This is a genomic window from Runella salmonicolor (genome assembly GCF_024158025.1).
Classification (GTDB): Bacteria; Bacteroidota; Bacteroidia; order Cytophagales; family Spirosomataceae; genus Runella; species Runella salmonicolor.
In genome coordinates this window covers 1-47,867 of record NZ_JAMZEL010000024.1, presented here as the reverse complement: position 1 = coordinate 47,867, position 47,867 = coordinate 1, and the positions used below count along the sequence as shown (strand labels likewise).

The 47,867-nt window shown below is 45.8% G+C and carries 54 protein-coding genes; 41 read left to right on the top strand and 13 right to left on the bottom strand.

All coding sequences use genetic code 11. The features are described from left to right. Positions 1 to 348: 348 nt before the first annotated feature. Positions 349 to 822, bottom strand: coding sequence for a helix-turn-helix domain-containing protein (locus NCI00_RS28620; protein ID WP_253533306.1), 474 nt, complete (start codon positions 820 to 822; stop codon positions 349 to 351). Between the two features lie 227 nt (positions 823 to 1,049). Here NCI00_RS28620 and NCI00_RS28615 point away from each other — a divergent pair, with 227 nt between their 5' ends. The 4 genes from NCI00_RS28615 (at position 1,050) to NCI00_RS28600 (ending at position 4,476) form a co-directional block, all read left to right on the top strand. Further along, a complete protein-coding gene (locus tag NCI00_RS28615) occupies positions 1,050 to 1,310 on the top strand; it encodes a hypothetical protein (RefSeq protein ID WP_253533304.1) in 261 nt (86 codons plus the stop codon). A 202-nt stretch (positions 1,311 to 1,512) separates the two neighbouring features. Next, positions 1,513 to 2,097 (top strand): C2H2-type zinc finger protein, encoded by a 585-nt coding sequence (locus NCI00_RS29535; protein WP_253533302.1) that lies wholly within the window; start codon positions 1,513 to 1,515, stop codon positions 2,095 to 2,097. A 656-nt stretch (positions 2,098 to 2,753) separates the two neighbouring features. Further along, positions 2,754 to 3,452 (top strand): hypothetical protein, encoded by a 699-nt coding sequence (locus tag NCI00_RS28605; RefSeq protein ID WP_253533300.1) that lies wholly within the window; start codon positions 2,754 to 2,756, stop codon positions 3,450 to 3,452. Positions 3,453 to 4,059: 607 nt separating this feature from the next. After that, complete coding sequence (locus NCI00_RS28600) at positions 4,060 to 4,476, top strand: hypothetical protein (RefSeq protein ID WP_253533298.1); 417 nt, start codon at positions 4,060 to 4,062, stop codon at positions 4,474 to 4,476. An 800-nt stretch (positions 4,477 to 5,276) separates the two neighbouring features. Here the strand turns inward: NCI00_RS28600 and NCI00_RS28595 are convergent. Together NCI00_RS28595 and NCI00_RS28590 are read right to left on the bottom strand one after the other, a co-directional pair. Then, positions 5,277 to 6,185 carry a hypothetical protein gene (locus NCI00_RS28595; RefSeq protein WP_253533296.1) on the bottom strand — a complete coding sequence of 303 codons (909 nt, stop codon included), beginning with the start codon at positions 6,183 to 6,185 and terminating at the stop codon, positions 5,277 to 5,279. A 111-nt stretch (positions 6,186 to 6,296) separates the two neighbouring features. Further along, complete coding sequence (locus NCI00_RS28590) at positions 6,297 to 7,808, bottom strand: hypothetical protein (RefSeq protein WP_253533294.1); 1,512 nt, start codon at positions 7,806 to 7,808, stop codon at positions 6,297 to 6,299. Between the two features lie 1,318 nt (positions 7,809 to 9,126). Here NCI00_RS28590 and NCI00_RS28585 point away from each other — a divergent pair. Genes NCI00_RS28585 through NCI00_RS28550 form a run of 8 tightly spaced genes read left to right on the top strand, consistent with a single transcriptional unit; the run spans position 9,127 to position 13,140 of the window. Then, the gene (locus NCI00_RS28585; protein WP_253533292.1) at positions 9,127 to 9,774 is read left to right on the top strand and encodes a BRCT domain-containing protein; all 648 of its coding nucleotides are present in this window, start codon (positions 9,127 to 9,129) and stop codon (positions 9,772 to 9,774) included. Continuing rightward, positions 9,771 to 10,259, top strand: coding sequence for a hypothetical protein (locus tag NCI00_RS28580; protein WP_253533290.1), 489 nt, complete (start codon positions 9,771 to 9,773; stop codon positions 10,257 to 10,259). Before NCI00_RS28585 ends, NCI00_RS28580 begins: the two co-directional genes overlap by 4 nt. Positions 10,260 to 10,277: 18 nt before the next feature. After that, entirely contained in the window at positions 10,278 to 11,018 is a 741-nt protein-coding gene (locus NCI00_RS28575) for a hypothetical protein (protein ID WP_253533288.1), read from the top strand. Then, complete coding sequence (locus NCI00_RS28570) at positions 11,018 to 11,716, top strand: hypothetical protein (RefSeq protein ID WP_253533286.1); 699 nt, start codon at positions 11,018 to 11,020, stop codon at positions 11,714 to 11,716. The genes NCI00_RS28575 and NCI00_RS28570 overlap by 1 nt, the downstream gene beginning before the upstream one ends. Before the next feature lie 12 nt (positions 11,717 to 11,728). Next, positions 11,729 to 11,983 carry a hypothetical protein gene (locus NCI00_RS28565; protein WP_253533283.1) on the top strand — a complete coding sequence of 85 codons (255 nt, stop codon included), beginning with the start codon at positions 11,729 to 11,731 and terminating at the stop codon, positions 11,981 to 11,983. Beyond that, a complete protein-coding gene (locus tag NCI00_RS28560) occupies positions 11,980 to 12,426 on the top strand; it encodes a hypothetical protein (RefSeq protein WP_253533281.1) in 447 nt (148 codons plus the stop codon). The genes NCI00_RS28565 and NCI00_RS28560 overlap by 4 nt, the downstream gene beginning before the upstream one ends. Before the next feature lie 12 nt (positions 12,427 to 12,438). Continuing rightward, positions 12,439 to 12,801, top strand: a complete 363-nt coding sequence (locus NCI00_RS28555) for a hypothetical protein (protein WP_253533279.1) — start codon at positions 12,439 to 12,441, stop codon at positions 12,799 to 12,801. 45 nt (positions 12,802 to 12,846) lie between these two features. Beyond that, complete coding sequence (locus NCI00_RS28550; RefSeq protein ID WP_253533277.1) at positions 12,847 to 13,140, top strand: hypothetical protein; 294 nt, start codon at positions 12,847 to 12,849, stop codon at positions 13,138 to 13,140. A 6-nt stretch (positions 13,141 to 13,146) separates the two neighbouring features. On the opposite strand, the gene NCI00_RS28545 is transcribed toward NCI00_RS28550, so the two are convergent. Further along, complete coding sequence (locus NCI00_RS28545) at positions 13,147 to 13,344, bottom strand: hypothetical protein (RefSeq protein ID WP_253533275.1); 198 nt, start codon at positions 13,342 to 13,344, stop codon at positions 13,147 to 13,149. 21 nt (positions 13,345 to 13,365) lie between these two features. On the opposite strand from NCI00_RS28545, the gene NCI00_RS28540 reads away from it, so the two are divergent. From NCI00_RS28540 to NCI00_RS28505, 8 genes are all read left to right on the top strand, one after another. Beyond that, positions 13,366 to 15,720, top strand: coding sequence for a hypothetical protein (locus NCI00_RS28540; protein WP_253533273.1), 2,355 nt, complete (start codon positions 13,366 to 13,368; stop codon positions 15,718 to 15,720). A gap of 10 nt (positions 15,721 to 15,730) precedes the next feature. Then, positions 15,731 to 17,029 (top strand): hypothetical protein, encoded by a 1,299-nt coding sequence (locus NCI00_RS28535; protein ID WP_253533271.1) that lies wholly within the window; start codon positions 15,731 to 15,733, stop codon positions 17,027 to 17,029. Positions 17,030 to 17,110: 81 nt separating this feature from the next. Continuing rightward, positions 17,111 to 20,659, top strand: a complete 3,549-nt coding sequence (locus NCI00_RS28530) for a hypothetical protein (protein ID WP_253533269.1) — start codon at positions 17,111 to 17,113, stop codon at positions 20,657 to 20,659. A gap of 17 nt (positions 20,660 to 20,676) precedes the next feature. Continuing rightward, the gene (locus NCI00_RS28525; protein WP_253533267.1) at positions 20,677 to 24,750 is read left to right on the top strand and encodes a strawberry notch C-terminal domain-containing protein; all 4,074 of its coding nucleotides are present in this window, start codon (positions 20,677 to 20,679) and stop codon (positions 24,748 to 24,750) included. Further along, positions 24,747 to 25,586 (top strand): hypothetical protein, encoded by an 840-nt coding sequence (locus tag NCI00_RS28520; RefSeq protein WP_253533265.1) that lies wholly within the window; start codon positions 24,747 to 24,749, stop codon positions 25,584 to 25,586. The genes NCI00_RS28525 and NCI00_RS28520 overlap by 4 nt, the downstream gene beginning before the upstream one ends. Before the next feature lie 13 nt (positions 25,587 to 25,599). Beyond that, a complete protein-coding gene (locus NCI00_RS28515) occupies positions 25,600 to 26,511 on the top strand; it encodes a hypothetical protein (RefSeq protein ID WP_253533263.1) in 912 nt (303 codons plus the stop codon). Between the two features lie 161 nt (positions 26,512 to 26,672). Further along, positions 26,673 to 27,191: a hypothetical protein gene (locus tag NCI00_RS28510; RefSeq protein WP_253533261.1), complete on the top strand. Its 519-nt coding sequence runs from the start codon at positions 26,673 to 26,675 to the stop codon at positions 27,189 to 27,191. A gap of 65 nt (positions 27,192 to 27,256) precedes the next feature. Continuing rightward, a complete protein-coding gene (locus tag NCI00_RS28505; RefSeq protein WP_253533259.1) occupies positions 27,257 to 28,000 on the top strand; it encodes a hypothetical protein in 744 nt (247 codons plus the stop codon). Positions 28,001 to 28,071: 71 nt separating this feature from the next. Here the strand turns inward: NCI00_RS28505 and NCI00_RS28500 are convergent, their stop codons facing one another. Next, positions 28,072 to 28,254 (bottom strand): hypothetical protein, encoded by a 183-nt coding sequence (locus NCI00_RS28500; RefSeq protein WP_253533257.1) that lies wholly within the window; start codon positions 28,252 to 28,254, stop codon positions 28,072 to 28,074. On the opposite strand from NCI00_RS28500, the gene NCI00_RS28495 reads away from it, so the two are divergent. From NCI00_RS28495 to NCI00_RS28400, 21 genes are all read left to right on the top strand, one after another. Continuing rightward, positions 28,247 to 29,005 carry a hypothetical protein gene (locus NCI00_RS28495; RefSeq protein ID WP_253533255.1) on the top strand — a complete coding sequence of 253 codons (759 nt, stop codon included), beginning with the start codon at positions 28,247 to 28,249 and terminating at the stop codon, positions 29,003 to 29,005. The two genes, NCI00_RS28500 and NCI00_RS28495, sit on opposite strands and share 8 nt — an antisense overlap. Next, positions 29,002 to 29,535, top strand: a complete 534-nt coding sequence (locus NCI00_RS28490; protein ID WP_253533253.1) for a hypothetical protein — start codon at positions 29,002 to 29,004, stop codon at positions 29,533 to 29,535. The genes NCI00_RS28495 and NCI00_RS28490 overlap by 4 nt, the downstream gene beginning before the upstream one ends. A gap of 9 nt (positions 29,536 to 29,544) precedes the next feature. Continuing rightward, a complete protein-coding gene (locus NCI00_RS28485; protein ID WP_253533252.1) occupies positions 29,545 to 29,757 on the top strand; it encodes a hypothetical protein in 213 nt (70 codons plus the stop codon). A 23-nt stretch (positions 29,758 to 29,780) separates the two neighbouring features. Beyond that, positions 29,781 to 30,062, top strand: a complete 282-nt coding sequence (locus NCI00_RS28480) for a hypothetical protein (RefSeq protein ID WP_253533251.1) — start codon at positions 29,781 to 29,783, stop codon at positions 30,060 to 30,062. After that, positions 30,049 to 30,183, top strand: coding sequence for a hypothetical protein (locus NCI00_RS29430; protein WP_256498329.1), 135 nt, complete (start codon positions 30,049 to 30,051; stop codon positions 30,181 to 30,183). Before NCI00_RS28480 ends, NCI00_RS29430 begins: the two co-directional genes overlap by 14 nt. 3 nt (positions 30,184 to 30,186) lie before the next feature. Continuing rightward, entirely contained in the window at positions 30,187 to 30,732 is a 546-nt protein-coding gene (locus NCI00_RS28475; RefSeq protein WP_253533250.1) for an N-acetylmuramidase family protein, read from the top strand. A gap of 147 nt (positions 30,733 to 30,879) precedes the next feature. Continuing rightward, positions 30,880 to 31,758, top strand: coding sequence for a transglycosylase SLT domain-containing protein (locus NCI00_RS28470; RefSeq protein ID WP_253533249.1), 879 nt, complete (start codon positions 30,880 to 30,882; stop codon positions 31,756 to 31,758). Between the two features lie 6 nt (positions 31,759 to 31,764). Further along, positions 31,765 to 32,217 (top strand): hypothetical protein, encoded by a 453-nt coding sequence (locus NCI00_RS28465; RefSeq protein ID WP_253533248.1) that lies wholly within the window; start codon positions 31,765 to 31,767, stop codon positions 32,215 to 32,217. 12 nt (positions 32,218 to 32,229) lie between these two features. Continuing rightward, on the top strand, positions 32,230 to 32,778 hold the full coding sequence (locus NCI00_RS28460; RefSeq protein ID WP_253533247.1) for a hypothetical protein: 549 nt from the start codon (positions 32,230 to 32,232) through the stop codon (positions 32,776 to 32,778). 35 nt (positions 32,779 to 32,813) lie between these two features. Continuing rightward, complete coding sequence (locus NCI00_RS28455) at positions 32,814 to 33,590, top strand: hypothetical protein (RefSeq protein WP_253533246.1); 777 nt, start codon at positions 32,814 to 32,816, stop codon at positions 33,588 to 33,590. Further along, positions 33,571 to 34,149 carry a hypothetical protein gene (locus tag NCI00_RS28450; protein WP_253533245.1) on the top strand — a complete coding sequence of 193 codons (579 nt, stop codon included), beginning with the start codon at positions 33,571 to 33,573 and terminating at the stop codon, positions 34,147 to 34,149. Before NCI00_RS28455 ends, NCI00_RS28450 begins: the two co-directional genes overlap by 20 nt. 27 nt (positions 34,150 to 34,176) lie before the next feature. Beyond that, complete coding sequence (locus tag NCI00_RS28445) at positions 34,177 to 34,524, top strand: hypothetical protein (RefSeq protein ID WP_253533244.1); 348 nt, start codon at positions 34,177 to 34,179, stop codon at positions 34,522 to 34,524. Between the two features lie 28 nt (positions 34,525 to 34,552). Next, positions 34,553 to 35,155 carry a hypothetical protein gene (locus NCI00_RS28440; protein WP_253533243.1) on the top strand — a complete coding sequence of 201 codons (603 nt, stop codon included), beginning with the start codon at positions 34,553 to 34,555 and terminating at the stop codon, positions 35,153 to 35,155. A 45-nt stretch (positions 35,156 to 35,200) separates the two neighbouring features. Next, on the top strand, positions 35,201 to 35,653 hold the full coding sequence (locus NCI00_RS28435) for a hypothetical protein (RefSeq protein WP_253533242.1): 453 nt from the start codon (positions 35,201 to 35,203) through the stop codon (positions 35,651 to 35,653). A 31-nt stretch (positions 35,654 to 35,684) separates the two neighbouring features. Then, positions 35,685 to 36,575, top strand: a complete 891-nt coding sequence (locus NCI00_RS29465; RefSeq protein WP_289623399.1) for a collagen-like protein — start codon at positions 35,685 to 35,687, stop codon at positions 36,573 to 36,575. Positions 36,576 to 36,724: 149 nt separating this feature from the next. Beyond that, complete coding sequence (locus NCI00_RS28425; protein ID WP_253533241.1) at positions 36,725 to 37,834, top strand: hypothetical protein; 1,110 nt, start codon at positions 36,725 to 36,727, stop codon at positions 37,832 to 37,834. 3 nt (positions 37,835 to 37,837) lie between these two features. Then, positions 37,838 to 38,677: a phage tail-like protein gene (locus NCI00_RS28420; RefSeq protein ID WP_253533240.1), complete on the top strand. Its 840-nt coding sequence runs from the start codon at positions 37,838 to 37,840 to the stop codon at positions 38,675 to 38,677. Between the two features lie 23 nt (positions 38,678 to 38,700). Further along, positions 38,701 to 39,150, top strand: a complete 450-nt coding sequence (locus NCI00_RS28415; RefSeq protein WP_253533239.1) for a hypothetical protein — start codon at positions 38,701 to 38,703, stop codon at positions 39,148 to 39,150. Positions 39,151 to 39,195: 45 nt separating this feature from the next. Then, on the top strand, positions 39,196 to 39,675 hold the full coding sequence (locus tag NCI00_RS28410) for a hypothetical protein (protein WP_253533238.1): 480 nt from the start codon (positions 39,196 to 39,198) through the stop codon (positions 39,673 to 39,675). A gap of 124 nt (positions 39,676 to 39,799) precedes the next feature. Beyond that, positions 39,800 to 39,937: a hypothetical protein gene (locus NCI00_RS28405; RefSeq protein ID WP_253533237.1), complete on the top strand. Its 138-nt coding sequence runs from the start codon at positions 39,800 to 39,802 to the stop codon at positions 39,935 to 39,937. Then, entirely contained in the window at positions 39,934 to 40,977 is a 1,044-nt protein-coding gene (locus NCI00_RS28400) for a serine hydrolase domain-containing protein (protein WP_253533236.1), read from the top strand. Before NCI00_RS28405 ends, NCI00_RS28400 begins: the two co-directional genes overlap by 4 nt. On the opposite strand, the gene NCI00_RS28395 is transcribed toward NCI00_RS28400, so the two are convergent. From NCI00_RS28395 to NCI00_RS28360, 8 genes are all read right to left on the bottom strand, one after another. Then, entirely contained in the window at positions 40,906 to 42,126 is a 1,221-nt protein-coding gene (locus NCI00_RS28395; protein WP_253533235.1) for a glycosyltransferase family 61 protein, read from the bottom strand. The genes NCI00_RS28400 and NCI00_RS28395 overlap by 72 nt on opposite strands. Before the next feature lie 35 nt (positions 42,127 to 42,161). Next, a complete protein-coding gene (locus NCI00_RS28390) occupies positions 42,162 to 44,225 on the bottom strand; it encodes a copper-translocating P-type ATPase (RefSeq protein WP_253533234.1) in 2,064 nt (687 codons plus the stop codon). 26 nt (positions 44,226 to 44,251) lie between these two features. After that, positions 44,252 to 45,019, bottom strand: coding sequence for a PepSY domain-containing protein (locus NCI00_RS28385; protein WP_253533233.1), 768 nt, complete (start codon positions 45,017 to 45,019; stop codon positions 44,252 to 44,254). Beyond that, a complete protein-coding gene (locus NCI00_RS28380) occupies positions 45,019 to 45,492 on the bottom strand; it encodes a DUF3347 domain-containing protein (protein WP_253533232.1) in 474 nt (157 codons plus the stop codon). Before NCI00_RS28380 ends, NCI00_RS28385 begins: the two co-directional genes overlap by 1 nt. A 97-nt stretch (positions 45,493 to 45,589) precedes the next feature. After that, positions 45,590 to 45,799, bottom strand: a complete 210-nt coding sequence (locus tag NCI00_RS28375) for a GDCCVxC domain-containing (seleno)protein (RefSeq protein ID WP_253533230.1) — start codon at positions 45,797 to 45,799, stop codon at positions 45,590 to 45,592. A 108-nt stretch (positions 45,800 to 45,907) separates the two neighbouring features. Next, on the bottom strand, positions 45,908 to 46,777 hold the full coding sequence (locus NCI00_RS28370; protein ID WP_253533228.1) for a DUF2911 domain-containing protein: 870 nt from the start codon (positions 46,775 to 46,777) through the stop codon (positions 45,908 to 45,910). A gap of 55 nt (positions 46,778 to 46,832) precedes the next feature. Then, positions 46,833 to 47,300, bottom strand: coding sequence for a 5-fold beta-flower protein (locus tag NCI00_RS28365; protein WP_253533226.1), 468 nt, complete (start codon positions 47,298 to 47,300; stop codon positions 46,833 to 46,835). Positions 47,301 to 47,458: 158 nt separating this feature from the next. After that, on the bottom strand, positions 47,459 to 47,867 hold a 409-nt coding region (locus NCI00_RS28360; RefSeq protein WP_374758877.1), incomplete at its 5' end, for an efflux RND transporter periplasmic adaptor subunit.

Sequence of the window (47,867 nt, the reverse complement as noted above, 5' to 3'; positions counted from 1 at the left end):
ATACGATAAAATCAGGTAAGAGGTACTCTAATAAAGGCAGAAAACTTTCCAAAACAGATAGGGTTGATTAAAACACAAACCTAAAAAAATCCAACGCTCTCCACAACTTTTGGTTTTGATCCGGTTAAACTTGAACCTCCCAGTCGGATACTCTATGTTATTTCAGGGAAAACGTACACACATTCCCTCTTTAGCATTTATTTAAAAGGGTAACGAAGAATGGGTGAGCAGTGAGTTGTGTATCAAATTGTGTATCAAATAAAAAAGCACTTACAAGAATTATCTCGTAAGTGCTTGATTTTTAGGGCTCCCGAGGCTGGGCGCTATTTTTTCATTATAAGCACTTAATTAACAAGCCGTTAATCCGCTTGGATTATGAAGTGTATATGGATTTGTATATAAAAGGCTAAAAAAAATATAAGCCTTTTCAAATCCGGCTACATATACACTATCCCACTTTCCCGAGAGCACCAAAATAGTCTCTGCCTGGCTCTTAACAGTAGTTCTTAAATCTCTCACTGTTTCTTCAAGCTCAGTGATGTATCTCATTAAATATCCATCACCTTTTTGCTCTTCTTTTTGTTCTTCCGAGAGCCCTTCCATCCTCCGGTAAATATCTTGGGCATCTATTTCTAGTGCTTTAGCCCATTTCTCTACAGACGATGTATTCATATTCCTCTTACCCAATGCTGAAGTAATACTTTGAGGCGTAATTTCTAACCGTCTCGCAATCTCTGCTTGAGTAAACCGACTTTCTTTTAGAATCTGCCTCAAAACTTCGCCTATTGGTTTTGAGGCAGGCGTTATAAGGTTTTTTGACATTTTTTAGGTGATTTTAGGTGGATTCGCCATTAAACAAACCAAAAAAAGCAAACATAACAAACTGAATATCTGGTTTTTACAGAATACTATCAACCAAAATAAGATTTTTAGTTGATATTTATAATGTTTTAACTTTATATTTGCCTGATTTTTATACTGACTATTGCCTGACAAATATCAGACAATTCACTAACAAAGCAAAATCCTTTATACAAAATGTTTTTAATATGTATTTAGCAGACAAGTACATAAATATGTGGGATACAGGCATCAAGGCAGGCAAGGGTGGAGGCCGTGTTGAGTTTGTTGAAAAATTTAATGCTCGTTTTGGTTATACAAGTGAGCGAACACTGGCCCGAATATTGGATAAAGAGAAAGAACCTACCCCAGACGAATATGAATGGCTGGTTGAAATGATAGAGAAATATTGGGCCTTCTATAATCCCAAAGAAAAATCCAACCGTAAGAGCGTAAAAAATATTTTTTAGGATTGTAAACACTCCTCAATGAAAAATTAATTAAGACATAGGGAGACTTAATAGTGTATGAGTTAACAAGACTACCTGCTTTTTCAGGTAGGCGGTTAGAGGGGAGCAAGTGAAATGGGATAAAGTTGTGATGCTCCCCTGCCGCTTTTTTAACCAAAGAACCTTAGAAAAATGAAGTGTAATATGCTAAACTTTAACCCTCGTGATACCCGGCACAATTAGCGTTAATGTACCACAACAGGACAATAAATACTTGCATGAAATGGAAAAAATCATGCACGAAGTCCTGACCACTCTTCATAATGACATGCTTAATCAGCGCAGAGGTTGTTTTAGGGCGCTGGAAACGAATGCCGAGAAAGCAGGCGTTGAACTTATGTTGTGGATTAAGGAGTACACTTTTAAAAATTCTATACTTCCCATTGAGTTAACACCTAAGCCAAATCCAAAGTTTGACCGCGAAGAGCATTTAGTGAAAATGAGGAAAACGATGGAGTGCTACTCAGACAACCTTGGACGATGGACATTCCATCTCCAGCGAAAAGGATATTATCAATTAATCAACGATTCTTACAAGGCCAATGTCCCGCTGATTGAATGGCTCGTTTCGTATTACGCTGAGCAGAACCCCAATTTAAAATCCATCGTTTCCCCCATTGAATATAAGTGCCCTGCTTGTGGTAAAGAATTCTCCAGTCAAAACGCCCTTAACGCACACCGCGTAGAACAATGTCGGGCCAAACACCAACACAATTCGACTTCACATGTACCCGAAAAAATCAATTGACATCAGCCGTCAATGGGCGGACGAGGTTTGCTGTGAGATTGAGCTGTGCTCCATGTTATTTCAGATTTTATTGAGACGGCATCTTTACTATGCCTGTCAACTTACAAATGAGGAGTTTTTGAAGCGAGAAGGTGTAACCAAAGTAACACATATTGCAATGATGATCTATATCTACGAAGAAATTTTTGTTGAGGAACCTCTCACAACCCCCTCTGTTTAACTATCTCAAATTACTCTATCTCCTTCTATTGATTAATTTTTGACCGATTATGATCCTAATCAAACGCAACCGTTCCCCTTAAAGCTACTGACGATATTATCCATCGTGACTGCTGATTTCGTGCACAATTTTCAGCTATTCACCACCCCGCGAGGAAACATAAAAATGTCCGATTAGACGTATATTATTCAGCGTTATCGCTGTTTTTTTTAGACCGGATAGCAGTTATTCGGTTAGGGGTAATCCTCGAATTCTGCTTTCAAAGAAAGCAGTTATACAAAGTTTACAGAAGTTTTCAGGTGTTAACTTAAAGTTAGGAAACGCGATTTTAAAAAATTTTCCCAAACTCCAAAAACGCCCACTGTGGTCCAGCTATCCCCATTTTAACAAATCTCATTTGCATTTTTTAATATACACTCAAGCTATTTTAAGTCTCATGAACACAAAATTCAAAGCTAACCGTGCCGAGTCGGAGTACTGGTGGCAAATACACCTCGACCCGAATAACGAAAACAACAGAGTGCCCTATTTGACAGGTTACTCCGAAGGCAAAGGCAAAGAAGATGAACAGAAAGACCGGCTTCTGATGAATAAAGTCAAAAATCCCCTTTCCAGATATTTTGAAAGAATGACCAGCATCGTTGTTTACCGCAATAGTGCTCTTACCCCAAAAGCCGAGCATTTGCCGATTCTGACCCTCACCCGTTATGGTTGGACTAGCAATGATAACTGGTTACTTCAACGGCCGTTTCTGGTCAATTACTTTAACAGCCTGTATAAAAATGGCAAAATTAACCTCTATGCCGCCCACGATAAAGAAGTCATGCAGAAACGGATTCCGATGGAAGTATTCCGTGAGCACCTGCACCACAAAATGCGATTCAGAAATCACGACGAAATATTGGCATTTTGTGATTCAAAAATTTCAATTTGCGGTAAACCTGCGGTCGAAGGTTGGTACCAAATCCACATTCATGACTTTCAGCCCGAACTTTTAGAAAAGGCAAGGCCAATTCAACCGATTTCGTCAGCCTTCCTATCCCTTGAAACCAAAGAGCCATTTGATTCTCAGCAATTTCAGGCTTACCAAAACGGACTAAATGAGCTTGCCAATAAATTCAATGCAAGGAAATGAAATTCCATGTGGTTACGCCAAAATATAAGAGCGCAGAATTTGAAATCAGTTGGGTTCAAATCGACCATTGTTACCATGCATTCGAATATTACTGGCGGAGTCTACCGAATACAAAAGAAAAAGCACTTCGGGTCGAATACGCGCTAAAGCTCTATGATACATTGGAAAGATGGTTGAATACACCCAAGTTTTACACCAAGTTTAATCATGGCAACGAGTATCTGGTTAAGGTTAAACTGGATTATCGGTTAGCCATTCTTCTTTTTGAGGTAGCGGAATATGCCAATAGGCCAATGCACCTATTCGACCTGATGTGCAGAATTCAAAGTCATCTACTTGAGTATTTTAACATTAGAATTGAAAGCACCAAAGTACACTGGAACGATTCGATTACAAGCATTTCAACTTTCTAAGTGCTAATTTTTTCATAAAAAACAACCCTGCAAATCGTATAATGAGCTATTTGGGTTGGAGCGTGCTAATCGTAATGCCTGATTTACAGATATAGGTAAGTTACTTACTTAGAGTTTATTATAAATTATTTTCAACCACCATTCAACTGGCTTTATAAGAAGCAATGATATGAATGACCATAACGGAGCGGTAGATGCCCATTAAGTACAAATACTACCCTAAAAACTGGTTCACCGAACTTCGGCCAGCCGTTCTCGACCGGGCTAAACACGCTTGTGAGAACTGTCTGGTTCCGAATCATGCCGTCGTCAGGTGGGATTCGCGATCTAAAAAGTTCATTCGTTACGAGAATGAAATGCCAAAGACCTATCAAGAGGCGCAAAAACTGCGAAATGAACTTAATGATGGCTACATGACCGACTTTATTGACTGGAAGGTAATCAAACTTGCCATTGCCCATCTTGACCATGATGTACGAAATAACGACCTAACTAACTTACAAGCCCTTTGTCAGCGATGCCACCTTAACCATGACCGCGCCGATAACGGCCGACGACGACGATACGGAAAACTGTACCACAAAGACCAACTAGTAATTGATTTTAGATGAAAAGGTTAAATAGTATGAACAGGACTTTCTTATAAATACGGGCAGTGATTAGCCCTATTTTTGTTGTTACAACATTACAAAATCATGACTACGACTGCTTGCCCAGTTAAAATTACCACCACGACGGCCTTTAGATTTGAGAGCGAGTATAATAAAACAAAATTAGGCACCTACCGTCGTTATGGTAAACAGATACCCTATCGCTCGACAAGGCCAGCGACCTATGGGCCTATTCAGACCCCGTTCTGTTTTGACTTGCAAAGGTTCGTATAGAAATGTGGGACTCCAGTCCCGTTACCAAGGTATCGAACAACAGGGCAAGTCGTTTTTTGTGTACCTAGTAAATTTCATGGATTTTATACAATTCTTTATTGGTGTAGACATTGCTAAAGTCACTTCTGGTTGTGTAATGGTATTCTGCAAAGAAGTACGCCCAAGGCGTTAAGAGCGCCCTACAGCTGCTGAAAGCAATGCCCCAATGGAACCCCACACAGGCTGTTTTTGGCATGTAACACACCCGTAACTACTACGCCCACTTGCTTGATTTTCTGCATAAACTACACTTTTCAAACCTAAAGGCCCAAGCGTTGATGCCCCCAAGGGATGTGACTCTGGTTGAAGATGATTTACTTACGGCTAAAGCGCCTGTAAGTCGGCTCTAAAGTAACTTACGAACACAGACTATAAATCTCCTAAATAGTATGAATGTCCAAAATATGGCTGCTCACTTGGACGCTTTTGCAAATTTCCAACCTTGGTTCCGTTCTTTACACAACAAATGGTTTTATAAGAAAGCCATGCTAAGAATTATTTGATATGAAAAAACTACCGTTATCAATAATCGCAAAAATATTATTGTCTTTATAAATTTTAAGCTTCAAGCGGCCTATTGTCATTTTTGTGTTATTGCTAGTCCTTTGTTCGGTAATTTCTAAACTGCCCTCGGTTTTGAAATTACGCCACTCTTTAGGAGTGTATAAAAAGTAATAGTTTTTATCAATAACACCTAAATATTCTTCAAATGTTACCGTTAAATTCAAAGAACCACTGGTGTTTATATTATATACTCCTGGTATTAAAGTCGAAATTGGAGAATTAATATTAAAACCAAACCTTAATCCATCATTCGTGTAAAAGCTATAGTTATATTCATTGGATTTGAAAACAGCGGCACTAAATGCGGTATAAATATTTGCTTCTGCTCCATCCCCAAATTTTATACTTCCATCTAACTCATTTTTAACATTTAAGCACTCTTTACTATTGATTTTAACATTTTTAACATATCCATTGATCAAAATTGAGTCTTTGTGATATGGTAAAAAAACTAAACCTTCATATTCATATGATAAATTATTATTAATACTGTCATAACTAAATGACTTGATTTTGAAAGTTTCTTTAGGATTAAATGTTGATGATTTATAGTTTTTGCTATTGTCTTTTATATCTACTAGTGTTACGGAATTTATTTCTCCATTTTTAGATAAATTAAATAACAAATTATATTTGAAGTTGTTCTCATTTGAGTTTGATAAGGACACGAAAAAGTTGTTACAATCCTCATTTCCTGATACAGAATTTTCTAGTAAATACTTAATATTTTTTACATTAATCTCTGCTTTTATTTCTAAAGGATCAAATGTTGCGTTTTTATTGCACCCAATTATTGCAAAAAGGGTTGATAGGACAATTATGGAATTTTTCATAGCTCTAAATTTATTACTTGTATTTATAAATAGCTATTTTGTTTCAGCCTATTTTCTGTTATAAATTACTAAAAAAATAGACTGAAACAAAATAGCGAAAAATGTATAAGCTTATTGAACTTTAATTGGTTCAACAGTTATTTTATAGGCAGACCCATATTCTTGTAAATTGTAATAATTAATCCCAAAAATAGACCCAGTACCTGTTATAACATTATCAGCAAAATTAACTATACAATCTCCCAGTATATCGCTACCCAAAGTAGTAACGATTTGGGATGTTATATTTTGGCTTTGTTGAAAACTAGAGCCAAATTTTAAACCTACTTTATTTATTGTTCCCGAAGCATCAAAGTTAGCTGCAAATGTAGCACTATTCTGAAATGTGGTAGTTTGTGTTTCTTGAGAATCTATCTCTTCAACACTGATTTTTATTGATGTCGAATATTCATATAAATTCCATTTAAATATTGAAATATTGGGATTTACTTCCTTTGGCACAACATTAATAGGCGCGTAAAATGTAACATAACCCACCTGATAAGCTTGATATTGGATTTCAAATATATCCACTGGAGAAGCATAATAAAAATTAGAGACCTCGGCTCCAACTCCGTTTTTAGCATTAATAAGTGCTTTGAACTTAAAAACAAAGCTTCCAGATGTCCAAAAAGCCGTTTGAGATGTGTTATCAATGCTGCCTAAAAGTTGAGGATCTTCAGTTTGATCTGCTATAACACTGTAGGCGTTTCCATTGACAAATTTAAAACTTGTAATTCGTTCCTCAAAATCATAATTAAATGGGCCACTACTGGAGCTTAAGGATAACCCATAATAGATATGATCTCTGTGCCAATTGTCTGTATTTTGGAATATAGTATAGGCGTCAACTATCTTACTGTTTAGTGTTCCAAACAGAGCAATACGCTTGTTTTTCTTAAATTCTTTGTCAAAACAATTGTCAATAAATTTGTATTCACCACCATCTGAATCTTTTAAAATTCTATTTGTATTAGTTCTATTATAATCAATATGATTTTTGCTTATTAATCTAATATTTTCTTTTACAACTACAACTGGAAAACCTGGAATATATTTAGCAGGTATCACTGACTCGTTTAGTTCTGAATCAATAACTGGAATATCATTAGATGTAAATGACCGAATTGCTACCTTGGGTATTTGAGTTTCAACATTCCATTTGCTAGCAGAAAAAGACTCCATTGGCAATGATGGAACAAATATTGTTAAGGTGGGCAAAAGCCTTTCAATATCTTTGATTTTAGCTCTGTTATCCATATTTTTTAATATTAAATCTTTGACTTTGACATTGTTTTCCAAGGTTTTATTCTTGATAAAGTTATATAAAACGTCATAATCTTCGTCAAATTGTTTTAGCGCTTCTGACTTTAAAATCTCTCTAAACATTTTACTTTCTTTCAAGGATTTAGCCAAAGATATAGCAAAGGATTTTTTTAAATATTCTTTTTCCTCCAACCCAGCTCTGGCATTTTTATAGCCCTGTTTAGGGTTTATTTGGTCATCACTTAAATTCGTTTTACAAGAAAGCATGAATATACATACAAACAAACAAAAAACGGATTTTAAATTTAAAGTTTTCATTTGAAAATGGTTTTATGTGAATAAATTGGACTCCTTAACTAATTACCTATTTTTTAATTTTTTAGCAAATACTTTTCTAAATACATATTTCTTTTATTACGGTAATATATATTACCGCCAGTTCTTGACGTGAAATTAAGTTTGTCAATTACCCTTTTGTTAATAAATAATTAACAAAAGGGTAATTGACAAAATAATACCTTGTATTAATGTTCAGTATTTAGCTATTTATGTACAGATAGATTATTGTCTGTATGAAAGCTTTTAAAATCAAGAATGATTTACTGATTTGAGAAGGGTAGTGTGTGTGTGTGCAAAAGTAGAAGAATAAAATTTATCATAAAATACCGGATTTTCGGTATTTTATGATAAATTTTAGAATTTGTTGAGATTTTTTTACTTATACAAGGCTTCGTTAAATGATTAATTGGTAATGAATTTAACCGCCTCTGGCCTGGTTAATGTCGAAAACTGGTTCAAACACTTAGCCTTGATTCTTAACTTATCTCAACTTATGGGCTTGTGGGATGTCGGCTTCTTAATCCTTCGCCAAAAATCGTTTTTAGCCGATACAGCCATGTATCGGCTAAACTTCGTCGGTAGTCTTCCACTTGTTTTTCCATTCGGCCAACCCAATCTTTTTGCCTGTTAATACAGCTTGGTTTCGTTGATGCCCTTGTCAGTCCAAATAATAGCGTTAGTCCATGGGAAATAACGGATTGAATCTGAGGTTGATATAGCTAAGTCTAAGTACGAAATAACTTTAATTTAAGTCAAAAAAACAATTTTCACAATATAGGAAACTAAGGTTTCCTACCATTACAACACAAGGGTCTTCAACGCATGTACCCTCATGTACATACAAATGTAATTACAGGAAGTCTTTGGGTTATTTCATTCCCTCAAAAAGACCAATGTCCAGTTTATAATACTCACAAAAGGAGCGCACGGTAATCCGCTTTTTGTTCAGTGACTTACGAACCTTGGACATTACTTGGTCAGCATAACCATTCGCGTAAACACCATTTCTAGTCAGAAACTTGGCATTTACTTCAACATTTTCATTGTTCAACACGGGCATTCACTTTTCACAAATAAGGTTTCTAACGTAGAGGAAGGCATTCATTTGCAAATTAATCATATTCTTTTTTTTCTGCAAAAACCTTGGTTTCCTTGGGGAAACCCAAGTATCTGGACTATCCCTGTATCTAAGGATACCTAAGGAAACCTAAGGAATCCTTATGATACCTAAGGGGGGGCTTTTGAGCACCCATTTCTTGTTCCCAACTTCGTAATCGGAAATCAGCCCTTTATCCCAATGACCGACTACAAGCCAACCGTTCGCGACCCTTACACCCAACAGGTATCCCTGAAAATCGGCGCTTCGCTCGAACGGTTTTTTACTGAATTGGCCCAGCAAACAGGTGTGCACGTAAATATTATCTACCGCGATGCCTTGACCCACTTTAGCCAACAATTGAATGCGGCCGAACGCATCAATCAACAGGAGGTGATTCGGGGGCAAGACAAGAAGATTGTCCACCTAGAGGAAGAACTGCGCAGCCTAAGGTTGTCAGCATACCCCGTTCAAATGGCCGTAAAGCCCCCTTCAGAAGCGCCTATTTCAAAAAAATATGGGGACGATGAAGCCTTTCCACCGCAGGAAAAACCATTTGATGCCCCGTTGAAAACCTCCGAGGAATCGGTTGCCCACATGCTGGAAGCATTCGGAAACCTGAACGTCGTCAGAGGCATTCGTGAAGTTGCCCGCCTGGTTGAAGAAGGAAACATTGATTTTGAGCGGTCCACAATCGTGGAGCACTTCAACGGTTTTTGCCCCGACCTGAAAAGTAAACGTGTACAGGAAGCCATGGAATGCGTGGCCACCCACGTTGAAAACGGCACCGTCAAATACGAAGCCAAACATATCCTGTCTTTGTTCCTCACGTTTATGCCCCAACCATGAAGCTCGTTCTGATTGACGATGAAAATTACATCATGGTACGCTATGGAGAGTTTACGCCCGAACAGGCCGAACAATTCTTTGGTGATGCTTTTGAGTCGATTACCTTAAAACGTCGGATGCAATCGGTGTATGGTTCGGAAGCGGAAATGGACGCCTTTCACAAAACGGCCCTTGAAGCAATCCATTTCCAAAGGACCATTCCTGAAATCATGGTGCGCAATGAAGTCCAGCTGCGCTTAGTGACCGACACGTTGGCCAAAATGGGGTTGGTACACGGAAATCCAGCAGCGATAGAAGATTGGATACGCCCCTACATCGCCAACGAAATACAGAGGCAGGCAAACCGTGAAAGTATTTTCAAGCGCACGACCGCCAAATTATCGGCTTACCGAGAGCAAGTAGGGGATTGGGTCAGGGCCCAGCTATTCGGGGGAGCCTCACGACTATTTGCCCGCATCATCAATCATTTTACCCGTAAAAAGTAGTCATTCTACCCTCCACTTATGACAGCCTACTCCAATGTAAGAGACCGATATTTTGCCGTTGACGAACTGGTTCAGGCCACGCAACAAGCGGGCCGGGCCTTTGAGCGCGTACTGGCTGATAAACCAGCCGAGCCGCCCATTGCCCGGCACGTCACGCCGCAGGAATATACGAACCCTGAACAACAGCCTACTTACCCGCCGTCGCAAATGCCACCGCAGGGTCAAGTCTCACCGCCTTTTGTCCCGCCTTCCATGCAGCCCTACCTGCCGCCACCGCCCACCCCACGCTACAAAGTGGATGAAGCATTTTTGCGAAAAATGGCCCGTTTGAAGGCATCCACGAACCTAAAGTACTTGGCAACCATCAGCCGTTTTGCCCGCAACATCGTGGGGAATATGGCCGCTTCCAATGCCATGGTAGAACTCGTGGAAAAATACGAAAAAGGGTTCAAGATGACGGAGGAAGAACTCGAAATGGTCGGAACCGTGCAAAAGGCCGTAACGCAACGTCGAAAAATTGAAAGTACCGACGCCAAAATCCTGACCGACGAGGAGATGCGTGAAATCTACGAAGAGTTGCTGTTTCAGGAGATGTACGACCATAATGAACGGGGCGTATTGGAGTTGCAGAACCCCAAAGACTTTATCTGGAGCTACACCCTCCTGACGTTGGCTGAAATCGCCGAAAACGGCCGAGAAGTAATTGGGGACCGGGTTTCGGGGGCCTTCAAATCGGTGTCCAAAAAGTTTAAAAAGTAATGAATCCGAAGGGCAATATTTGGTTGGCAGGGGGGAAACGTAACGTAGGAAAAACCCACACGGCGATGGAAATCGCCCAAGAGTTTTTTCTGCGGAGTAACGTGCCCAAAAGTATCATTGTGTTTGACCACACCCATAACTCCAGCTACAATCCTTACGCGTTAATGCCGCTCACGATCGGGGATTTATATTTCCTGCCGAGACAGGAACGTATAAAGGGTATCGTTCGCTCCGATGACATTGACGGATTCGCCCAAGTAGTGACGGAACAGGTGGAACGTTGTTCCATTTTGTTCGATGATTGCGGGGTGTTATTTCGGGGGAATTTGACCCGTCAACGGGAAAAATTGTTAAAAACCCCGAAAAACAACGGTAACGAATTGATATTTCAGGCGCATAGTTTCCGAGAAATTGCCCCTGCGCTGTTGGAACAGGCCAATATGTACATCGTAAAAGAAACCGTCGATGACCCTACCAATCTGCCCTCAAAAGTGATTGCCCGGCAACAAATAGGTCAATTGCTCATTGATGTCATCAAGGAAAATTTCGGCTTAGAATCCAATAAAAAATGGGCAACCCGTATTTACGACACCGAAGACGATGAAGTGTGGATTAGGGATACCCAAACGGGCATTTTCCACCTTGCTCCCGGGGAAGATTACTTCCCTTTTTCCAACAAAAAACGCTTTTTAATGTAATCATTCAACCCCATGAATTTTACGCAGGATTTATCAAAAACCAGCCTTGAGGACTTGGCAACCCTACTCGAAGAGGCCAAGAGTGCTCAAAAACACCTCACCCAGCACCCCAGTGTACCGCTTCGGGTGGTGTCTATTTACCATTTGGGAAAAGGGGAGCTTTTCACCGTGGAAACCGAGCTTTTTCAAGATTTTGTCTTGCCCGAGTTAGCCCGCATCGAACAAACAATCCTATCTGTCATCCAAAAACGCACCGAAAAGCCATGAATCCGCAAGACCTCCAAAACCGTTATTTTGAGGGATACAACCGAAATCCCGTTCTCGAAACCGAAAACCGCCCGGTAGATGTATCACTGGGCAAAATCCTGATGATGGTATTCGTCCTGGTCGGCCTGATGCTATTTGCCTTCTACATGGGCGTAGTTGAGCCGCTGCTGAGACCCAAAAAGCCAGAAAAGCCAGAAGATGCCCCCAAACCCGAAACGGAACCCATTGTTATTCAATTTCTGTCCAATGACGAAGCCATGCCCGCCAAAAGAGCGCCAATCGATGCGGAGAATTTACAGGATCGCTGGCGGGAAAATATGAGCGGCTATGGTTTACTGGAAGAAGTAAAATTAAACGGTCATCGTTTGGGCGAAGAACTTACGGGTAGCCATCCCGACAGTGATGAAGATTTGCCCAATTCTCCCGAAGGGGAGGGGAAATAAGCATTCAATGAAATGCCCATCAAGCGCCTTACCTTTTCGGAATATGAGGAAGCCAGCGGACTCCAGAGGGGTCAGTTATGGGATTGCCTTACCGAAAAGGAACGGGGGCGATTGTCCGAGTTAGGCTTTCGCAAGCGCCGGTACCTCTCCAATGGTGTCCGGGACTACCTGATGGAAGTGTTTCCTTTACCCGACCATTTGACCGAATTGGTAAGCCTGACGCAGTATGAGAAACAGTGCGGTTTTTCGAAGGGCGAACTCAAAGGGCTACTGGATGAAGAGCAACAAAAAAAGCTGGGTGATTTGGGTTACCGACCCTTTCAAAAGCTGCCTTTCAGGGCCATTCTCTTTTTAAGAAGTCTCGGTCTGTATTAAAGGCCACAAAGATAGAATCAACAACAAGTCTGCAAACGTGAACCCATGAGTAAATACGAAGCGGTTTTCCCCCAATTACTGTCGTTAGTGGAAAAGGGACATCCCATCAGTAAAGCACTGACCAAGGTAGGGCTGTGCCGACGGCGTTTTTATGGTAGATGCCCCAAAAGGTTAATGTCGGAATTACTGCACGTCAGGGCCACCAAGTCGTTGAAACCCGCGACCAATCTGCGTTGTGCGGAATTTAGTCCCATGTCGGAACTCCCGAAGGCGGCCCTTCTCCATCCCTTTGGGGACGACGTGGAATGGGAAGACGGTTGGAGTGGGGAAGTTGCTTAAATGCGCTTAATTACCCCAGACATGGTTGAAGCCCAACCGGCTGCTGTGCGCCGCATGTTGCGACCAAAACACTCTATCATCTTCTTTAAAATTTCCATTCAGGTAGGATTTGGGTGCAGGGTGTTCGATTTGGAATACGCCCGCTACTACCTGCCTTATCTTTTGACTTTTCAACTCATCGCCTAAGCGATTTTCATTCTTCATTTCACAAGGTAAATCAAAGCTATGAAAACAAGCCTGAAAGCATTCAGTACCCGACAATGGTTCATTGCCCTGTGCTTTTTGCTGGTTACTGCCCAAACCCACGCCCAACTCACGGTCAAGGAGGGCACAAAAAACAAGACCGTTGCCACCCAAGAATGGGTGAAGGAGTACGTCAAATCACAACTGAAACAAACCACGCCGCCGTCAACAACTCCCGCTTCTCCAGTTGTTGATGCGCGCCCTGATTGCGCGGTGGGATTGACATTGCTAACGGTTACCCCTTCCAAAACGCAGCTTGAATTTACTTTTCACAGCCTCGACGTACAAACGATTGACTACAAGATCAAGTCGGGCAATGTGACATTGACCTCGGGCAACACGGGAAAGCTTACCTCCTCAAGGGTATATCTCCCTCATTCGCTGCCCGCTGGCAATTATACGCTACAAATCAAGGCCACCAATTGCAAAAGCGACTCCACCACGGGCGTTAAGCCGTTTACGGTTATAAGTACAACCGTTCCCCCCGTGAGCCCCACCAATCCTGACCGAACGGGCACGGGAAACGGTAAACTTACGCCCATTAAAGACCCGTTATTGCCGTCTGTTGAACGCACGGGCAACTACGAGTTAAGATACATCGAAAGCCGACCCGATAACCACCTTGATTTACGAATTTCGACCAAAAATGGGCAATTGTACCTTACCGACGTGGGCAGTAGTCTACGCTCCGCAAGCTACACCCTGAACGGATGGACGGATTTAGAAAACTGTGGAAAATTGCAAGAGGAGCCGATACGGCCGTATCGGCTTTACCACCTTTCAAAATTCTCCGTCGACGTTTCTGACCTCAAAGACAGTTGGCGGGCGGAATACGCCGACCCAAGGGCGGATTACCGCCGCAGCGAGCTTTTTTTTTACGTGGTGCCCACGAGCGAAACCTGGAACCCCGTGGGCGAGTCTCCCAATCCCATCGGCCGACCAGCGGCATTTGCCCGAATCCCCCCTTTTCAGCTTAAAAACAGGCTCTACGGCTTTGAATACGACCTCCGCGATGAAACCGACCAGCGCAAGGAAGAACTTAGCATATCGTTTAATTGGAAAGTACAACACCAGAAGCTTTATTCCGACGTACTGACCAAATACCTCCTCTCTTTGCCCCCAAGAGCCGACGGAAGCCGAAGGGCCTTCCACGATTTAACGAAAAACGAATGTTTTGACTTTGCAAATCGGTTGCAGGTTCAAAAAATCATGGCCTTCGACATTGAGCCAGGGGTAGAATCAAAGTGGATCATTGACTACGATGCGCCTAATTTTACCACGAATATGAACTACGTCCTCCAACGCCTCGAAGAGCGGGGGGCGAAGGCGTATAATTGGATGGAGTCGCCCGGAAAATCCGTCAAAAACCTGACCCTTGACAATGCCGTTCTGTCCCCCCACGGAGGGTATGGACCAAGAAACCGCGATATTCTAAAATACAAAGAGGCGTACCAGCGCCTTGGGGACCTAAAAAAACGGGATAATGGGGGCACAATCATCAATACGGGATTTGGCTACACGGGCTACGACCAAAACTTTTCTGATTCGGACGGAACGGGGCAAAACATAAGCCCCCAAATCACCTATTTAAAAGCCCTCGATGCGACGGAGCTTTGGAGCCGCGCCCTGCCCGAAAAAGAACAGTCGTACTTTTCGTGGGCCTTCAGTGAGTTTGATTTTTACCGATTTCCGCAAAACCATTTCGTCGAAATACCGCAATACAACGCCGTAGTCAAGAGAACCGACAACAAGCCGCTGTATCCGCCAGGCTATTTCAAAGACAATCTTACGCTGGGGTTAATCACCGCTAAGTATTTGTTTTATTGGTGTCCGGGGCCATTGGGTTGGAATCCAACCAACACCACCACCCATGCCAAGGAGTACGTCGGCAAAAACGAAGATGGAAGCGATAAGTTCCACGTATGGACTTACGAAGCGGGAGGCAGCAGACCACCCCTTTCGGACAAGTTCTACGCGGGAAAAGAAGCAATGGCGCTCAATTCGACCATCGTTGCCGCGTACACATTTTCGCAGGTGCAGGACGCCATGGACGGCACCCGAACCGCGCCCAAATTTACCTACGGCCGGGCCGCCAAGGATGGCAACGTACCCGTTAGCCTCACGGTGGAAGCCATTACCGATGGTAGCTGGTACAACGACGCCATCACTAAGCGTCAACCCTTTGTGGTGTTGTGCGAAAACCACGGAAATCGGGCCTTGCTGGTACAGGATGTTTGGTCGCGCCCGGGCCGATTCACCGACTTCGAAATCAGCATCGACGGAAAAATCTACCCCGTGCAAACGGAAGGGAACGGCCTGTTTGTCACCAAGCTCTAACGTGAAGAAAATGCCTAAAAACCGCTTTAAATTAAGCCCCCGCTTAATGATGGGGCAACTTTCCAACCCAAAGCAAAAACGCTTTTGGGTTGCGTTGACCCTTTTCGGGTCCGTTTTGGGGCTGATTTTGTGGAAATGGTTAGGCAAAAAAGGGGAAACCAAAAAGACAGCCGCCGTCACCAAGTTGGCGGCTAACGCACGCACCGTTCAGCCCCTGCCCAACTACACCATGCTGTTTTTGGACACGCTTGAAGGCTTCTCGGACGGTGATTACGCCGTCAACGGGGAAGTGATTACGGCCGAATACCTCGAAAAACAGGTTGATTTTGCCGCCAGTGCGGGCATGGATGGCATTCTGATTGCCATCCCGATTGACCATGTGTTCCAAACCGATGGCACCACGAATTGGAAAGTAGTGGAGCACGTATTCACCTACGCGAACCAAAAAGGGCTGTTCATCATCGCCAAACTGCGGATGCTTCCCGCCAAAACCTATCTTTTCCCCCTGCTGAACGTAGCCGACTACGCGGGGGGAAGCTCCTCCATCAAGTTTACCTCCCCCTTTTGGGATACCTACGCCAAACAGTTTGCCCAGGAATACAAAGACCGATTCGGAGATTGGCACAGGGACGGCAGTATCCTTTGCGTGATGCCCACGAGTTCAGACCAACAGGAATGGGGCTATAATTCGGCCGCTGGTCTGCATGAAGGAAGTTATGGGCAGCGCATCGCCCAAACCGTCCGTCGACTTCATGAACTAGCCGACCTCTTATCGCCGCTTTACGTCGGGGTGGACTCGGGCAGTTTCTACGACAGTGGAGCGGCCAACGGCAGGGGAACCTCGGCGGTGCGTGATTTGGCCGCCAAAACCAATGTGATGTACATTAAGGACAATCCCGACCACACCTATGACATTCAATTTGACTCGGCGCTGGGTCTAACCACGGCCAAAGACAAAGGCGGTTTTTACATGGTCGAGCACACCAACTCCCCGCCAGGTCAGGTCACGGAATCGGTCACGAGAGGGGTAAAAACTTCGTTTGATGCGGGGGCCGACATTGTAGGTTTGGCCTTCGTCTACGACGAAGCTGGGCAGGCGGTTGCCACGGAAATCATCGGTAACCTGAAAACATCGGGACATTACCGCCGCCCCAAAGTGGCATGGCATCCCGTGGGCGAAGTGACCTACACCACGGGGGAGCTTCAGGCCAACGGCGGTTACGGCGGGGCTATTCTGAACCGATTCCGGGATAAGGTCAATCAGAACGGCGGAAAACTACCCCGATTGGTGGTTAATAATACCCTTTAAAACGTCCAAATAAAAAAGCGAAAAAAGGGGCTTTCCAGCGAATGAAGGCCATTTTTTTGAAATTCTGTAAACAATTTCCCCATGCTTTCATCCCCCGCTTCGACCGACCTGATTGTTCGCAAAGCGCCTTTGCCCATGACCACCTTTGTGGGCATCTGTGAAGATTATATCCCCCAAGCCATTGCCCAAACCAAGGTACTCGCCCGTAAATTCAACGCCCATGCAGGAAGCACTACCGAGGACATTTGTCGAACGATTTGGGCATGGTGCAGGGTTGAATTCAACTACCAGGAAGACCGCCTTGGTTATGAAGAAATCCGCCTTCCTCGCAGGTCCTGGCAAGACCGGGAAACGGGCATTGACTGCGAAGATTTCGTCATTCTGGTTTCAGGCATTCTTCACCACCTCGAAATCAACCACACCGTGCGCATGACCGACTACGGGGACGGCTGGCAACACATCTACCTCAAAGTAGGAAAAGTGACGCTTGACCCCGTAAACCCCATCTTCAATCAGGAACCTGCTTTTGTGCAGAAAAAAGATTGCCATATTGACGTAAAAACCCACCAAAAAAACTACCCGCTACCGAAAAAATACGGTGGTTTATCGGGCTTGGGAAAGGGTAAATGGGATTTTGTGGACGAAATCACCAACGGCCTGCGCAAAAACCAAATCTATAATCGGGTAAGCCTACAAAACACGGCCAAGGCAGCTTATGGCATTGAGAACCGGGAAGTGGTCAAGGAACTGACCGAACTGGCCTATTTTAACCATGCGGCCCATGTGGTCGATGTGGCCCCCTCTGCCGAGCAGGCTTACGAATCACTCGTGCAGCATTACCGTACCCAAGCCAACAGCAGTTTGCGCACTTCAGAGAGCATCCTGCTGCAACAGTACAGTACTCCTTTGCCGATGTCCTACCTCATCGGGCATTTTTGCGGCATTGACAAGCCCATGCGCACGGTCTTTGAACCGACCGCCGGCAACGGATTCTTGCTTGTGGCCGCTGGTGGGCGCAGTTTGAGAGGGTCATGGGTCAATGAGGTATCCGAGAATCGGTACGAAAACCTGCGGCGACTGGCCCAAAACTATCAATTTACGGTTACCAAAAATGACGCGACCGACCCAGCTTTTTACGCGGGAGTACCGACGTTTCCAGCGGTGTTGGCCAACCCTCCCTTCGGGTTAATGGAGCGTCGGAAGTTTGACAAAATTGTCACCAAGAAAATAGACCACTGGATTATCCTGAATGCGCTGACCCGAATGCAGGATGACGGCCGTGCCGCCTTCATCATCGGGGGCCACACCCACTACGATGCCGAAGGTCGCATTGCCTCAAGGGACAAATCAACGGGTGACCGCTACTTTTTCAATTACCTCTACCATCACTATCACGTTGCCGACCTCATCAACGTCAACGGGGAACTTTACAGCCGTCAGGGTACGCAGTTCGACGTAAGAATTATCCTCATTGACGGCCGTAAAAAAATACCAGAAGGCTATGCGCCTTTGCGTGACAATGCCAATGAAACCATTGCCCAAACTTGGGAACAGCTTTGGAGCCGGGTAAGTGTTCATTTTTCTGGAAAGGACAAATGGGCCGACTACCTCAAGAAACACTTCAGCGTCGGACAAAAAGTGTGGGTGGTGGAAAACGACTTTAAAAACTACCTCAAACCGCGCTCTGCCAAGTATGCCTTGGCAACCATCCAATCGCTTCAAGCGGAGAAACCAGACAGCATTCAGGTGCATATTCCGTTCGGTGAGGCAGTCATAAATACTCATGTGGATGTGTCGAAGGTGTATTTTGAGAATCCTGCTGAGAACCCCAATACGGCATCGGTCTTGAAGCTTTACCCCATTGATGCTGCCGTTACACCAGAGAACAGCATAACGGAGGCTGAAAAGCTCATTAAAAATGGCATCGGCCTTTCCAAATCAGCAAATTATACACCCAAACAATGGGCGAACATCGAAAAGATAATGAATTGGTTGGTAGACAATACCCCCTACGTATTTGGCTACAACTATGATACCGAAGTTACCGAATACGCCCTCCAAGAACCCTACACGAAGCATTATAACCGGATGGGAATGACAGCGCTGTTGGCCGAACTCTACGTCGCAAAACGGCCCATCAGTGTGCAGGAAGCCAACGCAGAACTGAAAAAAGACGATTTGCAGAAAGATGTATCACTCACTGAGTGGGACAATGACAAAAAAAATGATAACGGCACAGCAATGAGAGCAACCATAAAACACAATACCCTCCAAAACGGCATTGAAATCAAATTCGCGGGTGATCCCGGTCCAACACTGATTTCATGGCTCAAATCCAATGGCTACCGTTGGGCCCGTAAGGGACATTGGTACGTTATTTATTCCGAATCGCGTTGGAAAACCATCAATGCCAAATTTGGCGAAGGGTCGGAAAGCAGCCCGGCAGAATCCACATCTGTTCCCACGCCTGTACCGGTACAAAGCAAAAGCCCTGACCGCAGTGTCGCTGAAAAATTGGTTGAATTCCAGAACCGTCATGAAGCTCAAAAAGATTACTATGAGCTCAGCTACCCGGATTTCAGGGCAAAGGTCAGAAGCTTACGGCCTGCTTATTTCACGGTAAACGGCATTAGGATTGAAATGGAATACCGGGACGGAACCATTGCCGGAAGCCATTTGCCCAAAGGCCGAAAACGCCCGGATTTTTACAGTCTCAGCAGCATTTACGATATGCTTCAAAATCGTTGGCTCCAAGCCGGCGGCATATTGCCGTTTGAAACATTGTCTTCCAACGAAAAGAATAAATCACGTTTTCTCTATACCCGCGACCTTGATTATTTTGTCAAAGTCTACCCGCAGCAGGCAAATGCCCCGGACTACAAAGAATGGATATCGGAAGCGGAAAAAAGAACGGAAATCAAACAACGGGAAATTGACAAATGGAACCGTTATCGGTTGAAATACCTCAAAGAAAAAACGACCGTGTACGTGCTTAATCTACGGGCAAAATCCGGAGATAAGATGTTTCTCAAGGGGGTTGTTGAATCAAGTATCCAAACCGAAATGAGCTCAAATCGATATGATACCGTTCAGGTTGCCGTACCGATGGGCATTATTTGGGAATTGGGGAACCGCCTTCTGAAAGATGTGTATTTTGAAAATCCCGACGAGAACCCCGATGCTAAATCTGTACTGGAACTCCACCCGATAGACGATGCTGAAAAACCGCAGGATGATAAAGCGGAAGTGGAAAAGTATATCGGCATCGGCTTTGACAAATCGGCGGGTTATCAGCCCGAAGCGTGGGCCAAAGCCAAAAAGATAATGGATTGGCTGGTGGCCAATACGCCCTACGTCATTGCCTACGATTACGGCTACGGAAAGGGTAAATACTCCATCGAAGACTTCTACCAAGACCACTACAAATTTGGGGAAATGAAAGCGCTGTTGGCCGAGCTCTACGTCGAAAAACGCCCCGTTAGTGTGCAGGAAGCCAACGCAAAACTGAATAAAGGTGATTTGCCGAAAGATGGTCTACTTACTGTTACAGACAGAGACAAAAAAATGAAACTCATGCGCATGAAAGCCAAAGCCATCATTCTTAAACTCAAACTCCTCAACCTTTCCTAAAACTTTTTAAACAGTTTATGAAAACCAATAAAATGATTAAGGCCAAATCTACCAAGTCTGCCAAAAAGCCCGTTAAACGCAAAAAATCCGTTTTAGGCGAATTGGGAGCCGCCTATTTACCAGCGGCTAAAACCCGCTCCATGAAAGTGGAAACCCCCGACAGCATGGCCGCCGAAACACTCATGGCGCAGACGGAATTAAGGGCGTATTTGGCGGCTAATTTTGGTTCATCCATGTCGGTCGAAGAATACGTGCGCCGAAAGCTCGCCTATCCTACCATGCAGGATTTGGAAAACAGCCTGTTTGCCGAACAAATTGACGGGGTGGCGCTGGCCATTTACAACATTGAAGCCAAAAATCAGGGGATTATCATCGGCGACCAAACGGGCATTGGCAAAGGTCGTCAGGCGGCCGCCATCATCCGTTATGCCATCCTGCGCGGGAAAAACCCGATTTTCTTTACCGAGAAACCCAACCTTTTCTCCGACATTTTTCGTGACCTGATCGGCATCGGCAGCGAAGACGGCAGTCAAATCAAAAAGCGTCGCAACCAGTCGGCCGCCAAAGAATGGGACGAGCTTACCGAAGAAGAACAGTTGCAGTATGACAACCTACCCGAGAACTACGAAACGTTTTTGAAGGAAAAAGGCGCTAAAAAAGTGGCTACGTTCACCGAAAACAAAGCTTACGACCTCAAAAAGGGTGTCCACGTGGTCCCCTTTATTGTCAACTCCCGTGAAATCAAATCGTCCATTAAGGATGCCGACGGAAACATTCTGTACGAAGCCCCCGAAAAGAGCGAGCAGGAAGGCATTGTTGCTTCCATGAAGTTGCCACCGCTCTATAACCTCATTATGCTCACCTACTCGCAAATTGCCAGCGGTAATAAAGTGAGTTATGAAGGAGGCGAGAAAAAGGTTACTTATGGAAAAAAGGCCAAGTTTATCGTTGAACTTGCCCAAGACAACATCGTCATTTTAGACGAGGCCCACAATGCTTCAGGCGGAGATTCATCGACGGGAATCATCGTACGGGACTTGCTAAAAAAATCGCAAGGGACCGTGTTTCTTTCGGGCACTTTTGCCAAACGCCCCGAAAACATGGCGCTGTACGCCCAAAAAACGGCCATCGGGGACGTAAATTCCACTTCGGAAGGACTGGCGGAAGCCATTGAAGTAGGCGGGGTGGCCATGCAGGAATGGGTATCTTCCATTCTGGTCAAGGAAGGTCAGATGATTCGCCGAGAGCGGGGGATGGAAAATACAGGGGCGGTCGTCAACTGGATTACCCTCGACGAATCGGCTCCCCTGTGGGAGTTGCCCAATCTGCAAGACCATCATCGCAAAACCGTGGATACCCTAACGGCCGTCATTCGCCAAATTATTGCTTTCCAGACCGCGCACGTGGGCTCCGTCGTGAAAGGTATGAACGAAGACCTCAAAGACGAACAAGGGGAAGCGGCGCTTAATCAGGGAACCAAGGGAGCAGGCGTTGACAACGTACCTTATTTCTCGAAAGTATTCAATGTCATCAACCAAATCCTTTTTTCCACCAAGGCCGAAGCCGTGGCCCTACACGCCATTCGTCGGCTCAAACAGGGCAAAGCGGTGGTCATTGCCTTTGCCAACACGATGGGTAGCTTCATCGACGAACTAACCGAGGAAGGCTTGGAAGACCGCGAAGGCGGCACCCGCATTAAAACCGACTTTTCATTGGTGCTCGAAAAAGCCCTGCGCAGTGTATTAAAAATTCAAATTGCCGACGGTTGGGGCAAGAAACAATACCGGGCGCTTTCGATAAGTGAGTTGTCGTTGGAAGGACAGCAGGAATACCGTCGCCTCCTTGAGGTAATTCGTCAAACCACGACGGACATTCTGGTGTCTCCCATCGACGTGATTAAACACCTCATTTCCTCCCAAGGATACAGCATTGCCGAGGTAACGGGCCGCAGCAAAGAAGTTCGTTTTGACAAACCCGTGACGTTGGGCCGTATGAATGCCACTTCCAGCATGAAAACAGGGGTGGTGTTCCCCCGTGCCAAGGAAGATGCCGCCGCCGCCTTCCGTCGTTTCCAAAACAATGAAGTGGATGTGTTAATGATTAACCAATCGGGCGCCACGGGCGCATCCGCCCACGCCATTCCCACGGCCTTGGTTCCTGCCTCCAAAGTAAAGCAGCGGGTAATGATCATCGCGCAGGCCGAATTGGACGTGAACATTGAAGTACAGAAGTGGGGACGCATCAACCGAACGGGTCAGATATTGCCCCCTATCTACGATTATATTATATCAGCCATCCCTGCCGAGCAGCGCCCGACGATGATGTTGCAAAACAAACTGCGTTCGCTTTTTGCCAACACCACAAGCAGTCAGAAATCATCCAAGGACATTCTGCAATCCAACGACTTTTTGAACAAGATAGGGGACCGGGTGGTAAAGGAATATGTGGAAGTAGACCGCGAAGAGAACGGAAAAGAGTCCGTTTATGCCCTGTGTGACCTTAAAAAGTGGGTCAATCAGGAAGGTGGCGTAGAGGAGTTTGCCAAAAAAGTAGCCGGTCGCGTAGCCATTATTCCCACGGCTCGGCAGCAACAGTTTTACGACGAAGTGGCCGAAACCTACAAAAAGGAAGTCGAGCGGTTGGTCAATGCGGGGGAATACGATTTAGAGGTCGAAACCCTTGATTTGAAAGCCAAACTCATGAGCGAAGAACTTTTAGTGGGGGGAAAACCTGATGCCACTTCGGAATTTGGAAAACGCTCCATGCTGGGCTTATACGAGGTCAATAACCTCAATAAACCCTACACGATTGAGCGGGTAAAACAGCTCTTGGAGGAGCGCATTCCGGCGGGCATGAAAGGGTACAATTTTGCCCAGGAGCAAAGAAATATTGCCAACGCCTTTCTGACTAAAGAAAAAGACGGCAAACTCCGCAAAATCGTGGAGGAATATGAGGAGGAGGCCAAGGCCATCCGTGAAAAAATCAACCGGGCCAAAACCCCCGAAAAGGCCGAAGAATTAAAAGCCGTACTGGATAGCTTGAAAATCAATTTTGACACGGATTATGAACTCAGGCAAACCAAAGAGAACGTCTTAATTGCGCAGGTGATGGGAATGGTCGGTTATTTTTATCCCAGTCGCCAAATCGTCTATGACGGGGAGTTGATGGTTTGTCTGGGCGTCAAACTGAATGAAAAAGCCAAGAACCCCTACAGCTTGGGCAAAGTGTACGTAGAATTTGCCGTCGCCTCCTCCAAACGTCGACTCAGTTTGAATCTGGCCAAAAGCGGGTATTTTCTGCTGACGCTTATTCAGGAGTACAATGACAAAAACCGCAATTTTAGCAATAAACCCCTGGGTGAGTTTTGGGAGTACGGAGTAAAGCAGCTTTCCGCTGACCGCATCCCGCTTTACATCATTACGGGCAATTTGTTGCAGGCAATGGCGCAGGACGCTTTTCAAAAAACCCGCATCATTGACTTTACCATGGCGGACGGTAGCGCCCAGAAAGGGTTATTGGTGCCTTATTCGGTCATGGAACCGCCCAAATTGGGCGAAAAAAGGACCATCACCAAAATCATTCCTTTTTCGCAATGCGCCCCCATCGTCGAAAAGCTGTACATGGGTCAAACCATCGGTAATGATAAAATGACGGTGTTCGGGCCCAACAATAACTACCGAATCATGGTGCCTGCTTCCAAAGCCAAAGGCGGGGAAATCTACACCGACCGGGGTTTATTGGACTTGGTGGTAAACAACAATTTAACCAAGTCTGGCGAAAAAATGACGGGCAATATTCAGCCCGGCAAAGTGGCCGAATTCTGCCAATACCTCTCGACCCGTTTTGGCATGTCGTGTGCCGTTTCGACCGCACAGGCCAATATGCTCATGCCCGAAAAACAACCTAATGTACAGGATTTCAAAAGCGTCATTATGGGCTATGAGCCCTTCCCGCCCATGCCAAAGGTGTCCGTCTTTCCTGCGACGGTTCCCGTCGAAAAAAGCGATGCTTCAGAGCGTGAACGCAAGAGAAAGCGGATGTCCATGAAAGCAAGGGCCATTATTCTTAAACTCAAATTATTAGAGCTATGAAAATGAATCGGCAACTCCGATTGTCGCTGGGCAATCTCCCCGAGACCCCAGTGGCCTTGCCGCCACCCGTTAAAATCACCCCTTTGGATAAGGAGATTGTGAAGTTATTCAAACCTTACCTTCCCGCCAAAGCGGAGAGAAAGTATGCGTTTGAGGGAATCTTTTTTGACGAAAAGGGCATGATGGCGACCAATCAGCACCTTTGCCTTCACGTTGAGAAGCAAACGGAACGATACGGCAGTTTTGAACCCAACGGGCAATCGGTGGTGAGCGTTATCCCGAAATATGACCTCCTTTTTGAAGACCTGCGCAAGCGCAATACCGTCAAAGTGGATTTGGATGTTGTCAAACTCCGTGATTATCTCCACGAAATCATCCCCCAAATGGATGATAAACAACCTAATGTGTATTTCGTGGCGCACCACGACCGGGTAGTGATGTACAATGCCGATTACCTCAAACGCATTGTCAACACGCTGCTTTCCCAAGGGGTCAAACGGGCCGTTATCCGGTTTCGGGAAGACAAAAGCATCGAAAGAGAAGCTTTCCTGATTGAAACCGAATTCCCCATCGGCAAGGCCCACCTTGTGTTAATGCCCGCTTCTTTCGAGCAAAAGCCTGAATTTATTATTCAAAGAGGCGCTGGCTATTTCCAAAAGGGGGGCAAGGAGCCAGTCCAAGGGATTTACTATTTCGAACGCAATGAAGTGGTTATGCCTTTGGAAACCAAACGGGAGACACAATCCGTCCCCATTGCGGCCAAAAGCAATAAAAAGAAATGGATGGCCATGCGAGCCAAAGCCCTTATCATCAAATTGAAACTTTTAAATCTTTAACTTTTAATCAGCTATGAACCCAAACATCCAATGGTTGAGTCAGCGAATCGCTCCCCTCAGCCGAGTTGCCATGCCCAACGAAACCCTTCAGGAAACCTACGATTTTTTAAAGGATTCCAGCGATGGTTGGACGAATTATGAGGACATTCAGGCCGATAAAGATACGCTTGAAGCCGTGGCTCTCTTTCGGGAGAAGTACAATAAGGCCACTGGGGATAATTGGTCGCCTAATTCTCCCGCCCAGCCCAAGCCCGTCAAAACCGTCCAGCCTAAGCCCGAACCCAACGTAAAAGCCGAAAAGCCGAAAAAGGAGAAGGATTGCGACTGCAAAGACAAGAACCAAGCTAAACCAGCCTCAAAATCCAATCCTCAATCTTCCGCCAAGCCCAAAACTCCGAAAAAGGCCGATGCAAAATCTGAGGTAAAGCCCGCTTCTATGAAGAAAGAAACGGTGAAAAAAGCAAGTGTGAAAGTAGCTAAACCCAAAGCCGACAAAAAACCAACTGCGTCGGAGAAAGCCACCGCAAAAGCGCAGGCCGAGATACGCAAAATCCAGGCCGAAAACCGGGAGTATGAGAATCGCATCATGTTCGATTCTGACTTTTTAACCACGCTTTTGAATCAAACGCAGCAACACGCCCAAATGCAGAAAGGCTTGGGCGCGCTGCCGACTGAGTTGGCTCAGGAATTAAAGAAAGAACGGGCGTTGAACACACTGTATCGTCAGGTAATGAAGCGCAATGTGAAGGCTTTTAAATCCTTGGAAGTGCGCCTGAAAAAGAACAATGAAGTCACTCCCGCGATGGAGCGTAAGTTCATGGAGTTGTATTCGACCCTCAACGGGCTCAAACAATCCGCCATCGCCAAACGCCAAGTCACTCTGAAGAAAAAGAAGAAGGGCTTCTTGGCAAGATTATTTAGTTGATTATTTGTTTTTCATGAGTATTAAATCACAAAAACCCTGCCTCTGCGGGGTTTTTGTGTGGTCTGCGTTGGATTTGGGGTAGATGCCGGGTGATTTGGGCTGCCACGGGTAAAAGAGGCCATAAATTTCCAGCAAACCGAAATCAAACAAAATCTTATCCAATGCAAACTTACCAAACATTTAACGGCAAAAACTCCGATTTGGAGCAACTCCGCAGTCTTGACGTCGTTCTCAGCAATGATTCCTCCAGCCCCAAAAAGGTGGCATTCGTTGTTTCCAAGGCCCGCGCCAAAACCAATAGTTTGGTGCTGCTCGAAGATTCCGAACACTTTGTGATGCAGAACAACCCCTACTTCGCCACGCTGACCGAATTACGGGCTTTTGTGGAAGCTTGCCCCACTCGACTTCACGCAATCACCCTCAAACCCATCACTTCGGGTAATCTGTTGGAGCAAACCACCAAGGCCGTTAACATCCTGACGCCAACCTTTGGAAAGGAAGACTTAGTGGAAACCATTACCCCCAATCCCGTAGCGGGCGGTTCGAGTTTCCTGTTGCCAGATTTTTATTTGGGCTTAACCGCCGAGGCTGAAATCACCATTCAGCCCCTGACCAAGATTCAAGTCACGCTTCAGTTCGGTTATTACCACACTGACCGTTTAGTACCCGTTCTGTCTTAGTTCGTTGGCGGCTTGCGCCACTCATTAGCCGTGAAAACTCTTTTTTTAACTTAATTCCTCATAACATGCCACTTACAAACCCCTTAGTAAAAGGCGTAGTCTATCCAGATGGCTACGTAATGGGTACTGGTTCGGACGGGCGACAAATCCGCGCCCGTTTTTTCGATAAAACCCTGATCGTTTTTAACATTGCGACCGGTGCCGCTGAATCCACGGCGGTAAAGAGCGTAACCACTTTGAGTCGTGGATATGTAATCGCCCAAACGTTTCGCGGTCTGGAAGGTGCGCCCTCACTGAACCGCTCCAACTGGGCACCTCACCCCAAAGAATGGTATATCGCCGATGAATTGAACGGTGCGGTGGTTGACCGTTTGGCCTTAACGGCTTCCGAAGCCCAATATTTTGCCGACAATGCGGACTTCAAAGCCATCGGTTGGACCAAAGACGGGGCCGCTGGGACCGCCAACCAAGATCCCCGCCACTTCTGGGACAGCGAGTCGAAGAAAGAAGGGGAAGTGCCCGTCGCCAACCTATTCTTCAAAATCGGTGACGACGGCAAACCCGTTCGCTGCGACAAAGATGGTAAGTTGATGAAAAATGACGGTACGTACGTCAATTCGGCCGATGATCCGAAAGTTGCTGCGGCGGCTGCCACTGAAGATGACAAAGCCGCCGAAGCAACGGGTGTCATGGGGACCGTAAAAAAATACGGAAAAACCCTCCTCTGGATTTGCGGAGGTGCGTTGGTGGTCGGTGTGGGAGCGTGGGCCTTCAAGGCCTTTAGCAAACCCCGCCCAAAAGGCAAATAGTTAATACCTTCATTTTTTAACAAAAGCCCGTGTCGATGCCTCGAAGTGGCTATCCACGGGCTTTTTTATTTTCACACAGCATGAAAACGCAAAGCACCATCGCCTCCTTTTTGGGGGGAGTCCTCTCCACGATTGTGGGCATTCTCTCCGTGGGCGTATTTATCGGGGGAGCCGTTTGGGTCGCCCGAAAAGTCGCTGGCCCCGCCAAATACGTAGTTATTGACCAGTCCGCTAAATAGTATTGCTATGCTCACTGAATTCAAAGTCGGGACTTACCTGAGTGCCGACAGTCCCAAGGGGTTTGTGAACCTCTACAGCAAGCTGACGGCCACAGATACCCTTGACACGACCACTTACGTGGGAAGTGTGCAGAATAATCAACCCAACGGAATCAACTTTGGGCAGGTGATTGGGTGGCGCACGGCTAAAAAGTTGGTCAAAATCAAGCTACGCGTGCCCATTAAACAGTACTGGGGCTTGAGCGAAATCGTGGAAGTATGGGCCGATGCCACGCAGGTCTCCGTATACGCTCCCGCGTTGGACGAATCAGCCGCCAAGTTCTACTATTGTACGGGCAACGGGGTGCGCCTACGCAGCGCTCCATCAGTAGCCAACCTGCTCAACGTGGTGGGAGTGGCCAACAAGGGCGACCTCTTGGGAAAATCGAACGGTTATACCGAGAACAATTTCTTGTTGATTTATGCGACGGCTCTTAATGGTGCTTACAAGGTGGATGCTTCGGGCCAGAAAATCAGCTACTACGTCCACCAAGACTACGTCAGCAAAGTCAACCCCGCCGCTCCCTCAACTACCGACCCCGGCAAGCCCGTTGACCGCAACTTGCCCTCCGAGGGAAATACCGCCCCGACCGTTACCCCCGATGAGCCCGCCCCGGCGGCCAATTCCGTAGGAATATTCGTAGCCGCTGGATTGGGGGCCCTGGCCTTTGGGATGGCCGTGATTAAGTACGTTCGTCGGCGCAGCCGTAACCCCAAAAAACCATGAAGAAGCTACTGGCCAAAGCAGGAGCGTTGTTGAAATCACGCCCTCAAGTCGATGATTCGGGACCACCCAAATGGTACGTTCAGGCCTTCCGCTCCAAACCTTTGATGTATTTACTGGCGGCCGTTATCGTCGTGGGGGTCATTGTCTACTTGGCCGTTAAATCCGCCAAAGAAAAGCTGCGCCTTGACCAAGTAGACACGTCAAAGCTGCCAGGTCGGGAGGATGTGATTGAGAACATCACGCGGGAAGAACTCGACGACATCGTCGCGGATTGCCGTCTGTATTTCGATAACATCTCCGCCGTTCCGGGCACCATCGTTCCCAAAAACGAACTCATGCGCCGACTGCTTCGCTTGTCGGATTACGAATTGGGATTGGTCAATAACCAGTACAACAACCTGTATTCGCAGTCAGACACCAATCTCTACCATGAAATCAGCGACGATTATTGGTACAGCTACGATGCGGATTTACGAACTAAACTACTGAGCCGATTAAAAACCATCGGAGCGGGTAAAACAAAGCATTAATTAACTGCGATGGAAACCAACGAAAAAAACGTCTTGGATACCCTTTTGGGGGTGTTTTCGGGCGAAAATAAACCCGAATTAATCGTCACGACCAAAGTGGAAGTGGACAACAAAACACTGGCCAAAGTGGTGGGTTGGGGGTCAATTCTGGTCTTGGGCGGCATTGGGTTGAGCGCTTGGCTGTTGCGGGTCACCCTGAAACGATTCTTTCGACCGATTTAACGACGATTAAATGCCTTACCGCTATGCACAATACGACCGATTTAAACCACGCAAACTTACTGCCCCGCATGATGCAGGAAATGTCCGTTTTTGCCTTCATCCCCCTTAACATCATGGCCTTTGATGCGGGAACAATGAGTACGATTCTGACCGCCACTTTAGGGGCCGTTGTTTCGATTTTCGCCATTCGTTTCTACCATGCCCAAACCAAAAAGAGCAACGTCGAGCGGGAAGTATTGGAGATGGAGCGGGATAATATGAAAAAACTGAAACGCAGAACCAAAAAAGACGATGGCGACCAGTAGCAACACCAATGAAAAAATCAAAATGGCTTCGGTATGGCTCCAAATCGTAGCCTCCATTTGCGCCATTGTCGCCTTTGTGTGGGAATACCAAAGACGTGACAATCAAACCGAAAAATCGTAACCCATGAAACCTGTTTTAACCCTTGCCGACTATCAACGTGCCGCCCGAATATTGGGCTGTAAAGTGGCCGCTATCATGGCCGTGGCTTCGGTGGAAAGCTCGGGCAGCGGCTTTTACGCTGACGGTGGCCTGAAAAAACGCTTTGAAGCCCATTGGTTTAAGTACTATACCAGCAAATCAGTGTCGACCTACGCCCAAGCCTACGCCATTGACCCCAAAAGCGCGATGCTTTCCACCTCTTGGGGAAAATTCCAAATCATGGGCTTTAACCATAAAATCGCGGGGTATGCCACAGTTCAGGAAATGGTGAACGCATTTGATCAAAGCGAAGCGGCGCAACTTGCGGGATTTATCGGATTTATTCAAGCCAAAAAACTGGAAGATGAACTGCGCAATCTGAATTGGAGCGGCTTCGCCTACATCTACAACGGAGAAGAATACGCCAAGCTGGGCTATCATACCAAAATGGCCGCTGCCTATGCCAAATTCAGCATTGACCCTGCCGTGGCGGAAGCCGATGCCGCACTGGAAGTTAAAAAAAAAGCCTAGTCGGCCCGCTGCTGCTGCTCGCAGCGGGTGGATTGACCGTCTTGGGAGGATTAGCCCTTTGGAAGCCTCACAAAGCCGCTGATTGGTGGCGAAAACTATTTAAGAAAGTACCGATTTAAACGCAGGTGCGCAAGATCAATAACGATTATGAACGTACGTAAAATTCTTATCGCCTTTTTGGTGACCATCGCCGTTTCGGTAGGGGGAATACTGCTCTACCGTCGATGGAAACAAAACCGCGACCTGGTCAACGACGAAACCATCGACGGCAAAGGCTACCAACGCGCGCTGGCCCGCCAATGGGACATCCAGAAAGGCATTGCGGTTTCGGTAGCCGATGGATTGACGGGTAACCTAACCGTCATTCAGGGCGGCACTTTTCCGCTGCTGAAAGTATCGCAGGAGGCGTGGACGGCCGCTGACCGGGCCAAAAACAAAGTGCTGATTTCCGCGCTGGTATCGAACTATAATACGGTAGTCGATGAGGTCTCCGAACTCGCCAAAGTTCCCCGTTGGCTTATCTATGGCATTATGGCCGTGGAAAACCCGAAGGGAATTCCTACGGCCCAAATTAATGCCGACAAGGCCACGGGCCTCATGATGGTCACGCCTCCTACGGCCAACGATACCATCCGCATAGCCCTGCGCAAAGGGCTGTTGCAGGCGGGCCATAAAGAAATCCTGACCGAAAAGATCGGGGCAACGGATACCGCCAATCTGCTAAAAGACAAGTACGGCGTAACCAATCACATCACGGCTAACGACCTCAAAGACGTGATGCTGAACCTGATGTTGGGCGCGGCCAAGCTGTCCAACCTCATCGACAAGTTTGGCACCGATGCGCTGCACAAAATTTTAGCCTGTTACAATCAGGGGGATTACTATTTGTCCACCAAAGGGTACAGCTCCTACAGCCTGACCAAACTGTATGCCACGGCGGGTCCGCACCGGGATTACTTGCAAAAGACCCTCGGAGCCCACGGCAGCATGGACATCCTGACCAATGATTTAGGAATTTTAGACTAACGGCCCATGAGACTCGGATTTGAAAAAGCGAATCATTCCCTCAAAGACCGTGTAATGCGCTTCGGGTCGGGCGGTGATTTCATCCATTGCCAGTTCGTCTTCGACCCATACGAGAAGATTTCGGCCAGTGCGTGGGATATGTACGGCATCGGCTTTCGCAACTATGCCGATACGGTGCAGAATGAAGCGACCCATTGGGTTTTCATTGACTACGGTCATGAAAAAGATGAAGAACTGTACGACTGGTTTCGTAAGCGGCTGGGGACTCCTTACGACTACGCAGGGCTGATTACCAGTTTTATCCTACCAAAACGAAAACCCCAGAACATCAAAACGTTCTGCTCCGAAGTCTGCTATCAGGCCTGTCAGGAAGTCTTACGGCTCAATCTGCCCAAGGTCAACGAAAATTACCTGAGTCCCCAGGGACTCTACAACTTAATCACCACTGGTAAACCTTAATTTTTTATACCCATGGCCAGCATCGGAACAAAAACGCAGACCGCTCCCGAAATCGGGGATTTGGTCGTGGCCAAGGCATCAAAAACCTACATTTATGAGGACAGTGATGCCTTGAAAATCAAAGAAGAAGTTCCTGCGGGAACCGAATTGGGGATGATTATCATGATTGCCCCCCACGAAACGGGGGTTGATTTGTTCGTCGTGGACAACGGAGCCGTCTTTGCCGACGAAGTCACCACGAAAGCCAATCCCGTGTACAATTATGGCACTGAACCAAGCGGAACCACGACTGACAACGGCGGTGGTTTTTGGGGCGCACTCAACAAAGTACTGGACTTGGGGGTGGGCATTTTTACCCGAAAGAAAAGTACCCCCTCCACCGACGGCGATACTGAAGATACAACCGTGGCCGACGATGATACCGACACCCCCAAGGGCGTTCCAGTCTGGGTGTGGTTCACCGTGGGAGGCGTAGCGGTAACGGGCTTAATCGTTGCCCTGGTGTGGCCCAAGAAAAAGCCGACGCCCACGCCTGCATCGCCCATCATTTTGGGCAAATAGAACGAAAAATTAACGCTCAACGCAAAGAATGACCCTTGGCCGCTCCCAAAGTAAATATCGCCCTCGTGGATACCACGTCCAAAATCAGCCGTGAGGAATTGCAGCGCGTAGCCAATGCGCTGCAAATACAGGTAAGCCGTGATTTTGCCCCCGTGTGGGACAAGGATGCCACGGTCCACGTATTCGATTACATGACCGATATTCCCTTGGGTTTCTGGCCGATTTCAATCGTTTCCGCCATAGATGTGCAAGGCGTCAACGGCTACCATTGGATTGATGATGAGGGCAACCCTTTTGCCAAGGTCGAATACCGGGATGATTTTTGGCCGCTGACAGTCTCGCATGAGCTGTTGGAAATGCTGGTCAACCCCTATGTTAATAAAACCAAGCTCGTCAAAGGGCTCGACGATACTGGTCAGGAAGTAGAATTTTTGGTCGAAGTGGCCGACCCCGTAGAAGACAATGATTTCGGCTACCGGATTGACGGGGTGCTGCTCTCCAATTTCTACTATCCTGCCTTTTTCGACCTCACCAAAAGGGAAGGGGTCAAGTACGACCACCTCGGCTGGTTGAAAGAACCCCGCAAATTGTTGAACGGCGGCTACATTTCATGGAAAAACGCCTCGGGCGAGTGGTGGCAGGCGTTCATGGTCGAGAATAAATTAATCATTCGGAAATTGGGCGATAGTACCCCGCTCACCACGGCCGACCGCACCATGATTTGGGGTTGGACGGCGGTGGTCACGGTGTCCCTCATTGCGCTGACTTTCCTCATCAAACTATTTAAGCGCAATGGCAACCGCATACGTTAAAAACGAAGCACTGAGTATTTATTCGGCGCCCGATGTAAAGTCGGTGATTACCAAAATTGAACGCAACGGCCAAACCGAAGCCTACTTTTTAACAGGTTTGACCGAAGGCTTTGCGCTGGGTATCCTGACGGGCGAAGCGCAGGAGGGGTTTGTACAAATTGAACACGCTTTTGAAATTCGACGCAGCCTTACTTCGACCAACAAATGGTATTGGTTATTTCCGCCCGCTGGGATTGCGGCTTCGCAGTTGAGCCAGTGGACGAAAGAAACCGAATTGATTTGGGTGCTCAAGGAAGATATTACCGTGGATAGCCCCGAAGCCATCGCCGCCGCCAAGAAAAAGGCCCAACAAGACAAGCTGCTGTCCGAAATTGACAAAACCCTGGTGGGCGCGGGAGAACCCGAAAAACCGTCCAATAACACCTTTATTGTCATCGCTATCGGCGGGGCGCTCGGGGTATTAGCGGCCGTTCTGTGGTGGGCGTTTGGCAAGAAAAAAAACAAGGGCCCCGTCGTGGCGCAACCACCAGTCATCCTTAAGCTCCCCAAATCAAAATAAGCTTCAAACCCTTTCCATTCCACCATCATGGCCGTCGCAACATCCGCAATCATCACCTCCCTTACCCAAGCCGCAGGCTCCGTTTTTGGTTTTCTTGCCAAGGGAAAAGAACTCAAAATTGAGGAGGAAAATACCGAACAATTGAAACTGCAACTCGAAGCGGCCGAAGATGCAGAGGTGCAAAAGACCCTGCAAAAGAAGTTGGACGTGCAGCTGACGCAGCTCAACGCCGCGACCGAAGCCGACCGACTCCGCCGCATCGGCTCGCTGGCCACCACCTTTGCGGTGCTGGGCCTGATAGGCTTGGTCATTGTGCAAGTGTTCAAATACAAACGCGAAAAGGAAAAGCCGCAGCCGCCCCTCGTCATTCAATGATTAAAAAATGCTAAACAAACGCTAGGCCATGAATTACCGCCTTGTAGAAAGTTATTACACCACGTATCCCCTTACCGCGCCGTTGTGGGAAGTAAAGGAATTTGCCTGTTACTACACGATTGACTATACATTCACGGGTCGAAACTACCTTAAAGTAGATGTACTGGAAGATTGGACCCATGAAACAAAGCCCATAGGCATTTCGGCAGCCATGAAATTGCCGATTGATTTGACAAAAACCAAAGAACAAAACGCTACCCCAGACGACCGATGGTTACTCGTGTTTCAGAAGCAAAATGCCATTTCAATCGGCCATTGGAAAGCTAAAACCCCCAAAGAGCAAGCCGAGTACCTGGGCGAAAAGTACACCGACCCTGACGCACCAGAAGATCAAACCCTCGCTCCTCCCAACCCTGCCCCGACGGAAGTGAATAAAAAAGGGCTGTTCGCCAGCAACAACCCCAACGCCAAAACAAATGGGTTGTGGCTCATTTTGGCGACCGTCATTACCGCCGCCTTTGGAGTCTCTTTTTGGGCCTATCGACGCTACCGGCGAACGAAACGTATGGCGGAAAAGGTCGCCCTCAAGTACGGCAAGTACAGTCAGGACGTAGCCGATGCCTTAACCTAAGTGTTTATCAATCTTTCATTAATTCTTATCAATTCTATCGCAACCATGAATACGAAAACCATCAAAACCAAAATCAAAACGGTCGGCATCTATTTTTTCGTCGCGGGGCTTATTGCAGGCTTGTATTTCCTCTTGAGGGATGGCTTGGATTCGTTTTTCCAGAAAGACCCCGAAGCGGCGGACAAAACACCGCCCGTAACCGCTTCTTCTGCGAAGGCCGATACTTCAAGTACTGGGAAGTTTTTGGGCGACCAAGTGATTACCCTGTTGGCTACGCAGGATTATGTACTCACCGTTCCTGCGGGCGCAGTCTCTGCGCAATTTCAGGTGCAGGATAACCCCGTACTACTTCGATTAGGTTCCTCACCAGTCAGCGGTGGATTCTTGTGCGATGTGGATGAACTACATTACCTCGAAACGGCAGAGGAAGTTAAAAAGGCGGTATTCCGTACCAAAACGGGCACGGCCACGATGATTATCAATTATTTCTCCGCCTAGGTTTTTCCTCCATCTCTAACTCAAAAGAACAATGAAACTAGATAAAAAAATGACCAAAGGAGACCGTGGCCCAGTCGGGCCACAAGGTCCAAATGGCCCAGCGGGTGCCGCAGGTCCACAAGGTGCGGTTGGCCCCGCAGGGTTAGCGGGTGATGATGGTCTACCTTATGACATCGGAAATGGTGAGCCATCGCTCATCTACACGCAAACGACCGACATCGGACACCGGTATCTTGATGGAGTTTCGGGCAATGTGTGGGAGCGCGTCGTATTCGCCAACCAATTTGACGAGACTCACCTTGTTCTTCCCGGTAATTTGACGTGGAAGAAAGTGGCATTGCTCAAAGGCCCACAAGGGCCACAGGGTCCAAATAGGCTAAATGAAAACACCATCATTGAACTTGATCAATTCGTCAAAGACGGAGGAGACGTTAAAAGGCTGTTTTTTGAAAATCAAGCCACTCGTTTTCAGGGCTATGTTCATGCACGTGAGGACATTCAAACCGCAAATAATGACGAGGAGCTCAAAGGGGTGATGGTTGGCTACGATACTGCCACCCAAAGAGCACAGGTCCTTTTAAAAGGGCCAAGGGCTGAAATCAAAGCAAGTGGCATTGACCCAGATGATGGGCTATTGAAAGAATATGCAGACATAGATATTGGTGTTGATACGGGGAATGGGTTTGTACGTATCATGCTCATCAAAGACGGCGTAAAATATCTGGCGGCAGACTTTTCGGCTGAGAGGAAATTAACTGCTTTTTTTGGGTATGGATTGCAAATCCCTATGCTTTCAACGGCTCAAATATTAGCCCTTCCCTATATGCCTTATGAGGGGCAAATGGTGTATAACGATACACTACATACCATCTGTTTTCACAACGGAACAAGCTGGCGACAGGTAACAACCACCGCAATGTAATGATAGATTCTATCAAACGCTTAAGCCTCCCAATTGGGTGGATAGCCGCCAGTGCCAATGAGTCAAAAATCTTCAAATGCAGTTTTTAGTAGGCAAGTAAAGCAATGAATTGCGGCAGCTCATGACATTTAATTTTACAATTTTCAAGAATGAAACTCGGCCATAAAACATCGAATCAACCAGTAGCTCCCCCTGCACTCCCCAATGGGCAAAATGCAGTGCCTACGCTGCAAGTGTATGTTAGCCAAACGGGTAGCGATGCCAATTCAGGGTTAACGGAACTCTTACCCATTTTGACCCTCAATAAGGCCGCTGAAATAGCTGAAACTACCAAGCCCGTAGTACTGAAAATCTATTTCCAACAGCCAACCGTCAATGCCAATCACATCAAAACCGTCGCAGGCTACAAGGTTGCCCCATCCTTTCGGTGTGACTTGCACCTCGTTTTTACGGCTAATTCTGACGTAACCATCGGAAGTTTTGTACAGGAGGGCTTAACCTATCCAGTTAAGATTTTGGCCTCAAAAAATGTACTGATTTGTGGTGATGATGGTGGTGAAATGACGAGTATCAACAGCCTGACCATGCCCGTTATCAACAGCGCAGGGTATACGACTGAGCAACAGGCACAGTTTGCGGCTCAAAACGGCTTTGTTTGCCTTAATTCTTTCGATTTTCTACCCGTAGAGTGTAAGGTTTTTTCAAAGTCGTTAAGCCTCAAAAAGAACATTTTCCTTTTTAAAAACTTGGCATCTAACCATCATCGACGTGGTTGCCACTTTCAGCACCTTATCTACGGCAGTCTCAACGAAAGTATGGTGGCCAATATTGAAGAAGAAGCGGGAGTCGTCGAAAATTTCACTTCTGTAACTGCTTTTTGGAAGCCCGCCGCCGATTTTCGTCTTGGAGTTGCACCCAAGGGGATTTTCTCAAACGAATCTTCTATGCTGGAAAATGGTCGGGTCTATCGGTATAGTATTCGTGAATTTCTGTGGGATGCGGGTCAGGAAGCCTATTTGGAGGCGGGGGTTAACTTCGGAACAATTTATTGGCCCGAGCGCCCCCATACCGCGACGCTGGTTGGGGAAACGATGATGGAAGAATTTTCCAATACCTCTTTTGGCAATGCGCTGACCTATCAGCCTATTCAAGTTGAACTTTGGGGAAACCCTACGGGTAAGCTCAGCCTTTCGGCTCGCCGCTCCGTGGCCGACCCCGCTATCAACTGTGTTTTTCAACTTTCATTTCAAGCCATTTAAACCATGAAAACGAAGCTTATTTTTAGTCTACTGCTTTTGCCTTGGTTGCTTCAAGCGCAGAGCCAAACAACCACCCAAGCGGGGAAGTTTAAGTTCAGGAATAACGTAGACGTGGCTGGGTCACTTACGGCCCAAACCATTAGTTCACAGTACGGAAGAATCATTACGGGGTTTGCGGGGACGGGTATCATTGATAATAACTATGGCCTGGACTACATCAACTTAATCTCGCAAGTCAACGCTTACAATAACTACTCGGCATTGTTTGCCGCTTATGGAATTAATCGGTATGGGTCCTACCTTGCTTTTATCAAATCAAGGACATGGGATGGCAATACATATAATAGAGTCGTCAATGGCGATGAAATCATGATGTTGGAGTCTACCGTAGATGTGGGAAGCTATTTATCTACAAAAGCCAGGATTGCAACCTATGTCGACGGAACTCCTGCGGGCGACTTTTGTCCCGCCCGAATTGAAATGTGGACGGCTCCTGCGGGTGGATATAACACAAAAAGATTGACAATTTTTAACGATGGGAACGTCGCAATTAATAATTCGGCCAATGCAGGCTATAAACTCGACGTAAACGGTACGGTAAGATTCAGTGACAATACGGACATTTCGGGTAGCCTCTCCGTTTCCGACGCAAGTACACCCGCCATACCCAGCGCCAAAGTAGCCATCAATTCTACTAACAAAGGTTTTCTTACCCCGCGAATGACTACAGGGCAGCGTGACCTAATCCCTAGTCCCGAAGAAGGGCTGGAAATCTACAATCTTACAACCCATACCAAAGAGTTTTGGAATGGCACTGTTTGGAAAACAATTACAACCAACTAATCCATTTACCTTTTATAACAACCATGAAAAAGTTTCTCGATTTTCTATTTGCTTGTATGCTCTTGACAGTAACAGCCCAAGCCCAAGTCGATTTCCTCATCAAGAAAATTCCTGCGGGTAATGGGTTCAAACCCGACTCCGCCACGAGCGTCCGATTTCGTTGTATTCAGGTGCAGATTGACCAAAACACCACCAATCAACGCCCTGCTTTTTATCTTGAATTGTTGGCTTGTGATTCAATGAAGGTGAACGTAGACTCTACAAACATCACCTTACACAATGGCCGAGTCGTGGACGGTCTGAATGTCTATTACGACGATTTGGTGAATGCTTGTATCAAAAACAACATCCCCAAAGAACAGCATTCAGTCACAATACAGGGACTTTATTATGCGGTATTTTGCGGCACAAGAGCCCAAAAGCGAAATGCAATTGCCGCCATGCTCAAAGGCTATAATATCCTGTTACAATAGGCATCATTAGAATCAAAATACGTTTTTACTCAATTTATAACCGCTATGAAACCCATCACCGACCGCGTCATTCTCAACCCTTTTACCTCACTCATCGGCATTGCCTTTGCCGGTGTGGGCGTTTGGATATTAAAATGGTCTGACGACCTCAGCGAAGCATCAAGAGTACTTCTTTCCATCCTTTGCTTCGTCATTTCCATTACTGGATTGGGCTGGAGCGACAAGGCATTTTTTAAGGTGCTTGATTACTTCAAAAAAAGGGCCAACCTGATTCTTTTTATCATGTGCAGTACCGTCGCATTCGGCGTGAGCTCCTGTGTGGGAGTCTCAAAACGCCAAATCTATAACCTGTTATTGGAGATGAAGACCCAAGTGGATATCCAAAATAATTCTAGCCAAATCTACCTTTATGAAAACGAAAAGAAAGCCATTGATACCGATTTTCAGGATATTTCTAACACTGATTTGCTTAATAGCATCAACGAAATCATTCCCCCAAAAACCGCCAAAAGGCCAAACAATTAATCTGCCCTACGAACAGGCCGTTGAACTAACGAAGCTGGCTAAAAAGTCCACAATCTTTGCCAAACAGAACGATGCGTTGATAAAAGAAAACACCCATCTTAAAAAGTATCAACTTACCATAGTCGTGGAGCTTAATAAGAAGGGGCAGGAATTAAAAGTGGCCCATGCGGAAATCAATAAATACGAAAAATGGGTAAAATACGCGGTAATCACGATTATCATCATTGTGGCATTATTTCTCGTTAAAATATTCAGGGGATGAAAAAGATACTCAAAAAACGCATCTATTTCAGCTTGATTGTAACAGTAGTTGTGGGCGCAATAACGGCCACAGTCTATTATTTTAGGAGGAAACAACAATCTAATCAAGAAAAGACCAGCGATACGACTATAATAGCGGCCTCAACAAAAAAACTCAAAGTCCCTTTCCCAGATGAGATAGTTCAAGCTTTTGATGCATTTTTGAATACCAATGCCTCGGCCTACGGTGACCAATTGATGGTCTATGTATCGCAGGGGAATATGGTGTACTTATATAAAAAAGGCAACAATAAATTTGACGATTATGCTGGTATTGCTTCCTGCGGGAAATACCTCGCTGCTGCAACCATAATGACGCTGGTGGATGAGGGCAAGATAAATCTTGATACTCCCATTTCCACCTATTTGCCTTGGATGCAAAGTTTTGAGGTATACAATACATTGACCACTCGTGAAATTTTAGCGCATCGCACGACAATTGTAGCCGATTCAATGTTTGACAACACCCAAACTTTGAACTTGGATACGGCAACCCGTGCCATTGCTAGTCAGTATCCAATCACGACTGTGGGTTCAGCGTACAGCAGCGCTTCTTACAAGTTTGCCGCTAGAGTTGCCGAGGTCGTGTCAGGTCAAAAATGGGAATCCCTTTTTCAGGAGCGCATTGCTTCCAAGTGCGAGATGAAAAACACCTATTTTAACCAATTCTCTGATAATCCTGATGTGGGTAAAGGTGCCCAAAGCTCGCCGAATGATTACACAAATTTTATGGAAATGATGCGCAATGACGGGGAGTACAACGGAACGCGCATATTGAGTTCAGTGTCGGTTCGTGAAATGGAAAAATTACAGTTGGGTTCTTACGAATATGGATTGGGTTGTTGGGTATTCCCCGATGTGTCGGAAGTGGCGGCGGTGGCGGCAACGAGGACACGGGCAAATCTTGGATATTCAAAACTAGGTAGGGCATTAAAGTTGTTCCAAAACTCTCCTCAGAATTTGTTCAATTTCATCAATTTTCACTGTAAAATCATCTTCTAGTCCATCTGACCAATATTTAGGATGAACGTCATGGTCATAATAATACGCAGTGTATTTAAGCCCCAACAATTCTGCCAAATACCGAAAATAATCGGGGGTGTAGGTTTTGGAAAATAATTCAAAAAGATGTGTATCAGATCGGCACCAGATGATGTTGGAAAATGAAGCGCCGTGCGGTCCAATGATAAATTTTGCATTACGGTAAAGAGCGATTTGCTCGATAACCGTCCGTGGCTGGTCTTCAATAATCTGAAAATAGTACTTCTTTAAGAGGGTAATCAATTCATTTTCGTTCTTAATTCGACGACGACCGCTACGACTTATATAAATCCGATCTTCTTTGTGTATTTCACTTGTGTCGACAAACTTAGGCAGAATGTATTTACGAAGGGCTTGTATATCCGCCGCATTTGGATAAAACCAATGCCCATTGTTTCCAAGAATACACTCGTCAGGCGTAATTCGATAATGTCTACTGTCTTTTACGCGGTGCAAATCAATTCCTAACAATTCAAAATACTCGCGCTCATAAGAAGTATTAAACAGGGGGTAGGAGATCATTGCCTTGTTGAAGGTTGATGGTGGTAATACCTCTTTCATTCGACAAAGTTTCCCAACAACAAGCAGTAAAAAATCATAATATCCTCCCCAAACAAATCCGTCGATATAGTGGCTCCACGGTACAATCAGTACCTCAGCGTCAAGATGGATACGTTTTTTTCGATGCAATGTGTTTCGATAAAAGTCCGCATTATTGGTATCGGTACATACTACTTTATTGCTTAGGTGGACTGCGCCATAAGGAAGTAGGGTAATTTTACCACTCTGAGCGGAAAACTTCCAGACCATGACACGGTCGGTTTTAGCCAATGTTGGTAAAAAATAACGCTTTTTTGTATTTATTACATCCACTACTTCTGGCATGTGAAGTAGGTTTTCGGGGTGCTCAACCAATTGAAAAGGCGCTAAAAAATCGTCCGTTTCTTGCTTATTTAAAAGTCTTACCCCAAAAATCCCGTAAATCCAGGATAAACCTTTTGTCAACATCATGTGACGAAACAAATGATACGCTCCCCTGACTTTTTCTTTCGTGTGGGAGCGACCTGATATCAAGCGCCATTTTTTACCCTTGCTGGAGGTTAGAATCATATTTATAAAATGAGGTGTAGATTTTCTTTAAAACGCTATCGAAATCGAAGCATTTGCGCATTAATAGCCACAATAATGGTGCTGAGGCTCATGAAGACAGCACCAATGGCGGGCGAAATAACGATACCCGGGATGAAACCCGTAGCGAGCGGTAGCGTAATGACATTGTAAGCCGTTGCCCAAACTAAGTTTTGAATCATTTTTTGGTAGGTGGCTCGCCCAAACTGAATCAGAGAAGCCACATCTTTGGGGTCGCTGTTAACGAGGATAATATCGGCAGTTTCGGCGGCCACATCCGTCCCTGAACCTATGGCAATCCCAATATCTGCCTGCGCAAGGGCGGGAGCATCATTGACACCGTCACCTGTCATGGCAACGAACTCCCCTTTTTGTTGTTGCTCTTTGATTTTATCTAATTTTTGATGCGGCAGTACTTCCGCCATAAAACCAGTCATGCCTAATTTTTCACTCACCGTTTTGGCGACTGTTTTGTTATCCCCCGTAAGCATGAAGGTTTTTATTCCTTGGTTACTAACTATTTTAATGGCTTCGGCAGATGATTCTCGCAGTTGATCTGCCAATGCAATGAATCCGCCTAATTGGCTATCAATCAAAACAAAAACAATAGTCTCGGAGGCGTCGCCGATGGCTTTATCAGGAATCGAAAGTTGGTTTTCCCGTAAGTAACCAGGGCTGACGATCAATACCGTTTTTTCTTTTACTTTTCCCGAAACTCCTTTTCCCGTAATGGCTTCAAAGCTGTCAACAGTTGGAATGTCGAGGTTTAGTTTCTTGGCTTCATTGATGATTCCCGTCGCAATCGGGTGTTCAGAATTTTGTTCTAAGGCCGCCGCCAATCCCAATAGTTCGTTCTCAGAAACCGAAGGCAAAAAACTGCCCATGCGGGTTACGCCAAAAATACCCGTAGTAAGCGTTCCTGTTTTATCAAAAATCAATGTTGTTATTTTTCGGGCGTTTTCAAACGCCGTACGATTACGAATCAATAATCCATTTTTGGCGGCAAGCGTGGTGGAAATAGCCACGACCAACGGGATGGCCAATCCTAAAGCGTGCGGACAAGAAATCACCATGACCGTGACCATCCGTTCAACGGCATAAGCCCACGTTTGACCCAATACCAACCACGCGGTCAGGGTGCCAACGCCCATCACCAATGCCACGATGGTAAGCCAAAAAGCGGCGCGATCGGCTAATCGTTGGGTAGAAGATTTTGTATTTTGGGCTTCTTTTACCATTTGAATTACCTTGGCAAGATATGTTCCTTCCCCAGTTTGCTCTACCCTTATTTCGAGTGAACCATTCCCATTAATGGCTCCTGCGATTACTTTTTCCCCCGTTCTTTTGAGTACGGGGGTCGATTCTCCCGTGAGCATAGATTCGTTTAGGTAGCTTTCGCCTTTCAGAATGATTCCGTCTACGGGTATTTTTTCGCCCGGACGAACCAGAATTCGGTCGTTGGGTTTGAGTTCTTTTACGGGCATATCGTGCAACATAGCCCCGTGATACATGTGCGCTTCGGCGGGTATCATCTGCACGAGTAGCTCCAATGCCTTAGAAGCCCCCGCAACAGAACGCATTTCGAGCCAGTGCCCCAATAGCATGATGACAATAAGAGTAGCCAGTTCCCAAAAGAAATCCATCCCTGGAAATCCAAAAACGGTAGCTGCACTATATACGAACGCCACCATAATCGCCATTGCGATGAGGGTCATCATACCGGGCAAGCGATTTTTAAGTTCCTCCCAACAGCCTTCCAAAAAAGGTTTGCCTCCGTACCAAAATAATGCAGTTGAAAGGGCTAAAAGGAGGTATTTTCTCCCCGTAAATTCTAATTGAAAGCCCAACCAGTGCTGAATCATATCTGACAGCACCAAGATTGGAACCGTAAGGAATAAACTTACGTAGAATCTCCTCTTGAAATCTTCAATCATGCCCGAATGGTCATGCCCCGCTTCTCCGTGTTTTGGGTTTTTACCGTGTCCAGAATGTCCTCCCAGATGCTGCCTGGCGGAGTGGGCAGTATGGTCGGCAGGTGGCTGGTTTCCGCCGTTGGTCGAATGATGATGTTCGTGGTTCATAAATAGTATTTATCAAACGTAGATAATCAACTCATTTTCAGGTTCTTTTTTTGAACTGTGGTTTTTCGACTCACCCAAAACAAGGTAAATCCCGAAGCAATGGTCAGTAATCCAAAGAGAGAAAAGGCACGTAAAAGTCCATTGGATAAATTATCCCGGCTTTCATAATCCATCAGGTGCAACATCCACAGAAAATCAAAAACCCGCCATTTAGTGTTGCGGTATTTCTGGACGGTTCCCAACTCCGCAGCGATGTAAACGGTAGTACTTACGGGGTTTCCAAATGTAACCGCATAGGCGGGCACTGGAAGGTTTCGGTATTCATGGTGCCCATTTGTTTGGGTCAAAAATTCTACTTTCTCCACGGTTGGGTCGCCAACAAAACGATTTTGAGCAAGCTGTACCGCTTCCGCCTGACTAAGTGCGGGGCGAAGATTACCTGTTTCGGCGTCGGCTAAGCAAACGTGACCTCCCGAATGAGGCTGTGCTTTTGATACGGAATAGTGAATTTGATAAAATGGCTTTCCAAATAATTCAATGCTTTCTAAACCAATAATGGAGTCAACGGGCGCATGGGCCCGCAAGGAATCAATAATAATGGAGGGAGAGACCCACGTTTGATTGACCTTAAACAACGGGACAGCGCGTTTTTGAGGGTCGCCGTGGACATCATCCATGTTGGACCAACTGAAATACAGCCCGCTGATGGTCCAAAACAAAAATTGGACTCCAAGAGCCACCCCTAAATAGCGGTGGCTCTTGCGAATCTTACGGTGGAAATCACTTTTTTTCATTAAAGTGTTTCTTTCACTTTTCCGCATTTAAGCATGGCATCCCCAAAATAGGGGTTGGCGATTTCTTTCTTTTCGCTCAACCAGTAGCCGCCTGTGTTATTATTGGCCATCGGACAGAAATCATAATAAACCGTACTTCCTGGCTTCATGGCCTTAGCGGCGGCATATACTGCCGTTGTCAAGGTGCCAAGTTGGGCGCGTTGGGTATCAATATTCGAGCTTTTTGCCATGGCATCGGCGGCTTTGGCGGCATCGGAACCTAGCATTTTACCCGCTTTTTTCACTGCGGCTGACAATACCTTGGCTTCTGCCGCAGTGGCTTTGGCATCAGACGCGACCAGTGCGTTTTTGACTTTAAAGTATGCCGTCAAAACGGGGTCAATTCCCATTTTGGTCATGTTATGTCCCTCGTGTTGGGCGAACGATACTGCGGAAATCAAAAGTGCAAATGCGAAAATGATTGTTTTTTTCATTGGTTTGAATTGTTTGTAAAATATAAATAATTGAAAATAAAAGGATTAACAAACGACGTTTCTTCAGTTGACTTGTACGACTAAATAAAATATCTCATCAGCAACAACTCTGTTTTTGTTGAATCGACGGACAAGGCACATCACCATAACTACAATACACGCAACAATCACCATTTTGGGGCTTCAAGACGGTTTTGCAATGCTCACAATCGTAAAAGAATTGGCAAGTATCCGTGGGCATGGTTTCTGTTTTTTGATGGCCACACTTAGGACAAGTAATTTTGGATTGCAAAATGAAAGTTGTCATTTTACTAAAGTTTTATGTTTTACTACTTTATAGCCTGTTGCTTGGATATTTTGATTGACAGCCGTTTGGGTAATTCACAGAGTTACTTTTTGATTACCATACTTCCACTTAGTGTTTATGTTCCATTTTACCAGTATTGTTACCCATATCAGCGATAAATGCCTCCGCGATTTTGGCAGCGGTTTCGTTTTTGTCGGCGCGAGCTACTTCTGCTGATTTTTTTGCAGATGCTATCGCTTCGCTGTGTTTGCCCGCTTTCATCTGGATTCGAGCTTGGGTTATCAAAAAATTAGCTTTGGCTTCCTGCGCTGTTGCTTGCTGAATCCATATAAGTGCTTGCTGGATGTCTTTATCGTTTTCGTAGTAATAATTAGCAGCTTGAAACAACAGCATGGGGCGACTTCCTTTATCGTCCATGATTTTCTTCTTGATTTCTGCCATGATTTTTTCATCAGCACTAGTCTGGATAGGGATCTTTATTGAGGTATTTTCCCAAGCCAAATACAGGTTGGCGTTGTTTTTAATAATATCCTGAATTTCAATCGTAAAAGCTTCATAATATCGATTCGTCATTTCTGGTTTTGCTTTGAATCGTACCAAATCTTTTGTTTGATCATATCCACCCGTACCGTGCATGGTTGTATCACGATTTAGCACAATCGTCCATTCATCGGCTTGGGGGATTGAAAAAAGTGAATAGTTGCCTGCGGCTACTTTTTGTCCACCGATATTGATCTCTTCGCTGAATTTAATGGTTGAACAATCGCCCGCACCTGTACGCCAAAGTTCACCGTTATAGGGAACTAAGCTTCCCATGATTTTGCGTCCACGCGCCAAAGGGCGCTCATATTTAACCGTAATACGAGCAAAACCAACTTGCTGTGTAAAGTGGGCTTCGGGGCTTGGGGGAGGGAAGTTCAATTGGGCATTTGCCGAAAGGCATGTTGCCATAAATGCGAAAATGAGTGGTTTCTTCATTGAATTTTGAGTTGTTAAATTAGGGGGTGAGTTGCGGTAGCTCACCCTATTTCTGTTAGTGTTTCATGCGGCTACCGTCAGCTTTTTTAGCCATGTTGTTTTGAAAGCAATGAATCGCACAGGCACTGCCTTTGAAGCTATCATGTACATTGCCGATTACCTTGCCTTTTGTATCTAAAATATCACAGGTTTCATCTGGGTTGTCTTTGATGGTAAACATCAATTCCCCTTTGGCATTGTGATAACTTTTACCGTCTTTGCCCATTCTGCCCATTTTTTTGTTGGTTTTGGCATCAATCAAATTCCCTTCACCATCCACAAATGCGATTTTATGCCCTTTATGGTCTTTAATGATATGGTCTTTGGTTACTAAGCCAACATTTTTGCCTTTGCTGTCCATGATTTTGCCGTCTTTATGGATATTAAAAGACTGTTTGTAATTTGCCTGCGCAAAAACTGACATTGAAACAAAAGACAGAAGGGTGATAAAAACCCCGATTCGAAAAGTTTGGAAGTTTTTCATTCTTTGAAAAATTTAGTTAAAATTGGTTCTTAATAATTATAAAATACTTCTAAAAGGTACAGTTAGAACAACGCCTCCCCAATGACAACAATCATGTTTTTCAGGTTTCTTTACCGCTGTTAAAATGTGCATTTTCCTGATTTTTAGCATCTTTAATTCTACATTTTATGCCCTTCCATCGGGTTGCTGCCTTTTTTGAAAATGTATTCGCTGTTGAGCAGATAGGCCCCCGAAATCACCACTTTTTCACCTGCTTTTAGGCCGTCGGTGATTTCTGTATAATCTTTATTGGTCATGCCTACGCTTACCATGCGGCTTTCAAAAGCGCCCTCGGCATTTTCTAGCCACACCGTCACGCCGTTTGTGTCCTGAATAAGCGCGTTTGTCGGTACCGCTATCGTATTTTTTACCGTTCCTTTCAGCGTAATGTAGGCCTGCATTCCCGGTTGATATTCTTTTTTTCCATTGGCAACATCCACCCGAATGGTCAGGATTTTGCTTGAAGTCTGCACTTCTGGATTGACGAAATTGACTTTTCCTTTGAGAATGCGGCCCGGGAAATAGGGC

Bases quoted from the DNA above. Each gene is read 5' to 3' on its own strand.
- NCI00_RS28475 (WP_253533250.1), top strand. From the start codon at position 30,187: ATGAAACCTGTTTTAACCCTTGCCGACTATCAACGTGCCGCCCGAATA.
- NCI00_RS28395 (WP_253533235.1), bottom strand. From the start codon at position 42,126: ATGATTCTAACCTCCAGCAAGGGTAAAAAATGGCGCTTGATATCAGGT.
- NCI00_RS28620 (WP_253533306.1), bottom strand. From the start codon at position 822: ATGTCAAAAAACCTTATAACGCCTGCCTCAAAACCAATAGGCGAAGTT.
- NCI00_RS28465 (WP_253533248.1), top strand. From the start codon at position 31,765: ATGAGACTCGGATTTGAAAAAGCGAATCATTCCCTCAAAGACCGTGTA.
- NCI00_RS28375 (WP_253533230.1), bottom strand. From the start codon at position 45,799: ATGACAACTTTCATTTTGCAATCCAAAATTACTTGTCCTAAGTGTGGC.
- NCI00_RS28585 (WP_253533292.1), top strand. From the start codon at position 9,127: ATGACCGACTACAAGCCAACCGTTCGCGACCCTTACACCCAACAGGTA.
- NCI00_RS28410 (WP_253533238.1), top strand. From the start codon at position 39,196: ATGAAACCCATCACCGACCGCGTCATTCTCAACCCTTTTACCTCACTC.
- NCI00_RS28400 (WP_253533236.1), top strand. From the start codon at position 39,934: ATGAAAAAGATACTCAAAAAACGCATCTATTTCAGCTTGATTGTAACA.
- NCI00_RS28385 (WP_253533233.1), bottom strand. From the start codon at position 45,019: ATGAAAAAAAGTGATTTCCACCGTAAGATTCGCAAGAGCCACCGCTAT.
- NCI00_RS28420 (WP_253533240.1), top strand. From the start codon at position 37,838: ATGAAAACGAAGCTTATTTTTAGTCTACTGCTTTTGCCTTGGTTGCTT.
- NCI00_RS28545 (WP_253533275.1), bottom strand. From the start codon at position 13,344: ATGAAGAATGAAAATCGCTTAGGCGATGAGTTGAAAAGTCAAAAGATA.
- NCI00_RS28515 (WP_253533263.1), top strand. From the start codon at position 25,600: ATGAACCCAAACATCCAATGGTTGAGTCAGCGAATCGCTCCCCTCAGC.
- NCI00_RS28370 (WP_253533228.1), bottom strand. From the start codon at position 46,777: ATGAAGAAACCACTCATTTTCGCATTTATGGCAACATGCCTTTCGGCA.
- NCI00_RS28535 (WP_253533271.1), top strand. From the start codon at position 15,731: ATGCCTAAAAACCGCTTTAAATTAAGCCCCCGCTTAATGATGGGGCAA.
- NCI00_RS28510 (WP_253533261.1), top strand. From the start codon at position 26,673: ATGCAAACTTACCAAACATTTAACGGCAAAAACTCCGATTTGGAGCAA.
- NCI00_RS28600 (WP_253533298.1), top strand. From the start codon at position 4,060: ATGCCCATTAAGTACAAATACTACCCTAAAAACTGGTTCACCGAACTT.
- NCI00_RS29430 (WP_256498329.1), top strand. From the start codon at position 30,049: ATGGCGACCAGTAGCAACACCAATGAAAAAATCAAAATGGCTTCGGTA.
- NCI00_RS28450 (WP_253533245.1), top strand. From the start codon at position 33,571: ATGGCAACCGCATACGTTAAAAACGAAGCACTGAGTATTTATTCGGCG.
- NCI00_RS28495 (WP_253533255.1), top strand. From the start codon at position 28,247: ATGCTCACTGAATTCAAAGTCGGGACTTACCTGAGTGCCGACAGTCCC.
- NCI00_RS28590 (WP_253533294.1), bottom strand. From the start codon at position 7,808: ATGAAAACTTTAAATTTAAAATCCGTTTTTTGTTTGTTTGTATGTATA.
- NCI00_RS28505 (WP_253533259.1), top strand. From the start codon at position 27,257: ATGCCACTTACAAACCCCTTAGTAAAAGGCGTAGTCTATCCAGATGGC.
- NCI00_RS28530 (WP_253533269.1), top strand. From the start codon at position 17,111: ATGCTTTCATCCCCCGCTTCGACCGACCTGATTGTTCGCAAAGCGCCT.
- NCI00_RS28390 (WP_253533234.1), bottom strand. From the start codon at position 44,225: ATGAACCACGAACATCATCATTCGACCAACGGCGGAAACCAGCCACCT.
- NCI00_RS28380 (WP_253533232.1), bottom strand. From the start codon at position 45,492: ATGAAAAAAACAATCATTTTCGCATTTGCACTTTTGATTTCCGCAGTA.
- NCI00_RS28550 (WP_253533277.1), top strand. From the start codon at position 12,847: ATGAGTAAATACGAAGCGGTTTTCCCCCAATTACTGTCGTTAGTGGAA.
- NCI00_RS28460 (WP_253533247.1), top strand. From the start codon at position 32,230: ATGGCCAGCATCGGAACAAAAACGCAGACCGCTCCCGAAATCGGGGAT.
- NCI00_RS28540 (WP_253533273.1), top strand. From the start codon at position 13,366: ATGAAAACAAGCCTGAAAGCATTCAGTACCCGACAATGGTTCATTGCC.
- NCI00_RS28485 (WP_253533252.1), top strand. From the start codon at position 29,545: ATGGAAACCAACGAAAAAAACGTCTTGGATACCCTTTTGGGGGTGTTT.
- NCI00_RS28605 (WP_253533300.1), top strand. From the start codon at position 2,754: ATGAACACAAAATTCAAAGCTAACCGTGCCGAGTCGGAGTACTGGTGG.
- NCI00_RS28490 (WP_253533253.1), top strand. From the start codon at position 29,002: ATGAAGAAGCTACTGGCCAAAGCAGGAGCGTTGTTGAAATCACGCCCT.
- NCI00_RS28575 (WP_253533288.1), top strand. From the start codon at position 10,278: ATGACAGCCTACTCCAATGTAAGAGACCGATATTTTGCCGTTGACGAA.
- NCI00_RS28435 (WP_253533242.1), top strand. From the start codon at position 35,201: ATGAATACGAAAACCATCAAAACCAAAATCAAAACGGTCGGCATCTAT.
- NCI00_RS28440 (WP_253533243.1), top strand. From the start codon at position 34,553: ATGAATTACCGCCTTGTAGAAAGTTATTACACCACGTATCCCCTTACC.
- NCI00_RS28555 (WP_253533279.1), top strand. From the start codon at position 12,439: ATGCCCATCAAGCGCCTTACCTTTTCGGAATATGAGGAAGCCAGCGGA.
- NCI00_RS28615 (WP_253533304.1), top strand. From the start codon at position 1,050: ATGTATTTAGCAGACAAGTACATAAATATGTGGGATACAGGCATCAAG.
- NCI00_RS28525 (WP_253533267.1), top strand. From the start codon at position 20,677: ATGAAAACCAATAAAATGATTAAGGCCAAATCTACCAAGTCTGCCAAA.
- NCI00_RS28595 (WP_253533296.1), bottom strand. From the start codon at position 6,185: ATGAAAAATTCCATAATTGTCCTATCAACCCTTTTTGCAATAATTGGG.
- NCI00_RS29465 (WP_289623399.1), top strand. From the start codon at position 35,685: ATGAAACTAGATAAAAAAATGACCAAAGGAGACCGTGGCCCAGTCGGG.
- NCI00_RS28560 (WP_253533281.1), top strand. From the start codon at position 11,980: ATGAATCCGCAAGACCTCCAAAACCGTTATTTTGAGGGATACAACCGA.
- NCI00_RS28580 (WP_253533290.1), top strand. From the start codon at position 9,771: ATGAAGCTCGTTCTGATTGACGATGAAAATTACATCATGGTACGCTAT.
- NCI00_RS28480 (WP_253533251.1), top strand. From the start codon at position 29,781: ATGCACAATACGACCGATTTAAACCACGCAAACTTACTGCCCCGCATG.
- NCI00_RS28520 (WP_253533265.1), top strand. From the start codon at position 24,747: ATGAAAATGAATCGGCAACTCCGATTGTCGCTGGGCAATCTCCCCGAG.
- NCI00_RS28445 (WP_253533244.1), top strand. From the start codon at position 34,177: ATGGCCGTCGCAACATCCGCAATCATCACCTCCCTTACCCAAGCCGCA.
- NCI00_RS28570 (WP_253533286.1), top strand. From the start codon at position 11,018: ATGAATCCGAAGGGCAATATTTGGTTGGCAGGGGGGAAACGTAACGTA.
- NCI00_RS28415 (WP_253533239.1), top strand. From the start codon at position 38,701: ATGAAAAAGTTTCTCGATTTTCTATTTGCTTGTATGCTCTTGACAGTA.
- NCI00_RS28365 (WP_253533226.1), bottom strand. From the start codon at position 47,300: ATGAAAAACTTCCAAACTTTTCGAATCGGGGTTTTTATCACCCTTCTG.
- NCI00_RS28470 (WP_253533249.1), top strand. From the start codon at position 30,880: ATGAACGTACGTAAAATTCTTATCGCCTTTTTGGTGACCATCGCCGTT.
- NCI00_RS28565 (WP_253533283.1), top strand. From the start codon at position 11,729: ATGAATTTTACGCAGGATTTATCAAAAACCAGCCTTGAGGACTTGGCA.
- NCI00_RS28425 (WP_253533241.1), top strand. From the start codon at position 36,725: ATGAAACTCGGCCATAAAACATCGAATCAACCAGTAGCTCCCCCTGCA.